Here is a 57671-nt window from a genome sequence, read left to right on the forward strand (position 1 = left end):
CGGCCGTGGACGGTTTGGACCAGCCGGTCAGTGTCGGGGCGGCGAGGCGGATGGCTGCAGGCGGAGGGATCATCCCCTGCGTCCTCGGTGGGGACAGTGAAGTGCTCGACTGGGGGCGGGAGAAACGCCTGTTCACCCGCGCGCAACGACTCGCCCTCGTGGAACGTGATGGCGGGTGTGCGATGTGCGGGCTCCCACCCGAGATGACCAAAGCGCACCACATCCGCTGGTGGAAACGCGACCACGGGCCCACGGATCTGGCCAATGGGGTGTTGCTGTGTGAGACCTGCCACCACCGTATCCACGACAACGGGTGGGACATCCGCGTCGACCGGCCCCGACACGGGACCGCGAACAGGACCGGGACCGGGGGACGAGTGTGGTTCCTCCCACCCGCCTACGTCGACCCCACCCGCACCCCACGACTCGGCGGCCGCGCCCGCTTCGACATCGCCGCCTGACGGTCCGCCTGCGCGGAGAAGCCCCGGCAGGAGTCGCGGTCGGCGTCACCTCAGGATCATTGCGAACGACGCCCGCCGACGCCGGCCTTCCGGAGCTGATCGGCGATGACGATGCCGAGCGCGGTGGTACCGACGCAGCTCGCAAGGGTGATCGAGAAGAACAGGGCCTGCACCGCGAGCGGGAAGCTGCCCAGATCGAACGATGCCCACGCCAGCAGCGGATACACGAAACTGACCACGACCGCGCCGACATAGTGCATCCACGTGCCCCAGTATCGCCAGATCACGAAGAGGAACGGCAGCTCGGTGAACGCCGCCCACCACAGATTCGTCGCCACGCTGCCGAACCCGTAGCCGGAGAACGGCACGATCACGAGGCCGGCGAGCAGACCCACCAGGAGTCCGACCAGCGGGCGTCGCAGCAGACGCAGCGCGATGACCGACGGCAGCATCCAGAGCCCGGCCAGCGCCACGCTCGCGAACGGCGCCACGGGGAAGAGCAGCGTCGACAACCAGTTCGCCGGTGCCAGCAGCAGGCCGCCCGCCACACCGAGCGCCGCGCAGGTCAGCAGGATCGCGGTGGGAAAGCGGAACCGCCCACCCGGCTTTCGCGCGGTACCGCCCGATCCTCGCCGGGGAACCGCCGCGTCCGCGCCCGCCGCATCCACCCCGCTCATGCCAGCGGCTCCGCTGCCGCCTCGCGAGCGGCCTTCGAAGCGGGTGAGGCCGCACCGATCTTCCAGTACCCGCAGAAGCTGACCGCGTTCTTGTCGACACCGCGCTCGCCCACCAGGTGCTTGCGAGCGCCCGAGGCGAGCGCCTGCTCACCGGCCGCATACGCGTGGAACGGGGCATCCGGCAGCGCGGTGCGGCCCAGCGACTGCAGCGCCAGCGCACCGGGGGCGACATCGTGAGGCCGCACGATCCAGACGACCTCGAGACCGGACGGATGCGGGAATTCCAGCGCATCCTCCGCGCTCGGCACCTCGATGATCGCCGTGCCGGTGGCATCCGCGGGCAGCGAGGCACTGATCGAGGCGATCGCCGGCAGTGCCGTCTCATCGCCGACCAGCACCACGCGGTCCGTGCCGCGCTGCGGGTTGAAGGTGAGCCCCTCGTCGATGATCAGCACGTGCTCGCCCGGCTGGCAGGTCTCCGCCCAGCGCGACGCCGGGCCGGCCGTGCCGTCGGCCGCCGAGCCGTGCAGCACGAAGTCCACGTCGATCTCGGCGCCGGCCTCCGCCGTCGCCGCACGATAGGCGCGCACGCTGTAGTTGCGCATCACGGGGCGTTCGCCGTCGGGGATGCGCAGGAACTTCAGATACCCGAACATCTTGTTCGCCTTGGCGGGCACCCGCTCGAGGCCGGCGTCGCCGCCGATCGGCAGGAACAGGCGGAACCACTGGTCGAAGCCCATCGGGCGGAACTTCTCGATCTCGCCGCCGCCGAGAGTCACGCGGATCCAGTGCGCCGAGAGGCGCTCCGAGCGCAGGACCGTCAGATGGATGAGCTCGGTCGTCTCGGGCTTGACCATCTTGCTGTATGCCATGGGGCGCCTTTCAGGGAAGCTGCCAGGGGAAGAAGGCGACGAAGATGGCGGCGGACGCCAGCAGTGTCACGAGAGTGAAGACCGTGTCCCGCGTGCGGAACGGCACGAGATGCCGCTCGGTGCGGGTGGGATGAGCGCCGAACGCCCGGGAATCCATCGCCAGGGCGACGCGCTCGGCATGGCGGATGGCCCCGGCGAGCAGCGGCACGATGTAGCCCCAACCGCGCGCGATACGGGCGAACGGTCCGCGCCCGCCGTGGTACCCGCGCACCCGATGCGCCGCGCGGATCACGGCCAGCTCATGTCCGAATCGCGGCACGAACCGGAACGCCGCGAGCGCCGTGTAGCCGACGCGGTAGGGCACCCGGAGCTGCTGCACGCTCGCCCGTACGAGGTCGGGGCCGCTGGTGGTGAGTCCGCCGACGAGGGCGAGCGCCATGATCGAGCCGAGCCGCAGCGCGGTCGCCGCGCCGATCACCAGAGCGCCGCTGTACAGCGTCCAGTCACCGATCCGCACCACCGGCGTGCTGCCGTCGACGAGCCCGGCATCCACCCACAACGAGAATCCGACCGCGACCAGCAGCATCCCGGCCGGGAGTCCGAGGAGCAGCAGAGCGAGCAGACGTCGGGTGAGGCGGGCGCCGACCAGGATCAGCGCGTATGCGAGCACGAGGAACGCGGCCGGGGTGGCGAGGTCGCGGACGAACACGAGCAGCACCATCGCCGGGGCGAAACCCGCGACCTTGGCGAGCGGATTCAGGACGTACAGGAACTGCCGGGGCGAGGTCGCCGTCATCCGGGCGTACGGGTCGAAAGCGCGATCTCCGCCGGCGGCGCCGGTGTTGCGGACGGTGCTGCCCGCGGCATCGGCGCTCATCGGATCACCTCGAGCCCCGCGGATACCAGCACGCGCTGCAGCGCGGGTATGCGGAGCCCGGCATCGGCGAACAGCTGCTGGTCGCGGAACAGCGCTGCGGTGGCGCCCGCCGCCCGCACCCGCCCGCCGGCGAGGAGCACGACGTGCGTGCTGTGCTCTGCGACGAGCTGCAGGTCGTGCGTGACGATCACGATCGTCGTGCCCTCGGCGCGAAGGTTCTGCAGGAGATCGAGGAGCTCGGCCGCCCGTGCGCGGTCCTGCCCGAAGGTCGGCTCGTCCAGCGCGAGGACGCGCGGCCGCGTGATCAGAGCCGTCCCCACCGAGAGCCGTCGCTTCTCGCCTCCTGACAGGAGGAACGGGTGCACGTTCGCCTTGTGCTCGAGGCCGAACCGCGCGAGCATCTCTTCGACGCGGGCGGCGATCTCCGCGTCCGGCACGTGCCGCAGCCGCAACCCATGCGCCAGCTCGTCGAAGACCGTGTGCGCGATGAACTGGTGCTCGGGGTTCTGGAACACGAATCCGATGCGCGCGGCGAGGCCGCGAGGGGAGGCCGTGCCCGGATCGATGCCGTCGACCGACACCTGACCCCGCGGGGGTGGCACGACACCCGCGAGAGCCTGGATCAGTGTCGTCTTGCCGGCACCGTTCGCGCCGACGATCGCGGTGAGGCTTCCCGGCTCGAGGTCGAGGTCGATCCCATGCAGGATCTCGGTCCGTCGGCGGCGCACGGTCAGCCCGCGAGCGCGGATGATCGGCTCGGGCCGGCTGGCGTCCGCGCGTTTCGCGTCGCTGCCCTCGTCGGTCGCCGAGCCAGTCGAGCCAGCCGAGCCAGCCGAGCCAGCCGAGCCAGCCGAGCCAGCCGAGCCAGCCGAGCGAGCGGAGCGAGACGAAACGCCCTCCCGCTCCAGCACAACCGCGAGCGCCTGCGGTGTCAGCGGCAACGGATCGAGCGCGAACCCCTGATCCCGTAGCCGGAGCGCGGTCAGCGTTGCCGCCGGCAGCCAGACACCCATCGCCACGAGCTCGTCGGCGTGCGCGCGGATGATCTCGGCCGCGGGGCCGTCGAACACGACCCTGCCGTCGCGGTCGAGCACGATCGTGCGCGTCACGAAGTCCATCGCCGCGTCGAGGTTGTGCTCGACGAGGAGGATCGCGCGGTCTCCGGCGGCGACCACATCCGCCAGCGCCGCATAGACGTCGTCGATGCCCTGCGGATCGAGGTTGGCGGTCGGCTCGTCGAGCACGATCAGCGGCGAATCCATCGCGAGGGCGCAGGCGATCGCGAGCCGCTGCCGTCCGCCGCCGGACAGGTGGTCCGGGTTCTCGTCCCGCCGATCCCAGAGCCCGACCCGGCGCAGCGCCGCTTCGACGCGACCCCGCACGACGTCGAGTGCGAGCAGGAGATTCTCCGGGCCGAACGCCACCTCGTCGTAGACGGTGCCGGTGACGATCTGCGAATCCGGGTCCTGGAAGACCATCGCGACGTGCGTGCTCAGGGCAGCGGGCTGCGCGGCGGCGGTGTCGATTCCGCCGGCCTCGACGGTGCCGACCATGGTCGCCGGAAGCGCGTGCGGGATCAGGCCGTTGAGGGCGAGCGTGAGGGTCGACTTGCCGGATCCGGAGGGTCCGAGCAGGAGGACGACCTCGCCGGGGCCGATGTCGAACGTCACGTCGCGCGGCGAGGGGTGCGCGGCATCGGCGTGGGTGAGCGAGAGCTCACGCACGCTCAGCAGGGGCGCAGATGGGCGCACGGCGGAGTCCCGGGTCGACGGATCGTACCCGTCTAACTTAGCTGAGCCTTACCTGATCCGCCATCGATCGGCACGGGCGACAGACACTGGGGCGACCGGTGCCGACGAGATCAGCGCCGAGCGACTCCGGCCCGGCGCAGCGCCGAGCCGATCGCGAGCCCCACCGCGGTCCACGCGATCGGGCCGAGCACCGAGATCGCCAGGTACAGGATCTGCGCCCACGGCGCCATGACCGACAGGTGCGCGGCGAAGAACACGACGACCGCGACGATGACCCCGATCACGGCGGCCGAGATGAAGAAGCGCCACGGCCCCCAGGCGCGGTAGCGGGTGAGGGCGGCGACGCCCTCCTGGATGAGGCCGAACAGCAGGGCGGTGCCGATGAACCGCAGCGCCCACGCCGGGTTGAAGGCACTCGCGATCAGCGCCGCGAACACGTGCGTGATCAGGGCGACGAGCGGCAGTCGCAGCACCTCCTGGGCGATGATCCCCGGCAGCACGTGCGAGCCGAGCACGAGTCCGTAGAGGAAGAGGAGGGGGCTCGCCAGCAGCACGGGAGTCACCCATCCGGCGATGCCCGCGAGGATGCCCGTGGCCACTCCGATCGCTGCGCAGACGAGCAGTACTCGAGTCGACAGGAGGGGGGTGCGGGCCACCTCTCCAGCTTACTGTCGACCTATCGGGAGGGAGGCCGTGGATAACCCTGGCCGATCGGCGAAGGCCGGTTGGCCGATCGGCCAGTTCTCTCTCCGGCGGCGAAGAGCGGGACTATGTTGGCCGCGGTGCAGCAACGCGGTTGCACCGTGATCATCGGGAGCACCACATGGGTCGAACACCCCTCCGGATGGCAGCAGCCACCACCCTGGCGACTCTGTTCATCGCATCGACGGCAACCACCGGCTACGCGGCGACCGGGGAGGTGACGCATCCCGTCCCGGTCGCAGGCACGCCCGGCCACTACATCGTGGTCATGAAGTCCGATCCGCTCGCGAGTTATGAGGGCGACGTCAAAGGCCTGAAGGCGACGAAGCCCGCCGAGGGCGAGCAGCTCGAGACGCAATCGCAGGACTCGCAGCGGTACGTCAAGCACCTGCAGACGCAGCAGACCGACCTGGTCGGCGACATCGGAGTCACGCCCGACAACACCTATCAGGTCGCGCTCAACGGTTTCAGCGCCGACCTCTCCGGTGAGCAGGTCGATGCGCTGCGTGCGTCGAAGGATGTCCTCGGCGTGTACCCGGACGAGGTCCGGCACCCCGACGCGCAGACGTCCACCGACTTCCTCGGCCTCGGCGACGACCGCAAGGGGCGAGGCGGAGTGTGGCAGCAGACCGGCGGCGTCGAGAAGGCCGGCGAGGGCGTCGTGGTCGGCGTGATCGACACCGGCATCGCGCCAGAGCATCCGTCCTTCGAGGGCAAGAAGATCAAGAAGCAGAAGAAGCAGCAGAGCCGACACAAGGGCAACCAGCCCTACACCGACGGCACCAACGTGTACTTCGACAAGTCCGACGGCGGGCAGTTCCAGGCCGCGATGGTCGAAGGCCAGGACTGGGACACGAGCGACTACTCCTCGAAGCTCATCGGCGGACAGTACTTCTACGCCGGGGCCGAGGCCGCCGGATTCGACTTCCAGTACGACTACCTCTCGCCGCGTGACGGCGACGGCCACGGCTCGCACACCGCGAGCACCGCGGCGGGTAACTTCAAGGTCGACGCCGCCATCGAGGGCGTCGACTTCGGGACGGTCTCGGGCGTCGCACCCGGTGCGAAGGTCGCGGCCTACAAGGCCTGCTACGTCGGGCCGGACACGACCGTCACCACCGACGACATCTGCGCGCTGAGCGACCTCGTCGCCGCGATCGATCAGGCGGTCGCCGACGGCGTCGACGTGATCAACTACTCCATCGGCGGAGGGGCGGCGAGCACCGTGCTGTCGCCGGAGGACCTCGCGTTCTTCAACGCCGCGGCCGCGGGTGTCTTCGTCGCGACGAGCGCCGGCAACGACGGCCCCGACCCGGTCACGGCCGACCACGCCTCGCCCTGGTACACGACCGTCGCCGCATCGACCATCCCGACCTGGGAGGGCACCGTGCAATTCGACGGGTTCGAGCAGGCCGGAGCCTCGGTGAGCGTGCCGTTCGGCGAGAGCGTCACCGGCCCGTCGATCGCCGCGGTGGATGCCGCTGCGGCAGGAGCGGTCGACCCGCAGCTCTGCCTGCCGGCGACCCTCGACCCCGCGAAGGTAGCCGGACACATCGTGGTCTGCGATCGCGGCGGCAACGCGCGCGCCGAGAAGTCGCAGGTCGTGAAGGATGCCGGGGGCATCGGCATGGTCCTCGTGAACGTGCCCGGTGGTGCCGACTCGCTCGACAACGACTTCCACGCTGTGCCGACGGTGCACCTCAACGCCGTGCACCGCGCCGCCGTCCTCGCCTACGTGCAGGGCGGCGTCGACCGCCCGATCACCCTCGTCGGCGAGAACACCACGGGCGTGACCACCCCGACGCCGCAGATCGCGGGCTTCTCGAGCCGCGGGCCGATGCTGGCCGACGGCAGTGATGTGCTGAAGCCGGATGTCGCGGCCCCCGGCGTCGCGATCCTCGCGGCGACGAACAACGGACCCGACGAGGAGCCGACCTTCGGCATCCTCTCCGGCACGTCGATGGCCTCGCCGCACGTGGCCGGCCTCGGAGCGCTGTACCTCGGTGAGCACCCGAAGGCGACGCCGGCCGAGATCCGCTCGGCGATGATGACCACCGCCTACGACACCGTGCTGCCCGATGGTTCGAAGAACACCGACCCGTTCGAGCAGGGTGCCGGTCAGGTCGACCCGAAGCGCTACCTGAACCCCGGTCTGCTGTACCTCAACGGGGTCAAGGACTGGGCGGCGTTCCTCGACGGGAAGGGCCTGTCGGACTTCCCGGGGATCGAGCCCATCGACGGCAGCGACCTGAACCAGGCGTCGATCTCGATCGGCTCGCTGGCCAGCGCGCAGACCGTCACCCGCACGGTCACCTCGACCGAGAAGGGCACCTTCACCGCGAAGGCCTCCGTTCCGGGCGTGAACGTCAAGGTCACCCCGCAGCAGTTGAAGTTCGACAAGCCGGGTCAGACCAAGACCTTCACCGTCACGTTCGACAACAAGAGCGCGCCGGTCGAGGAGTGGGCGACCGGTTCGCTCACCTGGAAGAGCGCGAAGAACTCGGTGCGTTCGCCGATCGCGGTGTTCCCGGTCACGGCGGATGCTCCGGCCGAGGTCACCGGCACCGGCGTCGACGGCAGCACGTCCGTGGAGATCACCCCCGGTCTCGACGGCGATCTGGCGCTGAACCTCTCGGGCCTCACCGCCTACGAGCTCCTGACCGACCCGGACAACCCGGTCGAGGGGCACTCGGGCGACGAGAACTCGGGTGACGCGAACAAGGACGTCGCCTGGATAGTGGACGTCCCGGAGGGCACGACGCTCTCCCGGTTCGACCTCGACTCGTCGGACGACGACGGCAGCGACCTCGACCTCACCGTGTACCGCGTGGTGAGCCCGGACGACCTGCGGTATTACGAGAACTGGCAGTCGGCGACCGGCTCGGCGGACGAGCAGGTCACGGTGCCGGCACCGACCGCCGGCACCTATCTGGTGGTGGCGAACGTGTATGCGACGACGGGGCCGATGACGTGGGACATGTCCTACGCCAACGTGCAGCCCGCCGGCGACGGTGCGTTCACCGCGACGCCGAATCCGATCGCCGCGGTCCGCGGTGAGAAGACGAGCTACGACCTCAGCTGGACCGGCCTGACCGCCGGCGCCCGCTATCTCGGACTCGTCCAGTACGGCGACTCGGCCGTCCGCACCGTCGTCACGGTGACGACGCCGGACGCCGCGAAGCAGGCGCCGCCGACGGATGCGCCGCCGACGGATGCGCCGCCGACGGATGCTCCGGAGAGGGATGCCCCGGAGACGGATGCCCCGGAGTCGGATGCCCCGAAGACCGAGGCTCCGGAGACCCCGGCGCCGGAGAGTCCCGCGCCGGAGGCGGATGCCCCGGAGACGCCGAAGCCGGAGTAGCCCCCACAGCACAGCGCCCCGCGGTCTCCCTTCCGCGGGGCGCTGTGTGCGCGCACGGGCATCCGTTCATCGCGTGATCGGCGCCGCTCGTCGCAGCATCCGCTCCGACCCCGGCCTCCGGTCTCCGCGTCTTCCTAACGTGGGGGAACGCAATGTCGCGTATCCCGAGGAGACTCCCATGACCGCACCGGGCACCGAACCCGTCATCGTCACCGACCCGAAACTCCCCTCCGTCGCCCTCACCGAGGAGCATCACGAGAAGGCGAACCGCTGGACCCTGCCGAAGATCATCCTCTGGGCCGCGATCGCCCTGCTGGGCGCCGTCGCCTGGACCATGCTCGCGATCGTCCGGGGCGAGACCGTCAACGCGATCTGGTTCGTGTTCGCGGCGGTCTGCACGTACCTGATCGGCTACCGGTTCTACTCGAAGGTGATCGAGAAGTACATCACCCGCCCCGACGACCGCCGCGCCACTCCCGCCGAGGTCCGCCAGGACGGCAAGGACTACGTCCCCACCGACCGTCGCGTGCTCTACGGCCACCACTTCGCGGCCATCGCCGGCGCCGGGCCTCTCGTGGGTCCGGTCCTCGCCGCGCAGATGGGCTACCTCCCCGGCACCATCTGGATCATCGTCGGCGTCGTGCTCGCCGGCGCCGTGCAGGACTACACGGTCCTCTTCTTCTCGATGCGCCGCGGCGGTCGCACGATCGGCCAGATGGCTCGTCAGGAGCTCGGCAAGATCGGCGGCACCGCCGCGATCATCGCCTCGCTGCTGATCATGCTGATCATCGTCGCGATCCTCGCCCTCGTCGTCGTCAACGCGCTCGGCGAGAGCCCGTGGGGCGTCTTCTCGGTCGCCATGACCATCCCGATCGCGCTCTTCATGGGCGTCTATCTGCGCTACCTGCGGCCGGGCAAGGTCACCGAGGTCTCGATCATCGGCTTCGCTCTGCTGATGGCGGCGATCATCGGCGGCGGCTGGGTCGCCGGCACCGAGTGGGGTCAGGCGATCTTCCACCTCGACCGCACCACCATCGCGTGGGGCATCATCATCTACGGCTTCATCGCCGCCGTGCTCCCGGTCTGGCTGCTGCTCGCTCCCCGCGACTACCTGTCGACCTTCATGAAGATCGGCGTGATCGTCATGCTCGCCGGAGCCATCGTCCTGGTGCGCCCCGAGATCACCGTCCCCGCGGTCAGCATCTTCGGCGAGAACGGCATGGGTCCGGTGTTCGCCGGTCCGCTCTTCCCATTCCTGTTCGTCACGATCGCCTGCGGTGCGCTTTCGGGGTTCCATGCGCTGATCGCGTCCGGAACCACACCGAAGCTCATCGAGAAGGAGCGCCAGACTCGCTTCATCGGCTACGGCGGCATGCTCATGGAGTCGTTCGTCGCGATCATGGCCCTCGTCGCCGCGATCTCGATCGACCAGGGCATCTACTTCGCGATGAACGCGCCGGCCTCGGCGACGGGCGGCACGGTCGAAGGGGCCGTCGCCTTCGTGAACTCTCTGGGCCTGACGGGGGTGAACCTCACACCCGAGATGCTCACCGGCACGGCAGCGGCGGTCGGCGAGGAGTCGATCGTCTCGCGCACCGGTGGGGCTCCGACGCTCGCCCTCGGCCTCGCGCACATCATGCAGCAGGCCCTCGGCGGTCAGGCGCTCATGGCGTTCTGGTACCACTTCGCGATCATGTTCGAGGCGCTGTTCATCCTCACCGCGGTGGATGCCGGCACCCGCGTCGCCCGCTTCATGCTGCAGGACTCGATCGGCGCCTGGTTCCCCAAGTTCCGCGACGTCTCGTGGCGTCCCGGCGTCTGGATCTGCACGGCGATCATGGTGGCCGGCTGGGGTGCGATCCTCATCCTCGGTGTGACCGATCCGCTCGGCGGCATCAACACCTTCTTCCCGCTGTTCGGCATCGCGAACCAGCTGCTCGCCGCGATCGCGCTCGCCGTGGTGCTGGCCATCGTCGCCAAGCGCGGCCGCAGCTACTTCAAGTGGCTGTGGATCATCGCCCTGCCGCTCGCGTTCACCGCAGTCGTCACCATCACGGCGTCGTTCTACAAGATCCTCTCCCCGGTCCCCGCGATCGGCTACTGGGCGAACCACTTCAAGTACGTGGCAGCGCGCGACTCCGGCGACACTTCACTGGGTGGGCCCGAGGTGCTCGACGCGGTCATCCGCAACACGGCCGTGCAGGGCACCCTGTCGATCATCTTCGTCACCCTCGCGATCATCGTGATGGTCATGGCCGTGATCGTCACGGTCAAGGCGATCCGCAACGGCGGCGGCGAGAACACCGAAGACGAGCCGGTCGCCTCGCGCCGCTTCGCCCCCGCGGGGTTCCTGCCGAGCACCGCGGAGCGCGAGCTCGAGAAGCAGTGGGAGCCGATCCTCGCCGACGAGCGCAAGGCATCGTCCCACTGAGATGGCCGACACCATGAGTCGGACGGATGCCGCGACCACTCTCCTGCGCGCTCTGCTGGGCGCCGTGGGACGGGTGGGCCGCGGCATCCGCTGGTACATGACGAACTTGATGGGCGACAGCGCCTACGCGACCTATGTCGCCCATCAGCGGCGCGTGCACCCGGACGAGGAGCCGATGACCGAGCGGCAGTTCTGGCGGGAGCGGATGGATGACCAGGACCGCAATCCCGGTGCCCGCTGCTGTTGAGCGAGGAGCGGCCGATCCGAGGCAGCCTATGACCAGCAGGCTCGCCATAACTGCAGGTTATGACTAGTATGCTCGTCATAACAGAATGGCGGAGGTGGCGCGCATGGCTGGATATCGGATCGCTCGGGACATGGAGACGTTCGGCGAGCACATCCGCGGATGGCGCATGGTGCTGGGGCTGACCGCCCAGCAAGTCGCCGAGCGAGCGAACATCTCGCGCGACACGTTGCGCAAGATCGAGAACGGCAATGCCACAGTGACGTTCGAGAATGTCGCCCAGGTGCTGCGGGCACTCGGCATTCTCGAGGCGGTCGTGAACGCCGTCGATCCGTTGAGCACCGACATCGGCAGGCTCCGCGCCTCGAGCCTCGAGAAGACGCGCGCTCGATGAGCGACTACGAGGTCTATGGTGACGACCGTGGCGACCTGCAGCTGGTGGGTCAGGCGCATTTCACCAGCGGAAGGTCGCTTGCCACCACCTTCCTCTATGACGCGGCGTACCTCGCCCGCGGCGGCGCGAACATCGATCCGTCGCTGCAGCTCGTTCCCGGACCGCAGTACCAGTCCGGGATGCTGCGGGCGTTCTCCGACAGCTCGCCGGACCGTTGGGGCCGCAACCTCATCGACAAGGCCGAGCGGATAGCCGCCCGCGAGGCCGGTCGCGCTCCGAGGAGCCTCGACGACGTCAGCTACCTCTTGGGCGTCAGCGATGACACTCGCCAGGGCGCGCTGCGCTTCCGTGCCGTGGGCACCGAGGACTTCCTCGGTGCAGAAGCTCATGTCCCTGCGATCGTCGAACTTCCGAACCTCCTGCGCCGCAGCGATCAACTCGCCGGCGACGACGACTACACCGAGGCGGTCAAGCAGCTGCTCGACACCGGAACCACAGGCCTCGGTGGCGCGCGGCCGAAGGCATCCGTGCGTCTCGAGGACGGATCCCTCGGGTTCGCGAAGTTCCCGCATTCCAGCGACGGGTGGGATGTCATGGCGTGGGAGGCGACCACTCTCGGTCTGTTGTCGGACTGCGGAATCGCCGTGCCAGACTTCCGTCTCACGCGCCTGGGGGAGCGCTGCGTCCTCATCCTGCGCCGCTTCGATCGGGACGCGAAGCAGCAGCGGATCGGGTACATCAGCGCGATGACCGCGATCGGAGCCGCCGACGGCGAGCACCACGACTACGTCGAGATCGCCGACGCCATCCGCGACATCGCGCGCTCCCCTCGCGCCGCGCTCTCTGATCTCTTTGACCGAGCGATCGTCAATGTCGCTCTCGGCAACACGGATGATCACCTGCGCAATCATGGTTTCCTCAGCGATGGCAACGCCTGGACGCTCAGCCCCGCCTTCGACGTCAATCCGAATCCTGATCTCGCCCGGAGCCGATCGACCTCGATCGCCGGAGCCGACACGCACGACACGGAGATCGAGGGTCTGCTCGCGCTCGCGGACGACTGCGACCTGACGCAGAGCCGGGCTCGAGAGCGCATGGCGAGCATCTCCGAGGCGCTCTCGTCGTGGCCGGATCGCGCGCGCCGAAATCGCCTCCCCGAGAAGGAGATCTCACGCATGGGCGAATCGATCGCACCGAGGCTGGACCTCGTGGCCGCGGCCGGTCGAAAGTAGCTGATCCCATGACCGACGTCGTTCTCGCCGCAGTGCTCGGCGTGCTCGGCGGCGTCGTCCTGACGCTGCTGCTGCTGTTCGCGCGGCGTCTCGCGCGCGGCGCGGCCGACCTCGGCAGCGACGCGGAGCAGGCGGCGCTCACCGCGCTGCACCAGGCGAGCCTTGCCGCTCCGCACCTGCGCGCGGGTCTGGCGGCCCCAGACGTGGTCAAGGCCGCGCGCCACCTGCGGGTGCTGCTCGGCAGTGCCGCCGTGGCGATCGTCAGCTCCGACGACACCGTCTCGTTCGACGGCTCGTCCGACGGGCTGGAGTCGGCGGCGGTCCGTATCGCGGCGCAGGTCCGGGCCTCCGGGCGTCGACAGGTGTTCCCCGCGTCGGGGCGCGACGACGACCTCGAGGCCGTCGGGGCGCCGATCCGCGTCGACGGCCGTGTGGTCGGCGTCGTCGTCGCGTTCGCGGCACCCGTCGGGGCAGCGCTCGTGCGGGCCGCCGAAGAGGTCGCCGACTGGTGCGCCGCGCAGGTCGAACTCGGGGTGCTCGACTCGTCGCGGACCCAGCTCGCCGAGGCGGAGCTGCGATCGCTGCGAGCGCAGATCTCCCCGCACTTCATCTACAACGCCCTCACGGCGATCGCCTCGTTCATCCTCACCGACCCCGAGCGTGCCCGCGAGCTGGTGCTCGAGTTCGCAGATTTCACGCGCTACTCGTTCCGGCGACAGGGGGAGTTCACCACGCTCGCCGAGGAACTGGGCAGCATCCACTCCTACCTCGAACTGGAGCGCGCCCGCTTCGGCGACCGGCTGCGCGTGACGCTGCAGATCGCGCCGGAGACCCTCGCGACGGTCATCCCCTTCCTCTCTGTGCAGCCGCTCGTCGAGAACGCGGTGCGGCACGGGCTCGAGCCGGGTGAGGGCGGCGGCGAGATCCGCATCGCCTCACGCGACGACGGCACGCACACCGAGATCACCGTCGAGGACGACGGTGTGGGAATGGACCCCGAGGCCCTGCGCGCCACGCTCACCGCGAGCGACGACGGCGTGCACGTCGGCCTCCGTAACGTCGACACCCGGCTGCGCCAGCTCTACGGTGCGGACGGCGGTCTGGTGGTGGAGACGAACACCGGCGCGGGTACCCTGGTGCGCATGCGGGTCCCGAAATCTCAGCCGCAGCACGATCCGGACACCGAGTGACGACGATGCCGACGAACAGCGCACCCCCGGTCGACGTCCTCGTCGCAGACGATGAGAACCCTGCGCTCGACGAGCTCGTGCACCTGCTGCGCACCGATCCGCGCATCGGCGAGATCCTCACGGCGTCGTCGGGTGCCGAGGCGCTGCGGCTGATGTCCGAGCGCGCGGTGCGGATCGCGTTCCTCGACATCCACATGCCGGGTCTCAGCGGCACCGACCTCGCGCGGGCGCTGATGACTCTCGCCGCGCCACCGGCGGTCGTGTTCGTCACGGCCGACGACGCCAAGGCGGTGGAGGCGTTCGAGCTGCGAGCCGCGGACTACCTGCTCAAGCCCGTGCGCGCCGAGCGGCTGCGCCAGGCGGTCGACCGGGTGGTCGAGCTCGGCGATACCGCAGCGCCGGGAGACGACGAGATGCTGCCGGTCACGGTGGGCTCCGCGGTGCGGTTCGTGCGGCGCAGCGACGTGACCTGGGTGCAGGCGCAGGGCGACTACTCGCGGCTGCACACCGGCGACGGCGCGGGGCATCTCGTGCGCATCCCCATCTCCGAGCTGGAGACGCGGTGGACGGATGCCGGGTTCCTGCGCATCCACCGCTCGTCGCTCGTGCGCATCTCCGCCGTGACCGAGGCCCGTCTGTCCGGCACGGAGGCTGCCGTCTCGATCGGTGGACTCTCGCTTCCGGTGAGTCGGAGGATGGTGCCGGCCGTGCGCGAGGCGTTGGTGCGCGGCGAGGGCGCGGGATGACCGAGAAACCGAAGCGGGTCCGCGTCACCGCCGACCTCCCCGACCGGCGCCCGGTGCCCCTGACCCGCGGCATCGCACTGCCCGGTGCCCCCGTGGACGAGGCGGATGCCGTCTACGCGCGGGCCCTGATGCGCAGCCAGCTCCGCCTCGCGCTGGGGACGGTCGCCGGGTTCGTGGTCGTGGTCGTCGCACTGACCCTGGCGATCGCGCTCATCCCCGAGATCGGGCGGATCCTGGTGTGGGGCCTGCCGCTGTCCTGGCTGCTGCAGGCGTACGCGTTCTACCCGATCATCGTCGTCTTCGCGGCGCTGTACGTGCGCACCGCCGGCCGCAACGAGCGCCGGTACCGGGCGCTGCGGGATCGCGAATGAACGCGGTGCTCGACCTCATCGGGGTCGCGCTGGTCATCGTCGCGACGCTGCTGATCGGCGTCTACGGACTGCGCATCTCGCGCACGACGGGCGACTTCTTCGTCGCCTCGCGCACGGTGCGACCGGTGTGGAACGCGTCGGCGATCAGCGGCGAGTATCTGTCCGCCGGCACGTTCCTCGGGCTGTCGGGCCTGGTGCTGCTCGACGGTGCCCGCGGCTTCTGGTTCCCGATCGGCTATGCCGCCGGCTACCTGCTGGTGCTCGCATTCGTCGCCGCCCCGCTCCGGCGCAGCGGCGCGTACACGATCCCCGACTTCATCGAGGCGCGGCTGGAATCGACTTCTGCACGGCGGGTGACCAGCATCGCGGTGCTCGTCATCGGCTGGCTGTACATCGTGCCGCAGCTGCACGGCGCCGGGCTCACCCTGCTCGTCGTCGCCGGTCTGCCGGAGTGGGTGGGGGCGGTGACCGTCGCGGTGCTCGTGGCGGCCGCAGTCGCGGCGGGCGGTATGCGGGCGATCACCTACGTGCAGGCGTTCCAGTACTGGCTCAAGCTCACCGCTCTCCTCGTGCCCGTGGTCTTCATCGCCTTCGCCCTGAGCGGGGGGCCGCACGACTTCGACCCGGCGCTCGTGTTCCCCGTCGAGGCCGGACCCTCCGGCTTCGATGTGTACGAGACGGCCTCCCTCCTGCTGGCACTGCTGCTGGGCACGATGGGCCTGCCGCACGTGCTGGTGCGGTTCTACACGAGCCCGACCGGGGTGTCCGCTCGTCGCACGACGGTGATCGTGATCGGCATGGTGAGCGCGTTCTATGCGGTGTCGAGCACGATGGGCCTGCTGGCCCGCATCGCCGCTCCCGACCTCGCCGTGCCGGGTGTGGCGGACACGGTGGTGCTGCTGCTGCCCTCGCGGGTCTTCCCCGGAATGCTCGGGGAGCTGCTGACCGCGCTGATCGTCGCCGGAGCGTTCGCCGCGTTCCTGGCGACCTCGGCCGGACTCGTCGTGTCGCTCGCGGGGGTGATCAGCCAGGACGTGTTCTCGGGCTCGGTGCGCTCGTTCCGCCTGTCGGCGGTGCTCTGCGCCCTGGTGCCGCTCGTGATCGCGCTGCTCACGGCGCCGGCGGGGCTCGGATCGAGCGTCGGTGTGGTGTTCGTGGTGGCGGCCTCGACGCTGTCGCCGGTGGTGCTGCTCGGCGTGTGGTGGCGCGGGCTCACCGCTCGAGGGGCCGTGGCCGGGATGGTGTCGGGCGGATTGGCCGCAGGTCTCGCGCTGCTCGTGCACGCGGCGGTCGGGGGAGTCGGCGTCGCCGCGCCGTACCTCGCGCAGCCCGCCGCATGGACCATCCCACTCGCCACGGCCGTGACTGTCGTGGTCTCGCTCCTCGACCCGCGGGGGCCGTCGCCGCGCACGGACCGCTTCCTCGCGCGGGTGCACACCCCGGAACGTGGCTGAGTCAGGGCTGGAACGCGCCTGAGTCAGCGGGCTGAGTCAGGACCGGGGAGTGCGCAGCGTCCAGGCCGGCCACCAGCCGTCGGGGAGACGCGCGAGGAGGTCTTCGGCATCGTCCAGCTCCTCGGCCGGGAACGACGGGTCGGGTTCGCCGCCGCCCGACCGTCCGCCCCCGTCAGGGGTGCGCAGCTCGGTATGCAGCCAGCGTCGCTGCCCGACGGGGAAGACCTCCCGCAGCCCTCCGGCGGCGATCGCGAGCAGGGTCTCCTCGAGCTGGTCGGCGACACTCTCGGCGGTCTCGTCGCAGGCATCGCAGGTGCAACTGGGCGCGTATTCCCGGGTCAGGGCTCCGGACCGGATGACGACGGATTCGGCCGTCCCGGTGAGGGTGATCTGCGCCCCTGTCGTGGGCCGCAGGTGCCAGATGCGTGCCCCCGACTCGTCGGACCGTCGGTCGACATCGACGTCGTACCAGGTCTCGAGGTGGTCGACGAGTGCGTCGACGACCGACATCACGGGGGCGAACCGCTCCGGATGGGTCACCCGGGAGTAGGCGTCTTCCGGAGGCGAGCCGCCGGCCCAGCGGGATCCGTAGTGGATGACCTTGCCGGACTCGTCGACGAACTCCGGGACCGCGAGCGCCGGGCGCGTGAACGGAACCGGGGCGACCACGAAGTCGATGTCGACCTCTTCGCGCCGCAGGGCGTCGAACTCCTCGGCGTCGCGGTCGGCCTGCGGCCAGGACGCGAGCATCTCCCGGAACGGCTCGCGCTGCTCCGGGTGCTCGATGATCCCCCTCAGCAGGCCGGCGACCGGGACCGAGATCGTCGAGGTGCCCACCTCGGGTTCGCTCGTGAAGCGCCACCTCGCCGCCGGATGCGCCACAGCGATCGCGTTCCCCAGGAACCGTGCCGCCGCCTCCGCCGTCTCGGGAGCATCGAGGAGTTCGGGGTGCGCGGCAACGAAGTCCCACAGTGCGCCGAGGTCGGCGGCGAGGACGGCGGGGTCGGTGCCGGCCTCACGCGCGAAGGCCTCGAAAAGCTCGAAGCCTTCGACGAATCGCGGGGGCGCGACCGGCTCGGGGCTCGGCCAGATCAGCATGGCGGACATGGCGTCCGGCATCGGCGCGAGCGCGCCCGGGAAGGTGTTCGACGTTGACATCGGGCTAGAGCTTCCGGCTGCGCGGCATGAGTCGCACGTCGGGGAGCGGCGGGGCCGGGATGCGCACGTCGTGACCCTCGACCGCGCCGAAGCGGGGCGATGCCGCTCCCGTCGCGGACTCCGCCTCCCACTCCTCGCGCGCGGCGACGATCTCGTCATGCGAGCGGCCGGCGAAGTTCCACCACATCACGATGTCGTCCTCGAAGGGCTCGCCGCCGAGCACGAACAGCAGGGCGCCCTCGCGGCTGGCCACCTCGACCTCGTCGCGGGAGTCGCCCAGGTAGAGCAGTCCGTTTCGGTCGAGCGGATGCTCGGCCACCACGGCATCGCCCTCGACGAGCATGAGGGCGTGCTCCCAGTCGGAGCCCAGCGGCAGTCGCACGCGGGAACCCGGGGCGAGCACGATCTCCGCGCCGACGATCGGGGTGTGCACCGTGGCGGGTGAGCGCACGCCCGCGAACTCGCCGAGCACGACCGTGGCCTCGGCATCCGCTCCATCGTCTGCCGGGAGTGCGACGGAGGGCAGCTCGGTGTGGCGCTCGAACCCGGCCGCGCCGTGGCGGGCGGAATCCGGCAGCACGACCCAGAACTGCAGGGCGTCGAGGGGCACCGGACCCTCGCCGATCGAGTACTCGGAGTGCGAGATGCCGTTCCCGGCCGTCATCAGGTTCAGCTGACCGCGGCGCAGGTCGGCATCGCTGCCGAGCGAGTCGCGGTGGCGGATCTCGCCGACCAGCGGCCAGGTCACCGTCTGCAGCCCGATGTGCGGATGCGGCTCGACCCGCATCTTGGTATCGGCGGGCCCGAACCGGTCGAGGAAGCACCAGGCGCCGATCGTCGGCAGGTTGCGGTGCGGCAGTGCCCGCAGCACGTTCATGCCGCGTACCCCGCCGAGCGGCACTTCGCGCGGCTCGAGGATGAGGCGGCGCTGCCCGATCATTCCGCTCGGCCCGTCGGGTCCTCACCCGCGGATCCGGCAGGTCCCGCGGGGGTCTTCGGCCAGCGGATCTCGGCGCCCGGCACCTCATGCGTCTCGAGGTACTTCGCGATGTAGGGGCAGAGCGGGACGATCGCCTCACCGCGCTCCGCGGCATCCGCCAGCGCGGCCGCTGCGAGCGTGCCCGCCAACCCCTGACCCTGGAACGCGGGGTCGACCTCGGTGTGGAGGAAGCGGATGGATCCGGGGCGCAGATCGAATGCCGCGAAGCCCGCGAGCACGTCGTCGGAGCGGATCTCGTAGCGCGACTCTTTGTCGTTGCGAGTCACGGTGATGTCGGTCATCGGATGCTCCTTCGAACGGGGTGCCTCCAACCTACGCCCGCCGCGCGGGGTGGGCTCCTGTGGATGAGGCGCCGCCCGCGTCGGCGGGGGTCGTTACGCTGGAGGGATGCCGCAGACTCCCCGTGACCCGTACGCGGATCTGCCGTACGCCGACGAGCCCTACGACGACGGCTGGGAGTCGTCCGCCCCGCCGGAGCCCATGGACTGGGAGCCGCAGGGCTCGGGCTATGAACCGCCGCTCGATTGGGGACAGGGGCCGGTCACTCCGGTGGCCTCGGCTCCCTCCGCCGGCCGTGCGCCCGCCGTGCGTCAGGCCACTCCGAGCCGCTATCCGACTGCGCGCGAGGCGCTGCACACGGTCTTCGGCTACGACGCGTTCCGCGGAGACCAGGCCGACATCGTCGAGCAGGTCATCTCGGGCGGCGACGCCGTCGTCCTGATGCCGACCGGTGGCGGAAAGAGCATCACGTACCAGGTGCCTGCACTCGTGCGCGAGGGCACCGGCCTCGTCATCAGCCCCCTCATCGCACTCATGCACGACCAGGTCGACGCGCTGCGGGCCAACGGCGTCAACGCGGCATACCTCAACTCCACCCAGGCGATCGACGAGCGTCGCGAGGTCGAGCGGGCCTACGTCGCCGGCGAGCTCGACCTCATCTACGTCGCCCCCGAGCGTCTGTCGAACGCGCAGACCACGGCGCTCCTCCAGCGCGGAACGCTCAGCGTGATCGCGATCGACGAGGCGCACTGCGTGTCGCAGTGGGGCCACGACTTCCGCCCCGACTACCTCACCCTCGGCGACCTGGGCGAGCGATTCCCCGGGGTGCCGCGCATGGCGCTCACGGCCACCGCGACCGCCGCGACGCACAAGGAGATCACCGAGCGGCTGCGCCTCGACGGGGCAAAGCACTTCGTTGCGAGCTTCGACCGCCCGAACATCCAGTACCGGATCGTGCCCAAGGTCGACCCGCGAAAGCAGCTGGTCGCCTTCATCAAGGCGCAGATCCCGGCGAGCGACGACGGCGCGCAGCCCGCGGGCATCGTCTACGCGCTCAGCCGCAAGTCGGTCGAGCAGACGGCGACCTATCTCGCCGCGCAGGGGCTCGACGCACTGCCGTATCACGCGGGTCTTCCCGCCGAGGTGCGGGCCGCCAACCAGGCGCGCTTCCTCCGGGAAGACGGTGTGGTCATGGTCGCGACCATCGCATTCGGCATGGGTATCGACAAGCCCGATGTGCGCTTCGTCGCGCACATCGACCTGCCGAAGTCGGTCGAGGGGTACTACCAGGAGACGGGTCGTGCCGGCCGCGACGGCGAGCCCGCGGTGGCGTGGATGGCGTACGGACTCGGCGACGTCGTGCAGCAGCGCCGGCTCATCGACCAGAGCCCCGGCGACCGCACCTTCAAGATGCGGATGGGGCAGCACCTCGACGCCATGCTCGCGCTGTGCGAGACGGTCGAGTGCCGCCGACAGAACCTGCTCGGGTACTTCGGCCAGGAGTCGCAGCCCTGCGGCAACTGCGACACCTGCCTCGACGACACCGAGACGTTCGACGGCCTCGTGCCGGCACAGAAGCTGCTCTCGACGATCGTTCGGCTCAAGCGCGAGCGCAACCAGTCGTTCGGCGCGGGGCACCTCATCGACATCCTCCGCGGCGCCTCGACCGAGCGCATCCGGCAGCAGGGGCACGAAAAGCTCGCGACGTACGGCATCGGCCACGACCTCTCCGACCAGGACTGGCGCAGCGTCGTTCGGCAGCTGCTGGCCCGCGGCATCCTGGTGGCCCAGGGCGACTACGGCACCCTCGCCCCCGGGGAGCAGGCCGCGGGTGTGCTGCGCGGCGAGACCGCGGTGCCGTTGCGCAAAGACACGATCGGGCGTCCGACCTCTTCGTCGCGGGCGCGCAAGGCCAGTGCCGCCGACGCGCTGGATGCCGGGGACCGCGGCCTGTTCGAGGCGCTGCGCGCCTGGCGGGCCGAGACCGCTCGGGAGCAGGGTGTGCCGGCGTACATCGTGTTCGGCGACGCGACCCTGCGCGCGCTCGCCGAACATCGGCCGGCGTCTCTCAAGGATCTCGACGGCATCACGGGCATCGGCGCCAAGAAGCGCGAGGCCTACGGCGAGGGCGTGCTGGCGGTCATCGCCGCCGCCTGACCGCCGCGGCCCAATCGCATAGACCCATAGCGTGCGGTCGGGAGATCGGCAAGAACACCTAAGTACACTGGGTACACAAGAGTTCACAGAAGGGCAGCGATGATCGGCGTGAATCCCTTCCGCCCGACAGCCGGAGCCGAGCCTCCGCAGTTGATCGGTCGTGCCGGGATCCTCGATGAGTTCCGCTACGGGCTCCGCATCCGCTCCGGGGCGCCGGGGCTGCTGACCATCTTCACCGGCGCGCGAGGCATCGGCAAGACCGTCATGCTCGGTGAAGCCGAGGACGCGGCGCTCACTCACGGCTGGATGGTTGTCTCGGAGACCGCGACCCGTGGCTTCCTGGGTCGCATCGGCGAGGCGATGCGCGCCGCCGCAGAAGAACAGGGGCAGGGTCCGGCCGGAAGGCGGATCACCGGTATCGGCGCCGCAGGCTTCTCCATCACGACGCAGCTCCCTCCCGAACAGCAAGCAGGATGGCGACAGGTCGGCGAGAAACTTCTCCGACAGCTCGACGAGAACGGAACCGGGCTGGTTATCACCCTGGATGAGATCCACGGGGCAGACCGGGATGAACTCGCTCAGCTCGCAGCCTCGGTCCAGCATTACATCCGCGATGGTCTCCCGATCGCGCTCCTCTTCGCGGGCCTCCCCGCGGCGGTGTCCGATCTCCTCAACGAGGGGGTCGCGACCTTCCTGCGGCGGGCGGATCGGATCGATCTGCACGCTGCAGCCATCGACGAAGTCGAGAACTCATTCGCAGACATCTTCGCCGTCTGGGACACGCCACTCGATCCTGTGCTGATCAGGGCCGCGGCAGAGTCGACGGGCGGCTATCCGTTTCTGATCCAGCTGATCGGTTATCACCTGTGGCAGGTGGCCGAATCGACGGATCGACCGCTCGGCGCCGAAGACGTCGACCTGGCGCTGTCTGCCGCACACCGCAGAAATGCCCGTGTGGTCATCGAGGCTGCACTGTCCGCTGTCTCCCCGAAGGACCTCGACTTCCTCAGAGCGATGGCCGAAGACGATATCCCTGCGACCGCGGCAGACATTGGCCGTCGCCTCGGTGATAAGAAGAACACGGTCGGCAACTACCGCGCGCGGCTCATCGCTGCGGGCCTGATCCAACCAGCGGGCCACGGTCGCGTCGACTTCGCGATCCCCGGACTGCGGGAACATCTCCGCACTCGTTGAGCCTTTGTCGCGGTCGCCCTGTCGCGAGGCGACAACGGAACGCCGGGATATGCCCGCACGCGGTTGGAGGATGCTCACAGCGGAGTTCGCCCGGGTTTGTCGCAGACCTACCATGGAGGCACCCCTACTTCCCTGGAGGAATGCCATGGTCGACGCTGCCGTCCGTCCTTCGACGACACCCGATGAATCGCCCGCGACCGCGCTCGCCCCGCAGCTCGACGTCGCCCGAGTCAACGAGGCCCTGATGGGCACCTGGGGCGACGTGCGCCGTCAGGCGCGCGAGATGATCAAGGATTCGGCGTTCTGGCGCAAGGACGAGCTCGGTAAGGACGAGCACCGCGAGCGTGTGCTCAGCCAGCTGCACCTGCTGGTCGAGAACAAGGCCGTGCACCGGGCGTTCCCCAAGTCGCTCGGCGGCGAGGAGAACAACGGCGCCAACATTGCCGGCTTCGAAGAGCTCGTGGTCGCCGACCCCAGCCTGCAGATCAAGTCGGGCGTGCAGTGGGGGCTCTTCGGTTCGGCCGTGCTGCAGCTCGGCACCGCGGAGCACCACGAGAAGTGGCTCCCCGGAATCATGGACCTCTCGATCCCCGGCGCCTTCGCGATGACCGAGATCGGCCACGGCTCGGATGTCGCCGCCGTCGGGACGACCGCGACCTACGACGCGGCGACCGAGGAGTTCGTCATCAACACCCCGTTCCGGGCGGCCACCAAGGAGTACCTCGGCAACGCCGCGCTGCACGGTGTCGCGGCGACCGTGTTCGCGCAGCTGATCACCAACGGCGTGAACCACGGCGTGCACTGCTTCTACGTGCCGCTGCGCGGTGAGGACGGCGTCGACCTCCCCGGCATCGGTCGCGAGGACGACGGTCTCAAGGGTGGCCTCAACGGCATCGACAACGGGCGACTCTCGTTCGACCACGTGCGCATCCCGCGCACGAACCTGCTCAACCGGTACGGCGACGTCGCGGTCGACGGCACGTACTCCAGCGCGATCGACAGCCCCGGACGTCGCTTCTTCACGATGCTCGGCACGCTCGTGCAGGGACGTGTGTCGCTCGACGGTGCGGCATCCTGGGCCTCCGCACTCGGCCTGCACATCGCGATCACCTACGCCACCCAGCGTCGGCAGTTCGACGGCGCGGACGGGCAGGAGGTCGTGCTCATGGACTACGGCAAGCACCAGCGCCGTCTGCTGCCGCGCCTGGCGACCACGTACGCGCAGATCTTCGCGCACGACGAGTTCCTGCAGAAGTTCGACGGCGTGTTCTCGGGGCGTTCCGACACCCCGGCCGACCGCGAAGACCTCGAGACGCTGGCCGCAGCGCTCAAGCCGCTGTCGACCTGGCACGCTCTCGACACGCTGCAGGAGGCCCGCGAGGCCACCGGCGGTGCCGGCTTCATGTTCGAGAACCGTCTGGTGGGCCTGCGCGCCGACCTCGACATCTACGTCACATTCGAGGGCGACAACAACGTCCTGCTGCAGCTGGTGGGCAAGCGTCTGCTGACCGACTACGCCAAGCAGTTCCAGGGCAAGGATGCCGCGGCTCTCGCCAAGTTCGCCGTCGGGATGACCGCGGGCAAGCTGTTCCACGGCGCCGGGCTCCGTCAGCTCGGCCAGGCGGTCTCCGACTTCGGTCAGGTCAGCCGGTCGGTCGAGCGGGGCCTCCGCGAGGAGCAGCAGCACGATCTCCTCGCCGGACGCGTGCAGCAGATGGTGGCCGACATCGCCTCCCGCCTTCGCCCTGGGGCGAAGGACAAGGCCCTCGGCGCCCGCCTGTTCAACGAGAATCAGGCCGAGCTGATCGAAGCCGCTCGTGCGCACGGAGAGCTGCTGCAGTGGGAGGCGTTCACCGACGCCGTGCACCAGATCGACGACGCCGACACCAAGAAGGTGCTCACCTGGCTGCGCGATCTGTTCGGTCTGCAGCTCATCGAGAAGCACCTCGCCTGGCACCTGATCAACGGACGCCTGTCGACCCAGCGCGCCGCCGCCGTGTCGAGCTACATCGACCGGCTGTGCGCGCGGCTGCGCCCCCATGCCCTCGACCTGGTGAACGCGTTCGGCTACGAGCCCGAGCACGTGCGGGCGCCGATCGCCAGCGGCATCGAGAAGCAGCGTCAGGACGAGGCCCGTGCCTACTACGCCGACCTCGCCGCCACCGGCAAGGCCCCGATCCAGGAGAAGGCGCTCAAGAAGAAGCAGCGCTGATCTGTCGACGGAGGGGCGCCGGTCAGGATGACCATTTCGTGAGGTCGATGCCGCGTTCCTCCGCCAGCGCCTGGAGGTGCTCGGCGGAATCCGTCTCTACGCAGACGCACGCCTGCAGCCCCGCGGCGTCGTCGTCGCGCAGCAGGTAGTAGCTGGTCGCGTCGGTCAGCAGCTCTCCCTCGGCGTCGCGGAACAGCCAACGCACCTTCACCAGCACGAGCCGATCGGACAATTCGTTCGCGTCGAGGAGCTCGTGCCCGACGGAGGCGAGGCCGAGCTCCCGGTAAAGGGGATAGGACTGCTTCAGCCCTGCGACCATCTCCTCCCGGGTGTCCAAGACGCCGGAGACCCGATCGTCGGCGATCATGCCGGGGGTCGACCACAGCTCGACGGCGGCTTCGGCGTCGAACTCCGTCAGGGATGCCGCATAGCGCGCGAGGTACTGTTCGATCCGGTCGGTGTGGATGCTCATGATGTCGAGGGTACGGACCGTTCGCATCGACCGTCAGGGGCCTTGACGGCAGCGGGTGCGTAGGGTGGATCGAACCCCAGAAGAAGGAGTCCCCGTGACCCGCGTCAACGCCTACGCCGCACCCCGCGAAGCCGCCCCGCTGGAGAAGACCGTCATCGAACGACGTGACCTCGGCCCGCTCGACGTGCTCATCGACATCGCGTTCGCCGGCATCTGCCACTCCGACATCCACACCGTGCGCGGCGACTGGGGTCCGCAGAGGTACCCGCTCGCTCCGGGGCACGAGATCACCGGGACGGTCGCTGCCGTGGGAGAGGCCGTCACCCGGCACGCGGTCGGCGACCGCGTCGGCGTCGGATGCCTGGTGAACTCGTGCGGCGAGTGCCGCAACTGCCTGCGCGGCGAGGAGCAGTACTGCACCGAGGGCGCGGTGCAGACCTACGGCAGCACGGACCGCGACGGCACTGTCACGCAAGGCGGCTACTCCGAGCAGGTCGTGGTGACCGAGAAGTTCGTCCTGCGCATCCCGGATGCCCTGCCGCTGGATGTCGCCGCGCCCCTGCTGTGCGCCGGCATCACGACCTACTCGCCGCTGCGGCACTGGAACGTCGGTCCCGGCACCCGCGTCGCGGTCGTCGGCCTCGGCGGCCTCGGGCACATGGGTGTGCAGATCGCGCACGCACTGGGCGCCGAGGTGACCGTGCTCTCGCAGACCCTGAACAAGAAGGACGACGGTCTGCGGCTCGGCGCCGACCACTATCGCGCCACGAGTGACCGGGACACCTTCCGCGAGCTGCGCTCCTCGTTCGACGTGATCCTCAACACCGTGAGCGCCGTGATCGATGTGCGCTCGTACCTGAGCCTGCTCGACGTCGGGGGTGCGCTCGTGTGCGTCGGCGCGCCTGCCGAACCGCTGTCGGTCGGAGTCATGTCGCTGATCGGCGGCCGACGCTCGCTCGCCGGCAGCAACATCGGCGGCATCCGCGAGACGCAGGAGATGCTCGACTTCTGCGCCGAGCACGGTCTCGCCGCCGAGATCGAGGTGATCCCGGCCTCCGAGATCAACGCCGCCTACGAGCGCGTTCTCGCGTCCGACGTGCGGTACCGGTTCGTGATCGACGCGGCCACCTTCGCCTGAATTTCGGCATTATACGCCTTAATCTCGGTATAGGGGTCAGCTCCGATCTCCGTTGTGTAACATTACACACGGACACCGCCTCGAGGTGTGTCGACGAATCGGAGATCGGAGATTGCATGTGCCCTGGTTTTGGTCGGCGAGAGTTCATCGGCTTCGCGGTCGTGTCGGCGGCATCTGCCGCCGTGCAGTTGAGGCTTCCGGCAACTGATCCGACAGCTCGTCGCGCTCTCGGTGGGGGCCCGCTGCAGGCTGCGGTCGACGGGGCTGCACCGGCGCCCACCGTCGCGAAGCCCACCGACGAGACCACCCAGAAGTTGAATGCGCTCCGCACGAAATTCAAGGTGCCGACGACGGAGCTTTCGGATGTGGCCGGGACCATCTCTGCCGACGGGAAGACCCCGATCGGCGCGGTCGCGGTCATGGATCTCGCGGCGGCCTACGCCAAGGACACGAATGTGTCGTGGAGCAAGGCGCTGCAGTTCAGTGTTGACGCGAATGCTCACAACGCCGCCGACACCGACCCCGACGCAGGCTCGGACAGTGGCAAGGCGGCCGTCCTGAATCGCGCACTCTTCGCGAACGCGTCGAACTGCCTGAAGCTGTGCGCGACGGGGATTCTGGGGAATGCGCAGTACACCACCCCTAACACGATCAGCGGAGTAGCGGGCGGAGGGTACAGCTTCCCTGTGTACCCGTCGGATATGACATACATCGTCAACGGCACGACCAATACACCTGGCTCCGGTCAGGCCGAGGCGCTGCGAGTCCTGAGCAGCGCGCTGTCGAACCGCGCGGTCGTGTGCGACTACAGCAACTTCTGCATCGGGGCGACCAACTCGCTGGCGTCGACGTCCGGGGGGAAGACGCCGCCATCGCAGCAGTGGGCGCAGACGCTCTTCGACGCGCGCTCGACCACCGGATACCAGAACTACCTTCGCGAGGTGAACGTCGACGACTCCCTCCGAGACGCCGAGAAGTACTGGCATGCCAAAGAGTCCGAGACACTGAACATCCTCAACGAGGGACTCTCGCTTCGTGTGGGAGCAGTCCAGGCGAGCGCGTACTTGGCCACACCCTTCGACGACATGCTCGCCGGCAAATACCCGGAGCCGGTCGCTGCCTACGATCAGGCCATCCAGCACTACATTCTCGCGAAGGCCCGGGCGACCGTCGCCGGGTCTTCGTCCTCGAGCGTGAAGAGCGTCCTCGCATCCTTCGATGCCCTCCTCACCCTGTTCACCGAGAAGCCCGAGGATGTTCCCGGACTCGAGCAGAGCGTGGCGATCAGGAACGTCTTCATGCGGCTGACCTCGTTCGAGTATCTCGGCAAGTCGAGCGGGATCTTCACGGACGATCAGATCAATGAGGCCCTCGGTGCCGGAGGCAAGCTGATCACCGACAACACGACCGTCAAGGCGAAGTTGAGCACTGCGTTGCTCGCGTTCAACAGCAGCGGGATCCTCGGCAGCATCTCGGCGGTGATCGGAGTCACGCGACTCGTGCTCGAGTCCCTGCTGCTCCACGATGCCATCGGCAAAGGCGAGGTCTCTCCGGCTCAGGCCATCGGCTTCACCGCGCGCATCGTCGCTGTGTACTCGTCGTTCGGAGCGCTCAGGAACCTGACGATGTCGTTCCTGACGGCGGCTCCGACAGCGGCGCGCACGGCGGCTCGGATCCTCAGTTGGAACACTGTCTCTCCCGAGATGTATGAGATGACGACGGGAGCGATGTGGAGCGCGGCGAGGCCCGCTGCAGACATCCCGACGGAGGCGCAGGCGGCGTCGACGAGCTTCGCCGAGGCGATGTCCGGCACCTCCGGCAAATTCGTCGATACCGCCGAGGACACGGTGACGGTGTTCTTCACACAGGCCTCGGCGGAGGCCGGCGCCAAGGTGCCTTCCGCTCAGCGTGCCGTCGCCACGCAGGCTCTCAGCAGCGCAGTCGAGGCCGCGAGCACGCGCATCGTGGAGCAGGCGTCCATCGAGCAGGGAGCCATCCTTGCGAAATCGTCCGCCTCCCTGGCGTCGAAGGTCTTCACTGCGTCGCTCGCGGGGGCGGGGCTCATCGCGGATCTGCTGTTCGTCAGCTCGGATATCGCCGCGATCGTCGCCGGGGGCGGCATGGTCGGGGCTTCGACCTGGCTGTGGCTCGTCTCGGACGGCATCGCCGTCGTGGCGTCAGGAATCGGAGTGGGGATCGCCATGTCCTTGTTCACGGCATCCTCGCTCAACTTCGTCGCGCTCGGACTCACGCTCGCGGCGGCGATCATCGGGCTCATCGCCGGCGCGATCAGTCTCCCGAACGTCGCGAAGCAGACCAGGGATGAGATGACAGCGACGTTCCAGCGCCTCGAGAACGACGGCTATCTGCGGGAGTGGGGCCGGAAGATCGCCTTCATGGCGGTGTACTTCGACGCCCTCAGCCAGGAGGAGCCCGTGCGCTTCGTGGATCCGTCGAAATCGCTCTTCGATGTGCAGGGGAAGGCGTTCGAGATCTTCGCGACGTCCACAGGGGCGACGGACTGGGACAAGTTCAAAGAGTGCCGGAGCAGCCTCGTGGGGGTGGCATAGCCCTCGGCGCATGTCATGTCCGCCGCCGCGGATAGCCTGGGCGGATGACCTCTCTTCTCACGGGCCCGGACGCCCGCGACCGCTGCGCCTGGGTGGGCGACGACGTCGAGTACCGCCGCTACCACGACGAGGAATGGGGTGTGCCCCTGCACGGCGACCGTGCCCTGTTCGAGAAGATGGCGCTCGAGGGCTTCCAGGCCGGACTCTCGTGGATCACGATCCTGCGCAAGCGCCCGCGGTTCCGCGAGGTGTTCGCCGGTTTCGAGCCCGAGGCGGTGTCGGCGTTCGACGAGGCCGATGTCGAGCGGCTCATGGCGGATGCCGGCATCATCCGCAACCGCGCCAAGATCCTGGCCACCATCGGCAACGCCCGCCTGGTGCGCGCGATGGCGGAGGGCGAGCTCGACGAGCTGATGTGGTCGTTCGCACCGCCGGCATCCGACACCCGTCCGGCGTCGTTCGCCGAGGTTCCGGCGGTCACGCCGGAGTCGACGGCGATGAGTAAAGAGCTGCGTCGACGCGGGTTCCGTTTCGTCGGGCCGACCACCATGTATGCCCTCATGCAATCGGCCGGGATGGTCGACGATCACATGGCAGGATGCTGGCGCGCGTAACGGAGGGTGATGGGGATATCTGCCCATCGAGTGATATTCCGCGACGCGGTTAGGATGTACGAGTGCTCAGCGGCCAGTCGGGCCTGCGCATGAGTAATCGGAGAGTGTGACCCTGGGGGGGAACCGGGCATGAAGGCCTTGTCATGGATGCGCGCGCGACCCAAGACGCTGGCGTCCGCCGCCGGCGTCACCGTCGGCGTCATCGCCATCACGACCATGGCCTTCACCTATGAGGGCTTCCCGACCACCAAGGTCGACCTGAACGACGGCGGCGTCTGGATCACCAAGACCTCGAGCCTGCTCGTCGGCCACTTCAACCACGAGTCCACGATCCTCGACGGCGGTCTGCGCACCACCAGCGAGAACTACGACATCCTCCAGGCCGCCGCCAACGTGCTCGTCGTCGACCAGAGCGCGTCCACCGTGACCGCGATCGATCCGGCCCGGGTCTCGCTCGGCGACTCCACGATCATCCCCTCGTCGGCCAAGGTCGCCATGGGGGCGAACACCGCGGCCATCCTCGATGAGAAGTCCGGTGACCTGTGGGTCGTGCCGGTCAAGGGCATAGCCTCCTTCGAGATCGAGGCGGCGGAGCCCATCGCCGAGCTCGGCGAGAACTCCGACGTCACGGTGGCCGACGACGGCACCGTCTTCGCCCTCTCCGGAGAACGTGGCGAGGTCGTCACGGTCCCGGTCGACAACGAAGGTGCGCCGGGCGAGACATCGGCCGCGTCGGTCGGCGAACTTGACCTGTCGGTGCGCCCCACCATCACCGCCGTCGGACGCACCCCTGTGGTGTTCGACGAGGCGGCCGGAGTCGTCACGACGCCCGGAGGCCTCCGCACCGAGGTCGCGGGCGCGGCGGATGCCGTGCTGCAGCAGGCGTCGGCCGAGACCGACGCCGTCGCGATCGCCACCCCGACCGCGCTCGTGCGCGTGCCGCTCGACGGCGGCGAACCGGAGCAGACCTCCGCGGGCGGCGAGGGCACGGCTGCGGCACCGGTGTGGCTCCGCGGCTGCACCTACGGGGCCTGGGCGGGATCGGCGACCTTCATCCGCGAGTGCCCCGGCGAGAACAATGACGTGAACGCCCCGATCGACGGCGCCGAGGAATCCGCCAGCCTGACGTTCCGCGTCAACCGCGACGTCATCATCCTCAACGACGCCGTCGGCGGCGCCGCCTGGATGGCCAACGAGAGCCTGCAGCGCGTCGACAACTGGAACGACCTGACGCCGCCCGAGGGCGAGACGGAGAACCAGGAGGACTCGACCGAGGAGACGGTCGAGACCACGCTCCCGGAGCGCAGCGAGGAGAACACGCCTCCCATCGCCGAAGACGACTCGTACGGCGTGCGCCCCGGCGCCACGACGCTGCTCCCCGTGCTCGACAACGACAACGACCCCGACGGCGACGTGCTCGTCGCAGCACTCGCCGAAGCGCAGCCGTCCATCGGGACCGTGCAGCCGATCAACAACGGCGGCTCGCTGCAGATCACCGTCGGCGAGAAGGCCTCCGGCACCGCCAGCTTCACCTACGAGGTCGATGACGGACGCAAGGGCAAGGACACCGCGGTCGTGACCCTCGCGGTGCACGACTGGAACGAGAACGCCGGTCCCACGTCGAAACGGAAGACCTCGCTCGCGGTCGAGACCGGCGGCACGATCTCGTACAACATCCTGCCGGACTGGATCGACCCCGACGGCGACGACATCTACCTCAAGGAGGTGCTCGCCGCCCCCGGCGACGAGGTCGACTTCAGCAAGGACGGTCAGATCACCTACAAGGCGACCGCGAGCCTGCAGGGGCGTAAAGACGTGCAGGTCACCGTCGCCGACGCCTTCGGCAAGCTCGGCACCGCGACCATCGCGCTCGACGTGCGCCCGCAGGGCTCGACGAACCCCAAGACCAACGCCGACCACGTGATCACGCGGGCCGGCGAGCAGGTCACCGTCGCCCCGACCGCGAACGACACGAGCACCTCCCGCGAGCAGCTGCGTCTGAGCCGGGTGCTCGACACGGCCGGGGCGACGATCGTCCCGAACACGGCGAACAAGACCTTCTCGTTCATGGCCGAGAAGCCCGGCGTCTACTACGTGCAGTACCAGGTCACCACAGGCCCGAAGAACGGCGAGGGTATCGTCCGCGTCGACGTGATGCCCGAGTCGGAGACCGACCTCCCGCCCGTGGCCGTCCGCGACGTCGCGCTGCTGCCCACCGGCGGCGATGTGCTGCTCGGCGTGCTCAACAACGACACCGACCCCGCCGGCGGCATCCTCGTCGTGCAGTCGGTGTCTCTGGAACCGAACAGCGGCATCTCGGTGTCGGTGCTCAACCACGAGACGTTGCGGATCACGGATCAGGGTGCGCTCGAAGAGCAGGTGCGCGTCAAGTACCGCATCTCGAACGGCTCCAAGTCGGCCGAGGGCGAGGTCGTGGTCATTCCGATCCCCGCGCCGGACGAGCTCCTGCAGCCGATCGCGAATCCCGACACGGCGACCGTCCGCGTCGGCGACGTCGTGACCATCCCGGTGCTCGACAACGACACCCACCCCAGCGACGACGTCATGCACGTCGAGCCCGAGCTCATCGAGCCGTTCATCGATCCGGAAGACGGCGAGGCCTTCGTCTCGCAGGACGCGGTGCGCTTCAAGGCGGGCCCCGAGGCGAAGACCGTGTACCTCACGTACGAGGTCTCCGACTCGCGCCAGCAGAAGGCTGCCGGCTACGTCACGATCCAGATCCTGCCCATCGACGAGGAGAACAACGCAGCTCCCCGTCCTCAGGATCTCGTCGCCCGCGCCCTCGCCGGGACCGAGGTGAACATCGCGGTGCCCCTCGACGGCATCGACACCGACGGCGACTCCGTGGAACTCGTGGGCATCGAGTCGAGCCCCGCCAAGGGACGCATCACGAACGGCCCGAACTACTTCACGTACGAGGCGTCCGACGGGGCGTCCGGTGTCGACGTGTTCAAGTACCGCGTGCGCGATCGGCTCGGAGCAGAGGGCATCGCGACCATCCGCGTCGGCATCGCCCCCACCGAGCAGATCAATCAGCCTCCGTACGCGGTGAAGGACGCGGTGGTCGTGCGACCGGGCCGCGAGATCGCCGTGCCGGTGCTCGCGAACGACTCCGACCCCGAGGGTGACAAGGTGTCGCTCCTCAAGGACGGCCTCGAGCTTCCCGACGGGCTGGAGGCGCGCGTCTCCGGTGACCGGGTGCTCGTGCAGGCGCCGAACGGCCCGACCGAGACCTCGCTGCAGTACACCGCGGTCGACGCGCGTGGTGCCGAAGCCACGGCGACCCTGCAGATCACGGTCGACGAGGATGTTCCGCTGCAGGCACCGGTCGCCCGCGACGACCGGCTGCAGCCGGTGGACCTCAAGGATGGTGGCCTGAGCGCCGACCTCGAGATCCTCGCCAACGACGAGGACCCCGACGGCACCACCGACAGCCTCACTGTCGAGGTCGGTGAAGGGGGAACGCAGCTCGAGAACGGCAAGGTGCGCGTCACCGTCACCGACGAGCTGCAGCTGATCCGCTACACGCTCGTCGACCGCGATGACCAGCGGGCTTCGGCATTCATCTTCGTGCCGTCGCGCGCCGATCTCCGCCCGACACTCACCTCGACGAAGCCGCTCGAGGTCGTCAGCGGCGAAACCGAAGAGGTTCCGCTGTCGAAGTACGTCACCGTCGCCGGCGGTGGTGACGTGGTGATCACCGAGAAGGCGAAGATCAGCGCGAACCACGCCGACGGCTCCGACCTGCTCAAGGATGCGAATACCCTCGTCTACACCTCGGCCAAGGGCTTCTTCGGACCGGATTCCCTCACCTTCGAGGTGACCGATGGCGATGGGCCGGACGACCCCGAGGGACGCAAGGCCACGCTCAGCATCCCGATCAACGTGCTGCCGCCCGAGAACCAGCAGCCCACCTTCATCCAGGGGCAGGTCAACGTCGCCCCCGGCGAGCCGGCGACCTCGCTCGACCTGGCCGCACTCACCGACGACCCCGACCCCGAAGACGAGGGCAAGCACGACTACTCCCTCGTCGGCGGCGAGGAGAAGGGCGTCTCCGCCCGCATCGACGGTGACGACAAGCTCGTCGTCGAGGCCGCGTCGAATGCCAAGAAGGGCACCGCCGTCGCACTCAAGATCCGCATCTCCGACGGCACGACCGAACCGGTCGAGGGCACGGTCCAGGTCATGGTCACGGCGTCGACGAGGCCGATGCCGGCGGCGAACACCGACACGGTCGCCGAGGCGGATGCGGGCAAGACCATCACGGTGCCCGCTCTCGCGAACGACTACAACCCGTTCCCCGAGACACCGCTGAAGATCGTGACCGCGGTCGCGGAGTCGGGCTCCGGCGAGGTCACGTTCACCGACAGCGAGGTCACCGTCACCCCGAACGAGTCGTTCGTGGGAACGCTCGTCGTCCGCTACCGCATCCAGGATGCGACCGAGGATGCCGACCGCGAGGTCAACGGCCAGATCGTGGTCACCGTGCAGGATGTGCCGGATGCGCCAGGAGTCCCGGTGATCGCGAGCGTGCAGGACCGCACTGTCGTGGTGTCGTTCTCGGCACCATCGAACAACGGCGCCGAGATCACGAAGTACACCGTGAAGTCGGTCGGCGGCAGCGCGTACACGAAGGAGTGCCAGTCCACCACCTGCACGCTCGACGGTCTCACCAACAACGTCGAGTACACGTTCCAGGTGACCGCGACCAACCGCGTCGGCGAGTCCGATCCGTCCGCCCTGTCGGCGCCCGCACGCCCCGACGCACGTCCTGACACCCCCAACCCGCCGACCCTGAAGTTCGGCGACAAGTCGCTCCAGGTGTCGTGGGTGACCCCCACCACGCCGGGCTCGCCCGTCGATCGGTACACGCTCGAGATCTCGCCCGCGCCGCCTTCCGGCGTGACGCAGAAGGAGGTCACGGGCAACTCGATCACGTGGGAGGGGCTGGAGAACGGCTCGGACTACCAGGTGAAGGTGCAGGCGCACAACAAGGCGCCCGACCCCTCCAGCTGGAGCGGCTGGTCGGCGTCCGAGATTCCGGCCGGACCTCCGCTGGCTCCGGCTGCCCCGACGACGGTCGAGCTCTCGCCCGTCGGCAACCAGGCGCAGATGCAGGTGAACTGGACCCCGCCGGACAAGAACGGCGACGCGATCCGCGGCTACAAGCTCGAAGTGCTGCGCGGCGGCCAGGTCGTGCGCACCATCACCCCCGGCCCCGAGGCGAGGAGCCAGGCGGTCGTCGTCGACACCTCGGAGACGGCGTACACCTACCGCATCCAGGCCTACAACAAGGCGGGCTGGGGCGATATGAGCGCCCCGTCCGCACCGCGCCGCGGCGTGATCGCACCGGGCGCGCCGACGAGTCTGAAGGTCACCAAGGAAGCCGATCGGGCACTGGTCATCGACTACCGTCCGGGGTCGAGCGGTGGCGCGTCTCCTGGCGAGATCACCTACCAGTACCGGCTGAACGGCGGCGACTGGAACACGATGCCGGGCAACAAGACCATCGGCGGACTCACGAACGGTCGCGACTACACCGTCGAGGTGCGGGGCGTCACGCGCCTCGCCACAACGGACTTCGACGGGTCGACCTATGCCGGTGCCGTCTCCAACTCTGCTGCCGGCAACCCCCACGGGAAGCCGAGCCCGCCGGCGGTGAGCGCGGAGTCGCTCGAGAGCCAGGTGCGCCTGAACTGGAACGCGAACGGCTCGCCGAATGGGCGCGACATCCAGGTCGTGCAGATCAGCATCGACGGTGGCGGGTGGCAAAACCAGGGGATGGTCGGCTCGGTCAACGTCGGCTCGTACAGCGAGTACCACAGCATCAAAGCCCGGGCGATGGACAACACCGGCGCGTGGTCGGATGAGAGCGCTGTCGCCGGCAACACCGCGCAGGCGAAACCGCAGCCGCGCTGGTGGGCCTCGCAGGGAGTCGACTCCCGCAACTGCAGTCCCGACACGTGCTACTACCTGAACCTGAACACGGCGAACGTCCCTCCGGGCCAATACATGATCCGCTGCCTCGACAACGGCCAGCCGTACCGCTCGGCCAACGGGCAGGTCTCGTCCTACAACCGGTACAACGTGCCGGCCAACGGCACGATCCAGCTCTCCTGCTGGCACGGCGGCATGGGCAGGACGCTGCAGGCCGACATCCAGGGCATCGGCGCATCCGAGGGCACCAGCTGGCCATAGGCCATCGCTCCCGCCACACGAATTCCCCTACGACAAGGAACCCCACACTCATGACAATGACCCCCGAGCAGGCCGCCTGGTTCCAGGGCACCTTCCAGCGACTGGTCGAGAACGTCGACAAGGCGGTGCAGGGCAAGAAGGAGATCGTCGGTCTCGTGATGGCGTCGATGCTCGCCGAGGGCCACGTGCTCCTCGAGGATGCCCCCGGCACCGGCAAGACGAGCCTCGCCAAGGCGCTCGCCGCGACCGTGCAGGGCACCAGCGCGCGCATCCAGTTCACGCCCGACCTGCTGCCGTCCGACGTCACGGGTGTGACGATCTACGACCAGCAGTCGCACCGGTTCGAGTTCCACAAGGGCCCGATCTTCGCGTCGATCGTGCTGGCCGACGAGATCAACCGCGCCTCGCCGAAGACGCAGTCGGCGCTGCTCGAGGTCATGGAGGAGTCGCGGGTCACGGTCGACGGCGTCACGCACGAGGCCGGTCGCCCGTTCCTCGTCATCGCCACGCAGAACCCGATCGAACAGGCGGGAACCTACAAGCTCCCCGAGGCCCAGCTCGACCGCTTCCTGATCAAGACGTCGATCGGGTACCCCGACCTCGCGGTCACCGAGAGCATCCTCGCCGGAGCATCCGACCGCAACCCGTCGGCCGGCCTCTCGGCGATCATCACGACGAGCGCCGTCGCCGACATGGCCGACCTCGCCGCGACCGTGCACGTCGAGCCGGCCGTGCTGCGCTATGTGGCGGAGCTTGCCGAGGCGACCCGTGAGGACGGGGCGATCCGCCTGGGCGTCTCGGTGCGTGGTGCGATCGCGATGATCCGCATCGCCAAGGTGTGGGCCGCTGCGCAGGGCCGCCACTTCGTGCTGCCCGACGACATCAAGGCCCTCGCGCGGCCCGTGTGGCAGCACCGTCTGCTGCTCGACGCCGAGGCGGAGTTCGCCGGTACGAGCAGCGACACCGTCATCGCCCGCGTCCTCGACGGCGTCGCGGCACCTCAGGCCCGAGCAGCGGCCTGATGACCGCGGAGGCTCTTCAGTCGGCGCCGCCGCAGACGGAACGCGACGCCGGATGGCGTGACATCGCGGCCGTCATCGGCGCGCGTGTGCTGACGCGCCTCCGGAAGATCACCGCGGCGATCCGCCCGCTGGCCTGGGTGCTGATGGCCATCGCCGTCGGCTTCTGGGTGATCGGGCAGATCGCCGGCTGGTCGGAGTTCACGATCGCCGCCGCAGTCATCGCGATCGCCGTGGGCGTGTGCGCGCTGTTCCTCATCGGCCGCACCGCCTACGACGTCTCGCTCGACCTCGCCCGCACCCGTGTGGTCGTGGGGGAGCGCGCGGTCGGCGCCCTCACCCTGGCCAACCGCGGCAGCCGGGCCATCCTGCCCTCGCGCGTGGTGCTCCCCGTCGGCTCCGGCCGCGGCGAGTTCGGCATCCAGCGGCTCGCACCGGGAGAGGAGGCGGAGGAGCTCTTCGCCATCCCCACCCAGCGCCGCGGCGTGGTCAAGGTCGGGCCCGTGAGCGTCGTCCGCGGCGACCCGCTCGGACTCTTCGAGCGCGCGCACCGCCGTGACGATCCGGTCGACCTGTTCGTGCACCCGCGCACCGTGCTGTTCGACGGCCAGTCGCTCGGCTACCTGCGCGACCTCGAGGGGCTTCCGGCCGCGGACCTCTCCCGCGACGACGTCTCCTTCCACGCGCTCCTGGAGTACCAGCCCGGAGACGACCTGCGTCACGTGCACTGGAAGTCCACCGCCCGGACGGGCACGATGATGGTCCGTCAGTACGAGGAGACCCGTCGCTCGCACTTCGTGATCGGCCTGTCCCGCTCCCTCAACGAATACGCCACGGCCGACGACTTCGAGCTCGGCATCTCCGCCGCGGGCTCGATCGGCCTCCGTGCCCTCCGCGACTCGCAGCGCGTCGACGTGCGCGTGCAGGGCCGGGAGCTGCCCGCCGGCACCGGCAAGCAGCTGCTCGACTCCCTCGCCGCCGTCGAGAACAGCAAGGCGAAGGAGGGCGGGATCGCCGACCTCGCCGGCATCGTCTCGGCCACGATGCCGCTCGCCAGCGTGGTGGTGCTCGTGTGCGGCTCCCGCGTGCCCTCCGACGACCTCCGCCTCGCCTGCTCGCGGCTGCCCTTCGGCGCCAAGGTGCTCGCCGTCGTGACCGACACGACCGCGACCGCACCGACGCTGCGGCGTATCGGCGATGCCGACGTCGTCACGGTCGGTGCGCTCGAACAGATTCCCCTCGCTCTGCAGAAGGTGCTCGCATGACCGCGCCCGCCACCGCGTCCGCCACGCTGACCCCGCGGCGTTGGATCCTCGACCTCGGGGCGACGGCTCTCCTGGTCGCGACGTCGATGGTCGGATTCTGGCCGACCTTCGCCGGGCCCTCCTTCCTCCCCGCCGTCATCGGCGGCATCCTGCTCGGCCTCGCGATCGCGGCCGTCGCGACCTGGCGGCGCTGGGGCATCCTGATCGTCGCGGGGCTCACCGTGGCCGCGTACTTCGTGTTCGGCTCGGCGTTCGCGCTGCCGCAGACCGCGATCCTCGGATTCATCCCCACGCTCGAGACGCTGCAGAAGCTCGCGCTGGGCACGGTCACCGCGTGGAAGCAGATGCTCACCACGGTCGCCCCGGTGGCAGCGGCCGACGGGCACCTGATCGTCCCGTTCCTGCTGGCGCTCGTGGTGACCACGCTGACCGCCTCGCTCGCACTGCGCCTGTCGCAGGTCGCGTGGGCGCTGCTGCCGGCCGGTGTGCTGCTCATGCTCGTGATCGCGCTGGGCACGCCGGAGCCGGCCTTCCCCCTCGTGCAGGGGCTCGTGTTCGCCGTGGTGAGCATGTCGTGGCTGGCACTGCGTCAGCTCTGGGCGCCGCAGAACATGGCCGTGTCGGTGAGCGAGGTCGATCCGTCCCGGGCGGCGCACATGCGCACTCGGCGCCTGCTGGCCGGAGTGGCCGTGCTGGCCGTCGCGGGCGGGGCGGGTGTCGCCACGGCCGCGGTCGCGACCCCCGCACAGCCGCGTCACGTGTTCCGCGACGTCATCATCCCGCCGTTCGACATCCGCGACTACCCGAGCCCGCTGCAGGCCTTCCGCAAGAACGTGCGCGATGAGGCCGAGGAGACCCTCTTCACCGTGCAGGGTCTGCCCAAGGGCGCCCGCATCCGCACGGCTGTGATGGACCAGTTCGACGGCATGGTCTACAACGTCACCGACGGCGGTCCGACGTCGTCGAGTGCGTTCGCTCCGCTGCGGTCGAACATGGCGCCGGAGGCCGAGGGCGTCCCCGTCACGCTGAAGTTCGAGATCGACGAGTACCGGGGCGTGTGGATGCCGACGGCCGGCGAACTGTCCGAGATCCGGTTCGACGGCGACCGCGCGGAGGACCTGCGCCGCGGCACCTTCGTCAACACGGTGACCGGCACGGCCGTGGCCACGCCGAAGCTGACTGCCGGCGACGAGTACGCGGTCGACGCGGTGATGCCGAGCGAGCCCGACGACGAGCAGCTGGCCGAGGTGGCGTTCGGCAAGGTGTCGATGCCGAAGCCCAGCAACGTGCCGGAAGAGCTGACCTCGCTGGCCGCCGAGACCGTGGCGGGTGCCGAGACGCCGATCGAGCAGGTGCGGGCGCTGGAGACCTTCCTCTCCGAGGGCGGCTTCTTCAGCCACGGCCTCGAGGGTGAGGTGCTGTCGCGTGCCGGCCACACCGCCGAGCGCATCTCGACGCTCGTCGGCGCCGACCAGATGATCGGCGACGATGAGCAGTACGCCGTGGCGATGGCGCTGCTGGCCGGGCAGCTCGACATCCCCGCCCGCGTCGTCATGGGGTACTACCCCGACGACGAGCAGGCGGGAGAAGCGGTCTTCACCGCCACCGGCGACAACGTGCACGCGTGGGTCGAGGTCAACTTCGAGGGCGTCGGATGGATGACCTTCAACCCGACCCCGCCCGAGGACCAGGTCCCCAACGATCAGAACACCAAGCCCCGCGTCGACCCGAAGCCGCAGGTGCTGCAGCCGCCGCCCCCGCCGCAGGAGCCGGTCGACCTGCCGCCGACGCTGCCCGACGACCGCGAGTCGGAGGACGAGAGCCTGAACCTCGCCGGCATCATCGGCGCGATCCTGCTGATCGGCGGGATCTCGCTCGCGGTGATCGCCGTGCTCGCCTCGCCGTTCATCGTGATCGGCGCGTGGAAGGCCGCGAAGCGTCGCTCCCGTCGCGCCGCCGCCCGCACCTCCGACCGCATCAGCGGTGGCTGGGACGAGCTGACCGACCGCGCCGTCGATTACGGAGCGCGCCTGGCCCCCGGCGGCACCCGGATCGAAGAGGCCGCCGTCGTGGCGTCCGCGCTGACGGTCCCGCAGGTCACCGCGCTGGCCGAGCGCGCCGACGCCGAGGTGTTCGGTCCCGCCGAACCGAGCCCGCAGGACGTGGAGTCGTTCTGGCACGAGGTCGATGAGATCGTCGGCGGACTCGGCAAGGAGGCCGGCTTCTGGAAGCGCGTCAAGGCGCGACTGAGCGTGCGGTCCCTGGTCGGCGGCACGGCGGTCTCGAACGGACTGCAGAACCTGAAGGAAGCGGCGGCCGCGCGCGTTCGTCGCGAACCTGGCACCATCAAGAACAGCACGACGACTTCGTCCTCCGAGAGTGAGACCCCATGACGCAGCCAGCGCTCGATCAGATCGCGCCGATCTCCCGTCGCGCGGTCGCCTACGTCATCGACGCCCTGATCGCCGGCGGACTCGGCCTCGTTCTCGGCGGTGGCCTGCTGCTCGCCTCGATGCTCTCGGGTGGACTCGAGGCCTCGATCACCGTGCTCCTCATCGGCGGCCCGGTCGTGAGCCTGGTGCTGCTCGCCTGGTTCATCGTGTACACCGTCATGCAGGCGGGTAAGGGCTCGATCGGGATGCGGGCGAAGGGTCTGCGCCTGGTCTCCGCCGCCGACGGAGAGCCGCTCGGGTTCGGGCGCGCGCTGCTCCGCAACATCATCTTCGGCCTCGCCGGAGCCATCGTCGTCGGCTACTTCAGCCCGCTGTTCGACGGCTCGGGCCGCTTCCAGGGATGGCATGACAAGGTCGCGTCGTCGCTGATGCTCGACGCCCGGGTGCCCGCACCGGAACCCGTCGTCGAGGAGGCACCGGTGCCCGAGGCGCCGCCGCTGCTGCCGGCACCGTCGTTCGAGCGCCTTCCTCCGGCGCCGATGCCGGGATTCGCTCCGGCGGCGCATCCCGCACCGGCACCCGCACAGGCCGCGGAGCCGGCCCCGCCCGCTGCCCCGGCGCCGGTCGCCCGGAGCTACACGGCTCCGGTGCAGGACTCGGGCATGATCGCCTACGTCCCCGGTGTCACCCAGCCGTCGTCGCCCGCGAAGACTCCCGCGCCGGCAGCCCCGGTCGCTCCGGCAGCTCCTGCCGTCGCGAGCGCTGCTCCCGCATCGGTCGCGGCTCCGCCCGCACCGCCGGCGCCCGTCGCCGCCCCTCCGATTCCCCCCGCACCCGCACCCGCGGCTCCGCCCGTGCCACCCGCGCCGGTGACGCCGGCAGCACCGCCGGCACCGCCGGCCCCTCCGACCGCACCCGCCGCCGCAGCACCGGCCGCGACCGCACCCGCTGCCGCGGCGCCGACACCCGCGACGGCCGACGACGATCTCGAAGAGACCCGCATCAGCATCCCGGGGCACCGGCTGGTGTTCACGTGGGACGACGGGACGCGCATCCCCGTCTCGCGTCGCACGGTGTTCGGGCGCAACCCCGCCCCCGAGGAGGGCGTCGTGGTCGTGCCCGTGCGCGACGAGACCCTCTCGCTGTCGAAGACGCATTTCGAGGCCGCAGCCGAGACCTCGGGCGGCTGGATCCTCGACCGTCACTCCACCAACGGGCTGACCCTCGTGCGCGAGGGCCAGCGCATCTCCTGCCCCGCAGGCCAGCGCGTGCCGATCAAGCTCGGCGACGTGATCGAGATCGGCGACCGCGTCGTCATGGTCGGAGGATACGCATGACCCGTCCGCTCATCGTCGCCACGGGCGCCGCGACCCATTCGGGCCTGCGCCGCCCGCTCAACGAGGACTCGTACATGGCGAGCCCGCCACTGTTCCTCGTCGCCGACGGCATGGGCGGGCACGAGGCGGGCGAGCGCGCGAGCGCGACCGTCATCGACGAGTTCGCGCGCTACATCGGCCGGGTCGACCTCGAGCTGGAGGATCTGCTCGAGGCGCTGGCCCGGGCCCGGTCGGCCGTCGAGGCCCTGTCCACCGACGGCAGCGGCCGGGCGGGCACCACTCTGAGCGGCGTCGTCGTCGCCTCGGTCGAGGGGATGGGCTACTGGCTCACCGTGAACATCGGCGACTCGCGTACCTACCGCCTCGCCGACGGCGAGCTCGAGCAGATCAGCGTCGACCACTCGGTCGTGCAGGAACTCATCGAATCGGGTGAGCTCACCGCCGCGGAGGCTGCCACGGATCGTCGCCGCAACATCATCACGCGGGCGATCGGCGCCAGCAGCACCGGCGACGCCGACTACTGGCTGTTCCCGGCAGAGCTCGGCGATCGGATGCTCATCTGCTCCGACGGTCTGACCACCGAGGTCTCCGACGAGCGGATCACGCAGATCCTGGCCGCCGAGCCCGACCCGCAGCGGGCGGCCGACATTCTGGTCGACGAGGCCGTGCAGGCGGGCGGTCGCGACAACATCACCGTGGTCATCGTCGATGCCGTGTCGGTGGCGGCGCGCCGGGGGGCGCTGCTCCAAGCCGACGACGTCGATGCCGACACGCGTCCACGAGAAGCCGCAGCAGGAGGGGTTCGCTGATGCAGACGATCTACCGACCGGGACAGTGGTACCTGATCGTGATTCCGGGGGCCCTGGTGGCGCTGCCACCCGACGCGACGGGCGAGACGGTCGCCGCGCTGTGGGATCGGCTGCCGCGCGAGCGGAGCCTCGCCACGGTCATCGACGTGCTCACGACGCAGGCGGGCGGTTCGTTCGCCGACATGCCGCCGTTCGTCGCAGCCGTGCTGGAGGGCACCGACGCCAGGGTGGCCGTGCGCGGCTCGCTCGCCGTGCGGGTCACCGGCGCGGATGCCGAGGCCCAGACGTTCTCCGGCGCCGACGTCACCACGTGGAGCGAGCGCTTCGTTCCGGGGGTCTCGAAGGTGGAGATCACGGTCGACGAGGGCGGCTCCGGATCCGCGCTCCCCGTGCAGAGCGGCATCGTGCTCGCGGCCGCCGTGAGCGCTGACATCGAGCCGGCCGACGCCGAGGCGATCGCGGTCGCCGCGGGCCCGGTGCCCGTGCTCGATCCGGCATCCGCACCGGCGTCCGCGCCCTCCGTCGTCGCTGCGCCCCCGGCTCCGGTGGCCGGCACCTCGGTTCCGCTGCCGCCGCCACCCGGGGTCGGGGCCGTGCCCGTGGTGTCGGTGCCCGCGCCCGACGCGGCATCCGACCTGCCCGCCGTGCCCCCGAGCGACGTCGCCGACGAGACACCGGATGCCGACTCCGATGCCGGCGCCGATGCCGAAGCCGCGGCAGATGTGGCCGACGCCGACATGATCGAGTCGACGCTGGTGCCGGGGGAGGCGACCTTCGCTCCGCCGGTCGATGAGTTCGACCACCTGTGGGGCGCGACCGTGCACACCCCGATCGAGGCCGCCGCGGTCCGCCCGAGCGAGGAGCCGGAGACGCCCGCCGTCGACGCCGGTGCCGCGACCGGCGATCACGACGGTGCGACGATCTCCGCCGAAGAGCTCCGCAGTCTGCGACAGAGCGCGCCCGCGGCACCCGAGGCTCCCACCGAGGTCATCCCGGTGGCCGCTGCGGCCCCGGCGTCCTCGGGGCGCATCCGGGTGTCGTCGGGGCAGGTGGTGACCCTCGACCGGACGGTCATCATCGGACGCCGACCGCGCTCCACCCGCGCGAGCGGGGCGAACCTGCCGCATCTGATCGCGGTGGACAGCCCGCAGCAGGACATCTCGCGCAGCCACCTCGAGATCCGGCCGGAGGGCGACACGGTCGTGGTCATCGACCTGCACACCACGAACGGCTCGACGCTGCTGCGTCCCGGCGCCGACCCCATGCGACTGCACCCCGGTGAGCAGACTCTCGTCCTGTCCGGGGATGTGGTGGACCTCGGCGACGGGGTGACCGTCGCGTTCGAGGACCTGCCGTGAACCGACGCCCCTCGCCGCCGCCCTCGCTGCCCGGCTTCACCTATGTGGAGCCGCTGGGCACGGGTGGGTTCGCCGACGTGTTCCTGTACGAGCAGGAGATGCCGCGACGTCGCGTCGCGGTGAAGGTGCTGCTCGCCGACCGCATCTCCAGCGGTGCGGCGCAGGAGTTCGCCGACGAGGCGAACGTCATGGCGATGCTGTCGACGCATCCGGCGATCGTCACGATCTACCAGGCGGGCGTCGCCGGCGACGGTCGTCCGTACCTGGTGATGGAGTACTGCCCGCGGCCGAACCTCCAGATCCGCTCCCGCAAGGAGCCGTTCTCGGTGGCCGAGGCGCTGCGCGTCGGCATCCAGGTGGCCGGAGCGGTGGAGACCGCCCACCGTGCCGGGGTGCTGCACCGCGACATCAAGCCGGCGAACATCCTCGTCACCGAGTACAACCGTCCGGCGCTGACCGACTTCGGGATCGCGTCGACGACCGGTGCTACGGGCGAGTCCTCCGGGATGTCGATCCCGTGGTCGCCGCCGGAGTCGTTCGCCGAGCCGCCGCAGAGCGGTCCTCGCACCGACGTCTGGGCGCTCGGTGCCACGCTGTACACGCTGCTGGCCGGACGCTCGCCGTTCGAGCGGCCGGGCGAGCGCAACTCCAGCGCCGACCTGATCGAGCGCATCGAACGCGCCGCCCTGCCGAACCTGGCCCGCCCCGATTCGCCCGACAGCCTGCAGCGCCTCCTCGACCGTTCGATGGCGAAGAACCCCGACGACCGCTTCCCGAGCGCCGTCGCCTTCGCCCGCGCGCTGCAGAAGGTGCAGATCGAGCTCTCGCACTCGGTGACGCCGATCGACATCGTCGACGATCACCCGCCGGCGGAGGACCTGGAGGACGACGGCGACGGCCTCACCCGCGTGCGGGAGATCGTCAGCATCGACCCGGGGATGCAGAGCGCGACCCGGCCGTCGGCGATGACGCAGCCGAAGGGGCCGTCGGTCGTCGTGCCCGACGCTCCGCGCTTCGAGATGCCGCCGCGTCCCGAACCGGCCGTCGAGCAGACGCAGCGTCGCCGGGATGTGGAGGCGTCCGTCCCGGGCGCGACTCCGTCTCCCGCCGCCCCGGTGGTGCCCGATCGCGATGACCGCACCATCGTGCGGCCGCCGCAGGTCGTGCAGCCGCAGGCGCCGGTCGCGGCGCCCCGGATCGAGCCGGCGGCGCCCGCCGCATCGGCCGCCGCGCCCGCCCCGGTCGCCGAGGCGGCCGACCACCCGCAGCGCAGCCGCAGGGGACTGTGGATCACTCTGGCTGCCGTGGCGGTCGTCGTCGTGGTCGTCGGCGGGATCTTCGGCCTGAACGCCCTGGTCGCGAACCTCGGCACCGAGCCGCAGCCCGAGGCCACCGCGCAGGAGGTCGACCCGCAGGACCCGGTCTCCGATGCGGTGCCCAAGGTCACCGAGCTCACCGGAACGCGGCAGGGCGACCAGGTGACCTTCACGTGGACGAACCCCGATCCGGTCGAGGACGATAGCTTCATCTGGTCCGAGACGGGTGGTGCGGCAGACGGCGCCGTCCGGCAGGCGCCCGACGAGACGGTCACGTTCACGCCCGCGTCGACGGGCGAGGTGTGCATCGAGGTGATGCTGCGTCGCGGCGACGGACGCGCCTCCGAACCCGCCACGGGGTGCGTCGGATGACCGCGCCGGCGGCGGTCACCGTCGAGTTCGCGGGGGAGTACTTCCCGATCGAACCGGGGAGCCGCTTCATCGTCGGGCGCGAGGGAGACCTCGAACTCGACGACAACCTCTTCCTGCACCGCCACTTCCTCGAGATCAGCGACGGCGAGGGGCTCTGGTGGCTCGCGAACGTCGGCACGCGCCTCACCGCGACCGTGACCGATTCGGCGGGCGGTGTGCAGGCGTGGCTCGCCCCCGGTGCGCGGCTGCCCCTGGTGTTCGAGACCACGACGATCGTGTTCAGCGCCGGTCCCACCACGTACGAGCTGGTGCTGCACGCCGCCGAGCCGACGTTCCGCGCCACCAAGCGCGAGCACGACGACGGGGGTGCGTCGACCATCGGCGACGTTCCCCTCACGCAGAGTCAGAAGCTGCTGATCCTCGCGCTGGCCGAACCGCAGCTTCGTCGCGACGGCACCGGCATGAGCGAGATCCCTTCATCGGCGGCCGCCGCCGAGCGTCTGGGCTGGACGGTCACGCGCTTCAACCGCAAACTCGACAACGTGTGCGACAAGTTCGACCGCATCGGCGTGCCGGGTATGCGGGGCGGTCAGCGCAGCTTCGCGACCAACCGCCGCGCACGACTGGTCGAGCACGTCATCGCCTCACGGCTGGTGAGCAAAGACGACCTCCCGCTGCTGGATGCCCCGCAGCCGAGTGAGGCAGAGGGAGAGAACGAGTGAAGGTACGGCTGACCCTGCTCCGTCAGGGCGCGGCATCCAGCGACATCGAGGTCACCGCTGAGAACACGGCGACGATCGGCGAGATCGCCGCGATGATCGTCCGGGCGGACCCGCTCGGATCCTTCGCCACCGCCGATCCGACCGCGGTGACGCTGGAGGCGTACAGCTCGGTGGTCGCCGGCTCGGGTGACCTGCTCGCGCCGGAGTCGACCTTCGCGCACGTCGGTCTCGCGCACGGAGCGACCGTCCGGGTGGTGCCCGCCACGTATCAGCAGCGCCCGGTGATCGGTCGCATGGAGGTCGGCACGGGGCCGGGAGCGCGATCGATCGCGCTCACCCGCGGCACGATCGTGCTCGGCCGAGACGACACCTGTGATGTCGTGATCGACGATCCGCTGGTGTCCAAGCGCCATGCGCGGCTCGAGATCGGCGATCGCGTCGAGATGATCGACCTGAACTCCGCGAACGGCATCCTGATCGACGGGGCCTCTGTCGTGCGTCTGGTCGCCGCCGAGGGGGAGCTCGCCGTCGTGATCGGCGACACCCCGATCACGGTCAAGGTCGAGCCCGATGCCGCAGCGCCCTCGCCGGCCGTCGCCTCGATCCGCCAGGTCGAGTTCGTGCGATCGCCGCGCGTCGAGGAGCGCTACCTCGGCGAGGAGCTCGACGGCACGGATCTGCCCGTCCCCGCCCGCAAGCAGCCGTTCCCGATGCTCGCGCTCGTCGCCCCGGTGCTCATGGGCGGCGCGATGTTCGCCTTCACCCAGAGCCCCATGTCGCTGATGTTCGTGGCCCTGTCGCCGCTGCTCATGATCGGCACCTGGGTCACGACCAGGAACCAGAACAAGCAGGAGCTCGAAGAGGACAAGAAGCGGTTCGAGGAGCAGCTGGAGCGTCTGGACGCCCGCCTGCAGAGCGAGCGCGAACGCGAGATCGACGTGCGACGGCGCGAGGTTCCGCTGCTGCGCGAGGTCAGCGACGCCGCGCTCGCGGCCGGACCCACCATCTGGACGCGTCGAGCCGAGCACTGGTCGTTCCTGCACGTGCGACTCGGTATCGGCGACACCGGCTCCCGCAGCTCCGTGAAGGATTCCAACGGCCGGGATCGTGCGATCCCCGAGTACGTGGAGAAGCTCGACGCGGTGATCGATTCCACCAGGATCGTGCCGCAGGTGCCGATCCTGGAAGACCTCAAAGACGTCGGCGCGCTCGGCATCGCCGGCCTCGGCGGTCGTTCCACGGGATACGCCCGAGCGCTCCTCGCCCAGATCACCGGCCTGCACGCGCCCGGTGACGTCGGCGTCGTGGGCCTGTGGGGCCCGCGCTGGGGTGCGCAGCTCGCCGACGCGAAGTGGCTGCCGCACGCCTGGTCGGCGCAGGCCGCGCTCGGTGTGCAGCCGATCGGCGACGGTCCGTCGTCGGCGGGGCAGATCGTCGCCCGTCTCGAAGAGCTGATCGACACGCGCTCCAGCCGTGGCGGTGAAGCCGTCGAGCTCGGTGCGCTCCAGGCCGAGAAGGCCGCGACGAACAGCGGCTCGAAGGTCGGCGAGGATTCCTCGCGCAACCGGAACGACTCGGTGCCGAAGCCGGCGATCGTGGTGCTGATCGCGCCGGATGCGCCGATCGACCGCGGCCGCCTCATCCAGCTCTCCGAGCGCGCCGCCATGCGCGGGATCTTCCCGGTGTGGCTCACCGAGGATGCGGCCGCACTCCCGGCATCGTGCCGCACGTTCGTGGAGCTCGGTCAGACCGACAGTGCGCACTTCGTGCGACTCGGTGAGACGGTGGACAACCTCTCCGTCGACGAGCTCACGCGCGAGCAGTTCGCCGTCTTCGCCCGCGCCCTGGCCCGCCTGACCGACGCCGGCGAGGTGGCCCTCGACCGCAGCGACGTGCCGCGGACCATCTCGATGCTGCACCTCCTCGGGCGCGACATGGCCACCCAGCCCGAGAGCGTCGTCGACCGCTGGACCCAGAACGACTCGCTCCATTCCCGGCGCAAGTCGGGTTCGGCGCGGCGCTACCAGCCGAAGCTGCGCGCCCTGGTCGGCGCCGGCGCAGAGGGTGCGTTGCAGCTCGATCTGCGCCAGCAGGGACCGCACGCCCTGGTGGGTGGGACGACGGGCTCCGGCAAGAGCGAGTTCCTGCAGGCATGGGTGCTCGGCATGGCGACCGAGTACAGCCCGGAGCGCCTGACGTTCCTGTTCGTCGACTACAAGGGCGGCTCGGCGTTCGCCGACTGCACGAGCCTGCCGCACTGCGTCGGCATCGTGACCGACCTGAACGAGCACCTCGTGCGCCGCGTGCTCGTGAGCCTCCGGGCCGAGCTGCACTACCGCGAGCACCTGTTCAACCGCAAGAAGGCCAAGGACATCCTCGAGCTCGAGCGCGCCGGCGACCCGCAGGCCCCGCCCGCGCTGGTGCTGGTGATCGATGAGTTCGCCGCTCTCGCCAAGGAGGTCCCGGAGTTCGTCGACGGCGTGATCGACATCGCGCAGCGCGGTCGTTCGCTGGGCATCCACCTGATCATGGCCACGCAGCGTCCGGCCGGTGTCATCAAAGACAACCTGCGGGCGAACACGAACCTCCGTGTCGCCCTGCGCATGGCGGATGAGACCGACAGCAACGACGTGATCGGCACGAAGGACGCCTCGCTGTTCGATCCGGGCACGCCGGGTCGAGGCATCGCGAAGACCGGCCCCGGCCGCATGACCCTGTTCCAGTCGGCGTACGCCGGTGGCTGGAGCCTCGGCGAGAGCGACGGCGTCGATGTGGCGATCGCCGCATTCGGCACCACCGACCAGGGGCCGTGGGAGCTGCCCATCGACGAGAACGCGGTCGTGGTCGATGAGGACCTCGGTCCGAACGATCAGCAGCGGCTCGTCAGCACCATGGTGCTCGCCGCTCAGGCGGCCCAGGTCGAGAAGCCGCGTCGGCCGTGGCTCGACGAGCTGGCGCCCACGTTCGACCAGCTCAAGCTGCCGCAGCGCACCGACGCTGCCCTGCTGCTCGGCGTCGTCGACCAGCCGGAGCGCCAGGAGCAGGTGCCGTTCCATTTCCTGCCCGACACCGAGGGCCACATGGTGATCTACGGCACCAGCGGCGCCGGTAAGAGCGCCGCGCTGCGCACCCTCGCGGTGTCGGCCGGCATCACGCCGCGCGGCGGCCCCGTGCACGTGTACGGGCTCGACTTCGGCTCCGGCGCGCTGCGGATGCTGGAACCGCTGCCGCACGTGGGCTCGGTCATCTCAGGCGATGACGCCGAGCGTGTGGCCCGGCTGTTCGCGACGCTGCGCAGTGAGCTCGATCGTCGTGGTGATGCCTACTCCGCGGTGGGCGCGGCGACCCTGACCGAGTACCGCGCGCTGTCCGGCAAGTCCGACGAGCCGCGCATCGTGGTGCTCATCGACGGCTTCGCGGCGTTCCGCAACGACTACGAGGCCGTGATCGGTCGCTCCGACACCTACAACGCCCTGCAGGAGGTGCTCTCCGACGGACGAGCGGTCGGCATCCATGTGGTGCTGTCGGCCGACCGGTTCCAGAGCATCCCGAGCGCGCTGAACGCGATGATCCAGCGCCGCGTGGTGCTGCGCATGTCCGACACCGACGCGTACAACATCCTCAACGTCCCCAAGGACGTGCTGAACCCGGAGTCGGTGCCCGGACGCGCGATCGTCGGCGAGAACGAGGCGCAGATCGCGATCGTCGGAGGCACGCGCAGCATGAAGGAGCAGTCCCTCGCGATCGAGCGGATGGCCGCATCCATGTCGCGCCGTGGTGTGCCGGATGCTCCGCCGGTGCGGGCGCTCCCGCTGAGCTACCGCATCGACGAGGTCCCCGCTCTCCTCGGCGACCAGCTCGTGGTCGGGCTCTCCGACGCCGACCTCGGCCCGTTCGGGATCGAGCCGACCGGTACGTTCGTGATCGCCGGCCCTCCCGCGAGCGGGAAGAGCAATGCGCTCGCGGCGATCACCCAGCAGATGCTGCGGGCGCGGCCGGGCACACCCACGCTGTACCTCGGGTCGTCGCGCTCGCCGGTGAAGAACGCGGTGGCGTGGACGGCTTCGGCGGCCGACGGCATCAGCGGCACGGCGGCCGTCGCCGAGATCGTCGAGAAGGCCGAAGCCGGTCTCAAGCCGGTCGTGGCCGTCGAGGGCGTGGCGGAGTTCGCGTCTTCGCTGCTGGAGATGCCGCTGTCCGACCTGGTCAAGCGGGCCGGTCGCGGCGAGCTGCTGCTGCTGTTCACGGGCGACACGAGCGAGTGGACGAGCAACTTCGGTCTGCTCGGCGAGATCAAACAGTCGCGCCGCGGCGTGGTGCTCCAGCCCGAGACGATCGACGGCGAGCTCGTGCTCAAGGCCCCACTGCCGCGGATCGGTCGGGGCGAGTTCCCGGTGGGTCGTGCGGTGCTCGCGCAGCGCGGAAAGGTGGTGCGCGTGCAGTTCCCGCTCGTCATCCCCGAGACCGTCTGAGCGCACATCCGAGACCCGATGGGGACTTCTCCCCATTTGCAGACCAGAACCGCTTCGTTAGTCTCGAAGCACAAGAACTCTCCGGCACCCGCCGGGGCGACCGGAAGGTAACACCATGACGAACCTCAAAGTCAGCTACGCCGACATGAAGGATGCTGCTGGCCGTCTCCGCACGGGCCAGCAGGACATCGAAACGCAGCTGAAGAACCTCCGCGCATACGTCTCGCAGCTCGTCTCGGGCGGCTTCGTGACCACGTCCGCCTCTGGTGCGTTCGACGCGTCCTACGCGCAGTTCAACCAGGGCGCGACCGCGACCATCGCCGGTATCGAGGGCATGGCGCGCTTCCTCGACGTCGCAGCCCAGTCGCTGCAGTCGACCGACGAGCAGCTGGCCGCGCAGATCCGCCAGTAATCGCCGCACACCACACGAGGGGATGCCGACCTCGGCATCCCCTCGTGTGCGCCTGCACGACCTTCATCCACTCCGGGGGGAACGATGAGCGACCTCACGCTCGAGAGCAGTCTGCTGGACGCGTCGCGTTCATCGATCAGCGCCGCCATCCAGACGTTCGCGAACGCCGACCGGTTCGGCGATGACGTCGCCGGGCTCACGGGCCACAGCGGGCTCTCCGGCAAGGTGCAGGACTTCGCCGGCAACTGGGATCGCAAGCGCGGCCAGCTGCAGAAGAGCCTGGAAGGCATCCGCGACACCCTGCAGGCGATCGCCGACACCTTCGGTGACCTCGATCGCAACATGGCCCAGAGCGTCACCGACGGGATGAAGCACGTCGAGCGGCCACAGGGCGGCCCGGCTGAGACGCCTCCCACCGTCGGCGGCGGTCCGGATGGGGCCACTGAGCCGACTCCCGGACCTGCTCCCGGCCCCTCGCCGGCTCCTGCGCCGGCCCCCGGCCCTGCGCCCGAACCGATTCCTGCGCCGTTGCCGTCTCTTCCCGACCCCGGTATCGGTGGCGGTCCTGCGCCGGTGCTGCCGTCGCTTCCGGATCCGATTCCCGGGCCGTTGCCGTCGCTTCCCGAGCCCGGCATTGGTGGCGGTCCTGCGCCGGTGCTGCCGTCGCTTCCGGATCCGATTCCCGGGCCGTTGCCGTCGCTGCCGGGTGGGGTCGCCGGCCCCGACTTCCCCGACCTGATCGCGGATCCCCCGCGGGTGGATGTGCCCTCCCTTCCCGGCGCGCCGATCGCGCCCGCCCCGGGCATCGGTCTCCCGACGATCGAGGCGCTGCCCATGCCGTTCCCGGTCGCCGATCTCCCGGCCGCTCCCGAGTTCGTGACCCTCCCCGCCGAAGCCGTGCTGCCTCCCGAGAACCTCATCGCGTTCTCCGCGCCGGCCGAGCGCATCGACACGGTCCTCTCGGATCTCGACTCCCTCATCGACATGCGCAGCGAAGGCGAGGCTCTCCGATGAACGGTCTCTGGAACCAGAACGACTGGTCGCAGTTGCTCGAGGGTGACCCCGGCACGCTCGAGACCCGCTCCGGTGCCCTGTCCCGTCAGGCCACCGCGATCAACGACGCCGCCCAGGCGCTGCAGGACATCGTCTCGGGTCAGCTGAGCAAGTCGACGACGGCGCTGCGGTCGACCGCCGCCGAGCTGCAGACCTCGATGTCGCAGGCGTATCTGCGCTACGACGAGACCGCCACAGCGCTGCGCACGTATGCCGTGACGCTCGCGCCCATCAAAGAGCAGGCGGCCAGGGACATCCCCGCCCTCGAGGCCGCGCAGGGGCGATTGGGTACGGCCGAGCACGCGGCCGGCGATGCGCAGCGGCGGCAGTGGTTCGAAGGGCTGAGCAACTCGCCACAGGACGTGCGTCAGGACACCGCCGACGACCTCTCCCGCGCCGAGCGCCAGGCGACCGCCGCCCAGTCCGACATCAACGCGATCGTCGCTCGTCTCCGCGCCGGAGCACAGAGCAAGGAGGATGCGGCCCAGGCCGCCATCCGCGCGATCGAGAGCGTCATCAGCCAGGGCAAGGACTCGGTCCTCGACAACATCGCCCAGTTCTTCGAGGGCGTGGGAGATCTGCTCGCCAGCATCGGGCGCTGGGTCACGGATGTCATCAAGGGGGTCCTCGACACCCTCTCCGACATCTGGAACGCGCTGCTGCCGAAGATCATGACGGTGCTGTTGCTCGCACTGATCCCGATCGTCCTCGGGCTGGCGGGACTCCTCCTCGGCGGACCGCTGCTCGGCGCCGTGCTCGCCCTCCTCGGCGGTGCTGTCGCGCTGACGATCGGCGGGGTGCTGATCACCCGCATCCTCACCGACGTGCTCGCACCCGACCCCGAGGTCACCCCCTTCGAGATCAATGAGCGGGACAACCCGATGCCGTCGCGCGCGGACTACGCGAGCGACGCCGAATACCAGGCGGCCCTCGAGGCATGGAAGGACCAGACCTCGACGATCGGCGATCCCTCCCTCGAGAACGCCTTCGCAGAGGCCGGCCTGGTGGACTGGCTCGGTGGCACCTCGCCCGCCGATGAGCAGGGCGTCATCCGCGTCGAGCAGGTCGTCGGGGCAGACGGAGTCACCCGCTGGCGCGTGGTGCTTCCCTCCACACAGGACTGGGTCATGAGCCTCGACGGGATCAACGACGCAGGGGCGACCAACGACCTCGACAGCAACCTCGCGCTCATGCTCACGCCCGAGCTGCAGACGCAGTACGAGCGTGCCGTGATGCAGGCGATGCAGGATGCCGGCATCGATCCGGGCCCGAACGGCGACCCCGTGATGCTCGTCGGGTTCAGCCAGGGCGGCATCATGGCGGGGCATCTCGCGGCGAACCGGTCGAGTGCCTACAACTTCGAGGCCGTGATGGCCTGCGGTTCTCCCATCGATGCCATGCGCATCCCGCCGACGACGCAGGTCATCTCGATGCAGCATCAGGGTGATCCGGTGCCCATGCTCGACACGCTCACCAACGGCGCGGTGAATCCTCGGCAGGAGGAGAACTGGCGCACATTCACGCCTGTCGCCCCCGGTCACCAGCCGGCCGCGATCGACGCCGGCGCGCACAACGCGGCTCTCTACAACATCAGCTGGCAGGAGCAGCTCGCGAATCTGCCTGCCGACGAGCGTGCGAGACTGGAGCAGTTCTACGCGCACGACGGTGCGACGGTCGTGACCGAAGAATATGCATGGAGTGAGTGATGTCCCGACGTCTGACACTGACCGCCGCAGGAATCGGCGTCGCCGGGTTGCTGTTGACCGGGTGCTTCCCGACCGGTGCGCCCGCGCCGGAGAAGACTCCGCCCGCATCCACCCAGGAGGCTGAAATGACCGATCCCGCACCCGTCGTCGAATCGGTGAAGTCCGCGCTCCCCGAGGCGCTGCAGGTCGAGGTCGAACCCATCAGGGACGGCCTCACCGGCGGATGGCTGATCCACGCCGAGGTACCACTGGGCTACGTCGTCACGGGCGATGCGCTGCAGTCGGTACTGGTCGCCGCCTGGACCGCCTCGGAGCCGAAGCCGGCGTTCGTCGCGTTCAACCCGTGGTCGACGTTCGAGGGCAAAGAGGGTGCGATCGAGGCCCAGCGGGCGGCCGACGAGCTCGGCATCGACTGGAGCCCGAGCTTCTCCGTGGGCGTGAACGTGCCGGACTACGAGATCGAGAAGCTCGCCGGTGAGTGAGGTCGCCGTCGAGGCGGCGACGCCCGAGCTGCGCTTCCGACTTCTCGGCGCCTGGCACCCGGTGCTGCTGAACGACCTCGACAGCGGTCCGCTGGTCTCCGACTTCGTCGACGAGGTCTTCGGCCGTCGCGACGAGGATTCGACGCTGCGGGCGCTGACCCGCCGTGACCTCACCGAGGCGGTCGCGAGTGCTCGCGCGCTGCACGCCAAGGCGATGTTCCTGATGACCGAGCTGCGCCCCGGCACGCCGCTGCCGGTGACCCTCACGGTCTTCGAGCAGCCCGATCTGCGGATGTCCCCGGCGATCGGGGTCTCGCCGCAGGCGGTCGTCGCGACGCTCGAGAAGGTGTTCACCGAGCTGCAGCGTCCCCACCTCGACACCGCCCACCGACTGCAGATCCCCGGCTCCGCGATCCTCCGACTGCACAGCATCGAGGAGCAGAAGCTGGCCGACGAGGAAGACCTGCGTGAGGCTCCGGAGGAATTGGCGGCTGAGGCGGGGGCGGTCTCGATCCGTCGGCTGTCCGCCGACTACTGGTACACGGTCCCCGGCTCGAAGCAGGTGCTGCTCGTGAACCTCTCGACGCCGGTCGGCGACATCCCGCACGTGCTGCTCGGGTTCTTCGACAGCATCGTCGAGGCGTCGTACTTCGAACTGCCGGCTGCACCGTCGGGGGCGTCCGCCGAAGCCTGAGCCGCCCTGGTCCCAGCGCGGTCAGCGCGTGGCGGCCGCGGCGTCGGCGAGGTGCCGCGCGTTGTGGCTGAGCACCTTGACGATGATGCCGTGGCGGCGGAGTTCCGCGACCGTCCTGGCGCCCTCGTCGCTGTCGCGCCCGAGAGCGGCGATCGACACGACGACCAGCACATCACCGGGACGCAGGGTGCCGATGAGGCGGGAGAGGCGGTCGCTCCAGCTCTCCAGGATGTCGGGGGCGGGGTGACGGAAGCCCTCGATGGGCACGCCGAACCGTGTGAGATCGGCGCGCTGCTCCACGACCGACGGCATGTCGTCGCGGGAGACCACGAGTCCGACCAGGCGTGAGCCGTCGGGGCGGGCGAGCCAGAAGTTCCGGTTCTCCTGCAGTTCCGTGAAGCACTTCGGGCACACCGCCGCGTCATGCGGAAGGTGCAGCGGGCTCGTCAGGGCAGCATCAACGGATGCCGCCTCCGTGGGTTCGATCGTCTCGCTCATCGCGCACCTCCGCGTTCCATTCTGCCCTGTCGCGGGTGCGGATGCAGACCGTTGTCAGGGGGTGCCGTTGTTCGCCGAGTCCGTGATCTCGGCTTCCTGCGTCTCGAATGCGGTGGCGGAGTCGCGGGCGACCACGCCGGCGCCGGCGGTCATGCTCTGCAGCTGCAGGAGCGAGGCCTTGGCCCACATGGCCCAGGTGTCGGCGGCGGCCGAGACCGTGGAGCTGCCGCAGCCGGCGAGGGAGAGGTCGACGTCGAGGCTCATGCCCCATGCCGTGCTCTGGAGCGTGCTGCCGGTGGCGCCGACGGCGTCGGAGTCGAACTGGAGATCGGTCATCACGGCACCTTCACATCGTCGGGAGAATAGGTCTCGGTCGGGTCGGGCTGCGGGTCGAAGAGAGCGACGCTCGCGTCTGCGATGTCGCAGTCCTTCGTGGTGACGGAGTCGGTCTCGACGAGGTGGGTGTCGTCGTCGCGGATCACGCGATAGACCACCTCGCGGCCCGAGGTGGGCTCCGGCGCGGAGGTGCGGTCGGCGTCCAGGTACCAGTCCTGCGCCTGGCAGACGGTCACGAGCGCCTCGTCACCCTCCTCGTCGACCGAGAGCGGGATCATCGGAACCGGGCCGGGGTAGGTGAAGAACCGGTCGGCCTTCGCCTCGTCGCGCTGCCACTGGGCCGCAGCGTCGATCGCCGCTGCGGTCGTGGTGTCCTGCAGCTCGTCGGAAGTGTAGTCGCGGGTGAACGCGGCGATGCTGAGGGCGGTGTCCGATGCGCGGACGGCCTGTACCCAGGGGCTCGACTCGAGCTCACCCGTGGGCTCACCCGACTGCCAGCTGACCGACGGCGGCTCGACCGCTGCGGGGGTGCACCCCGTCAGCGCGAGACCGATCGCCGCGATCCCGACCACTGTCAGACCCATGAGTCGACGCCTGTACTGCATTCTCAATGCCCCTCTGCCCACGACGAGCTGGCCTCGACGCCTCGCTGATAGTCCGCCAGCATCTCCTCGGCCAGATCTGTCGCCTCCGCCGGGGAGAGCCCCTCCGTCATGCCGAGATCGGCGAGCATCTGCTCGATCGTGTTGATCATCGCGATCTCGCGGCCGGAGGCGCTGTTCTGCTGCTCCTCCAACAGTACTTCGTGCGAATTGCCCCACGCCGCCTCGGCATTGCCGAAGCCCCAGTCGGAGACGCCGCCGATGACGGCATCCTGGACGACATCGATCGCGACGCTGCCGCCCTCGACGAGGACGTCGCCGACGGCCGGGATCGGGATCAGCCCGACGACCGTGCTCACGCCGTCGATGGCCTCCTGGACGGCCGCATCGTGGCGTCCGGCCTCTCCGAGCGCGGCGCCCTCCCCCGATCCGTCGAGCCAACCCTGCAGCTCGACGACGCGCTCGAGGGCGTCCGCGGCGAAGGCGCTGCCGGGAGGAGCGATGTCGGCGAGCGCGATGAGCGCATCCTGGTACTGCCGCACCGACTGGGAGATGACATCCGCACCGGCTGATGGCGAATCGCCATCGCTCCAGGTCGCGGTGCCGAGAAGCTGGGACAGCTGCGCCTGCGTGACGTTGGGGATCGAGCGCGGGTCGGTCGTCCCGATGAGTGCGTCCTGGATCGACAGCGCACTCGCGGTGCGGGGGTCGCTCTCGCTGAGGTTCTCCGAGAAGTACGGCATCGCGACGGAGATGCCCTCCGCGATGCGCACCTGTCCGATGCTCGTGAGGTTCTCCGGCAGGAAGCTCTCGTTGGTGGTGAGTTCCCGCACGATCTGGGTGGTGAGCTCCGCCACGCGGTCCCAGGTCTCCGGGTTGTACGTGTGCGTCGCGTCGGCAGGGCCGCCCGCGGCCTGCTGCGCACCGGCCCAGAGCGCGCCCGGACCCTCGAAGCCGTCGCCGCTGCCGTCGGCACTCCAGTCGCGGTCGCCGTACCAGTACTCGACACGTCCGGGGCCCAGGTCGCCGTCGCCGTACGGGTCTTCTCC

Annotated in this window: 44 protein-coding genes (1 of these 44 running past the window's edge); 31 read left to right on the plus strand and 13 right to left on the minus strand. The window is 69.7% G+C overall.

The window, feature by feature from the left end; translation table 11 throughout:
* Positions 1-461, plus strand: a 461-nt coding sequence (locus tag OC372_RS11375) for an HNH endonuclease signature motif containing protein (RefSeq protein WP_262002107.1), incomplete at its 5' end; no start/stop codon positions are given.
* A 56-nt stretch (positions 462-517) separates the two neighbouring features.
* On the opposite strand, the gene OC372_RS11380 is transcribed toward OC372_RS11375, so the two are convergent.
* The 5 genes from OC372_RS11380 to OC372_RS11400 all read right to left on the minus strand — a co-directional run bounded on the left by OC372_RS11380 (position 518) and on the right by OC372_RS11400 (position 5294).
* Positions 518-1138, minus strand: coding sequence for an ECF transporter S component (locus OC372_RS11380; protein ID WP_262002108.1), 621 nt, complete (start codon positions 1136-1138; stop codon positions 518-520).
* Positions 1135-2010, minus strand: a complete 876-nt coding sequence (locus tag OC372_RS11385) for a siderophore-interacting protein (RefSeq protein WP_262002109.1) — start codon at positions 2008-2010, stop codon at positions 1135-1137. The genes OC372_RS11380 and OC372_RS11385 overlap by 4 nt, the downstream gene beginning before the upstream one ends.
* A 10-nt stretch (positions 2011-2020) precedes the next feature.
* Positions 2021-2806: an energy-coupling factor transporter transmembrane component T gene (locus tag OC372_RS11390; protein WP_262002344.1), complete on the minus strand. Its 786-nt coding sequence runs from the start codon at positions 2804-2806 to the stop codon at positions 2021-2023.
* Positions 2807-2883: 77 nt separating this feature from the next.
* The gene (locus tag OC372_RS11395; protein WP_262002110.1) at positions 2884-4638 is read right to left on the minus strand and encodes an ABC transporter ATP-binding protein; all 1755 of its coding nucleotides are present in this window, start codon (positions 4636-4638) and stop codon (positions 2884-2886) included.
* 110 nt (positions 4639-4748) lie between these two features.
* Complete coding sequence (locus tag OC372_RS11400) at positions 4749-5294, minus strand: ECF transporter S component (protein WP_105712044.1); 546 nt, start codon at positions 5292-5294, stop codon at positions 4749-4751.
* 188 nt (positions 5295-5482) lie between these two features.
* Here OC372_RS11400 and OC372_RS11405 point away from each other — a divergent pair, with 188 nt between their 5' ends.
* The 9 genes from OC372_RS11405 to OC372_RS11445 all read left to right on the plus strand — a co-directional run bounded on the left by OC372_RS11405 (position 5483) and on the right by OC372_RS11445 (position 16763).
* Positions 5483-8701: a S8 family peptidase gene (locus OC372_RS11405; RefSeq protein WP_262002111.1), complete on the plus strand. Its 3219-nt coding sequence runs from the start codon at positions 5483-5485 to the stop codon at positions 8699-8701.
* Between the two features lie 178 nt (positions 8702-8879).
* On the plus strand, positions 8880-11132 hold the full coding sequence (locus OC372_RS11410) for a carbon starvation CstA family protein (RefSeq protein ID WP_262002112.1): 2253 nt from the start codon (positions 8880-8882) through the stop codon (positions 11130-11132).
* Between the two features lies 1 nt (position 11133).
* Positions 11134-11379, plus strand: coding sequence for a YbdD/YjiX family protein (locus tag OC372_RS11415; RefSeq protein WP_091032394.1), 246 nt, complete (start codon positions 11134-11136; stop codon positions 11377-11379).
* Positions 11380-11482: 103 nt separating this feature from the next.
* Positions 11483-11770, plus strand: a complete 288-nt coding sequence (locus OC372_RS11420) for a helix-turn-helix domain-containing protein (protein ID WP_105712047.1) — start codon at positions 11483-11485, stop codon at positions 11768-11770.
* Positions 11767-13002, plus strand: a complete 1236-nt coding sequence (locus OC372_RS11425) for a type II toxin-antitoxin system HipA family toxin (protein ID WP_262002113.1) — start codon at positions 11767-11769, stop codon at positions 13000-13002. The genes OC372_RS11420 and OC372_RS11425 overlap by 4 nt, the downstream gene beginning before the upstream one ends.
* An 8-nt stretch (positions 13003-13010) precedes the next feature.
* Positions 13011-14192 (plus strand): sensor histidine kinase, encoded by a 1182-nt coding sequence (locus OC372_RS11430; protein ID WP_262002114.1) that lies wholly within the window; start codon positions 13011-13013, stop codon positions 14190-14192.
* A 5-nt stretch (positions 14193-14197) separates the two neighbouring features.
* Positions 14198-14938 carry a LytR/AlgR family response regulator transcription factor gene (locus tag OC372_RS11435; protein WP_262002115.1) on the plus strand — a complete coding sequence of 247 codons (741 nt, stop codon included), beginning with the start codon at positions 14198-14200 and terminating at the stop codon, positions 14936-14938.
* A complete protein-coding gene (locus OC372_RS11440; RefSeq protein ID WP_262002116.1) occupies positions 14935-15309 on the plus strand; it encodes a heavy metal transporter in 375 nt (124 codons plus the stop codon). Before OC372_RS11435 ends, OC372_RS11440 begins: the two co-directional genes overlap by 4 nt.
* Positions 15306-16763 carry a cation acetate symporter gene (locus tag OC372_RS11445; protein ID WP_262002117.1) on the plus strand — a complete coding sequence of 486 codons (1458 nt, stop codon included), beginning with the start codon at positions 15306-15308 and terminating at the stop codon, positions 16761-16763. Before OC372_RS11440 ends, OC372_RS11445 begins: the two co-directional genes overlap by 4 nt.
* 36 nt (positions 16764-16799) lie before the next feature.
* Here OC372_RS11445 and OC372_RS11450 read toward each other — a convergent pair whose 3' ends face one another.
* Genes OC372_RS11450 through OC372_RS11460 form a run of 3 tightly spaced genes read right to left on the minus strand, consistent with a single transcriptional unit; the run spans position 16800 to position 19202 of the window.
* Entirely contained in the window at positions 16800-17921 is a 1122-nt protein-coding gene (locus OC372_RS11450; protein WP_262002118.1) for a DUF6226 family protein, read from the minus strand.
* A 4-nt stretch (positions 17922-17925) separates the two neighbouring features.
* Positions 17926-18861, minus strand: a complete 936-nt coding sequence (locus OC372_RS11455) for a pirin family protein (RefSeq protein WP_262002119.1) — start codon at positions 18859-18861, stop codon at positions 17926-17928.
* Positions 18858-19202 (minus strand): GNAT family N-acetyltransferase, encoded by a 345-nt coding sequence (locus OC372_RS11460; RefSeq protein WP_262002120.1) that lies wholly within the window; start codon positions 19200-19202, stop codon positions 18858-18860. The genes OC372_RS11455 and OC372_RS11460 overlap by 4 nt, the downstream gene beginning before the upstream one ends.
* Positions 19203-19308: 106 nt before the next feature.
* On the opposite strand from OC372_RS11460, the gene recQ reads away from it, so the two are divergent.
* The 3 genes from recQ (at position 19309) to OC372_RS11475 (ending at position 24763) form a co-directional block, all read left to right on the plus strand.
* On the plus strand, positions 19309-21357 hold the full coding sequence (gene recQ / locus OC372_RS11465; protein WP_262002121.1) for a DNA helicase RecQ: 2049 nt from the start codon (positions 19309-19311) through the stop codon (positions 21355-21357).
* 99 nt (positions 21358-21456) lie between these two features.
* Complete coding sequence (locus OC372_RS11470; RefSeq protein ID WP_029261306.1) at positions 21457-22551, plus strand: ATP-binding protein; 1095 nt, start codon at positions 21457-21459, stop codon at positions 22549-22551.
* 145 nt (positions 22552-22696) lie between these two features.
* The gene (locus OC372_RS11475) at positions 22697-24763 is read left to right on the plus strand and encodes an acyl-CoA dehydrogenase (RefSeq protein WP_262002122.1); all 2067 of its coding nucleotides are present in this window, start codon (positions 22697-22699) and stop codon (positions 24761-24763) included.
* 22 nt (positions 24764-24785) lie between these two features.
* On the opposite strand, the gene OC372_RS11480 is transcribed toward OC372_RS11475, so the two are convergent.
* Positions 24786-25235 carry a hypothetical protein gene (locus OC372_RS11480; RefSeq protein ID WP_262002123.1) on the minus strand — a complete coding sequence of 150 codons (450 nt, stop codon included), beginning with the start codon at positions 25233-25235 and terminating at the stop codon, positions 24786-24788.
* 94 nt (positions 25236-25329) lie between these two features.
* Between OC372_RS11480 and OC372_RS11485 the strand changes: the two genes are divergently transcribed.
* The 18 genes from OC372_RS11485 (at position 25330) to OC372_RS11570 (ending at position 55186) form a co-directional block, all read left to right on the plus strand.
* The gene (locus OC372_RS11485; RefSeq protein ID WP_262002124.1) at positions 25330-26373 is read left to right on the plus strand and encodes an NAD(P)-dependent alcohol dehydrogenase; all 1044 of its coding nucleotides are present in this window, start codon (positions 25330-25332) and stop codon (positions 26371-26373) included.
* A 116-nt stretch (positions 26374-26489) separates the two neighbouring features.
* Entirely contained in the window at positions 26490-28943 is a 2454-nt protein-coding gene (locus tag OC372_RS11490; protein WP_262002125.1) for a hypothetical protein, read from the plus strand.
* Positions 28944-28987: 44 nt separating this feature from the next.
* Positions 28988-29557 (plus strand): DNA-3-methyladenine glycosylase I, encoded by a 570-nt coding sequence (locus tag OC372_RS11495; RefSeq protein ID WP_262002126.1) that lies wholly within the window; start codon positions 28988-28990, stop codon positions 29555-29557.
* 129 nt (positions 29558-29686) lie between these two features.
* Positions 29687-35776, plus strand: coding sequence for an Ig-like domain-containing protein (locus tag OC372_RS11500; protein ID WP_262002127.1), 6090 nt, complete (start codon positions 29687-29689; stop codon positions 35774-35776).
* A gap of 50 nt (positions 35777-35826) precedes the next feature.
* A complete protein-coding gene (locus OC372_RS11505; protein ID WP_029261313.1) occupies positions 35827-36798 on the plus strand; it encodes an AAA family ATPase in 972 nt (323 codons plus the stop codon).
* Complete coding sequence (locus OC372_RS11510) at positions 36798-38060, plus strand: DUF58 domain-containing protein (RefSeq protein WP_029261314.1); 1263 nt, start codon at positions 36798-36800, stop codon at positions 38058-38060. Before OC372_RS11505 ends, OC372_RS11510 begins: the two co-directional genes overlap by 1 nt.
* A complete protein-coding gene (locus OC372_RS11515; RefSeq protein ID WP_262002128.1) occupies positions 38057-40453 on the plus strand; it encodes a transglutaminase-like domain-containing protein in 2397 nt (798 codons plus the stop codon). The genes OC372_RS11510 and OC372_RS11515 overlap by 4 nt, the downstream gene beginning before the upstream one ends.
* Positions 40450-41790, plus strand: a complete 1341-nt coding sequence (locus OC372_RS11520; RefSeq protein ID WP_262002129.1) for an RDD family protein — start codon at positions 40450-40452, stop codon at positions 41788-41790. The genes OC372_RS11515 and OC372_RS11520 overlap by 4 nt, the downstream gene beginning before the upstream one ends.
* Entirely contained in the window at positions 41787-42599 is an 813-nt protein-coding gene (locus tag OC372_RS11525) for a PP2C family protein-serine/threonine phosphatase (protein ID WP_029261272.1), read from the plus strand. The genes OC372_RS11520 and OC372_RS11525 overlap by 4 nt, the downstream gene beginning before the upstream one ends.
* Positions 42599-43957 (plus strand): FHA domain-containing protein, encoded by a 1359-nt coding sequence (locus OC372_RS11530; protein WP_262002130.1) that lies wholly within the window; start codon positions 42599-42601, stop codon positions 43955-43957. Before OC372_RS11525 ends, OC372_RS11530 begins: the two co-directional genes overlap by 1 nt.
* Positions 43954-45645, plus strand: coding sequence for a serine/threonine-protein kinase (locus tag OC372_RS11535; RefSeq protein ID WP_262002131.1), 1692 nt, complete (start codon positions 43954-43956; stop codon positions 45643-45645). Before OC372_RS11530 ends, OC372_RS11535 begins: the two co-directional genes overlap by 4 nt.
* The gene (locus OC372_RS11540; protein WP_029263897.1) at positions 45642-46367 is read left to right on the plus strand and encodes a hypothetical protein; all 726 of its coding nucleotides are present in this window, start codon (positions 45642-45644) and stop codon (positions 46365-46367) included. The genes OC372_RS11535 and OC372_RS11540 overlap by 4 nt, the downstream gene beginning before the upstream one ends.
* Complete coding sequence (locus tag OC372_RS11545; protein ID WP_262002132.1) at positions 46364-50839, plus strand: FtsK/SpoIIIE domain-containing protein; 4476 nt, start codon at positions 46364-46366, stop codon at positions 50837-50839. Before OC372_RS11540 ends, OC372_RS11545 begins: the two co-directional genes overlap by 4 nt.
* Before the next feature lie 115 nt (positions 50840-50954).
* On the plus strand, positions 50955-51251 hold the full coding sequence (locus tag OC372_RS11550; RefSeq protein WP_017204355.1) for a WXG100 family type VII secretion target: 297 nt from the start codon (positions 50955-50957) through the stop codon (positions 51249-51251).
* A gap of 84 nt (positions 51252-51335) precedes the next feature.
* A complete protein-coding gene (locus OC372_RS11555) occupies positions 51336-52265 on the plus strand; it encodes a hypothetical protein (protein WP_262002133.1) in 930 nt (309 codons plus the stop codon).
* Positions 52262-54010: a hypothetical protein gene (locus tag OC372_RS11560; protein WP_262002134.1), complete on the plus strand. Its 1749-nt coding sequence runs from the start codon at positions 52262-52264 to the stop codon at positions 54008-54010. The genes OC372_RS11555 and OC372_RS11560 overlap by 4 nt, the downstream gene beginning before the upstream one ends.
* Positions 54010-54492, plus strand: coding sequence for a hypothetical protein (locus OC372_RS11565; RefSeq protein ID WP_262002135.1), 483 nt, complete (start codon positions 54010-54012; stop codon positions 54490-54492). Before OC372_RS11560 ends, OC372_RS11565 begins: the two co-directional genes overlap by 1 nt.
* A complete protein-coding gene (locus OC372_RS11570; protein ID WP_262002136.1) occupies positions 54485-55186 on the plus strand; it encodes a hypothetical protein in 702 nt (233 codons plus the stop codon). Before OC372_RS11565 ends, OC372_RS11570 begins: the two co-directional genes overlap by 8 nt.
* A 21-nt stretch (positions 55187-55207) precedes the next feature.
* Here the strand turns inward: OC372_RS11570 and OC372_RS11575 are convergent, their stop codons facing one another.
* The 4 genes in view from OC372_RS11575 to OC372_RS11590 are tightly spaced (at most 54 nt apart) and all read right to left on the minus strand, a layout consistent with a single transcriptional unit that may run on beyond the window.
* Complete coding sequence (locus tag OC372_RS11575; RefSeq protein ID WP_029262894.1) at positions 55208-55684, minus strand: recombinase family protein; 477 nt, start codon at positions 55682-55684, stop codon at positions 55208-55210.
* Between the two features lie 54 nt (positions 55685-55738).
* Positions 55739-56020, minus strand: coding sequence for a hypothetical protein (locus tag OC372_RS11580; RefSeq protein ID WP_029262893.1), 282 nt, complete (start codon positions 56018-56020; stop codon positions 55739-55741).
* On the minus strand, positions 56020-56604 hold the full coding sequence (locus tag OC372_RS11585; protein WP_029262892.1) for a hypothetical protein: 585 nt from the start codon (positions 56602-56604) through the stop codon (positions 56020-56022). The genes OC372_RS11580 and OC372_RS11585 overlap by 1 nt, the downstream gene beginning before the upstream one ends.
* A 23-nt stretch (positions 56605-56627) precedes the next feature.
* Positions 56628-57671: the final stretch of a DUF6571 family protein gene (locus OC372_RS11590; protein WP_029262891.1), read on the minus strand. The gene runs 1245 nt beyond the window's last position; 1044 of the gene's 2289 nt are visible here — the last part of the coding sequence; the start codon falls outside the window, past its right edge; the stop codon is at positions 56628-56630.

This window comes from Microbacterium sp. Mcb102 (assembly GCF_024519805.1).
GTDB lineage: Bacteria > Actinomycetota > Actinomycetes > Actinomycetales > Microbacteriaceae > Microbacterium.

Coding starts and splice junctions, on each gene's coding strand:
- OC372_RS11440 (WP_262002116.1), top strand. CDS start 14,935: ATGACCGAGAAACCGAAGCGGGTCCGCGTCACCGCCGACCTCCCCGAC.
- OC372_RS11575 (WP_029262894.1), bottom strand. CDS start 55,684: ATGAGCGAGACGATCGAACCCACGGAGGCGGCATCCGTTGATGCTGCC.
- OC372_RS11550 (WP_017204355.1), top strand. CDS start 50,955: ATGACGAACCTCAAAGTCAGCTACGCCGACATGAAGGATGCTGCTGGC.
- OC372_RS11430 (WP_262002114.1), top strand. CDS start 13,011: ATGACCGACGTCGTTCTCGCCGCAGTGCTCGGCGTGCTCGGCGGCGTC.
- OC372_RS11480 (WP_262002123.1), bottom strand. CDS start 25,235: ATGAGCATCCACACCGACCGGATCGAACAGTACCTCGCGCGCTATGCG.
- OC372_RS11425 (WP_262002113.1), top strand. CDS start 11,767: ATGAGCGACTACGAGGTCTATGGTGACGACCGTGGCGACCTGCAGCTG.
- OC372_RS11585 (WP_029262892.1), bottom strand. CDS start 56,604: ATGGGTCTGACAGTGGTCGGGATCGCGGCGATCGGTCTCGCGCTGACG.
- OC372_RS11580 (WP_029262893.1), bottom strand. CDS start 56,020: ATGACCGATCTCCAGTTCGACTCCGACGCCGTCGGCGCCACCGGCAGC.
- OC372_RS11505 (WP_029261313.1), top strand. CDS start 35,827: ATGACAATGACCCCCGAGCAGGCCGCCTGGTTCCAGGGCACCTTCCAG.
- OC372_RS11410 (WP_262002112.1), top strand. CDS start 8,880: ATGACCGCACCGGGCACCGAACCCGTCATCGTCACCGACCCGAAACTC.
- OC372_RS11530 (WP_262002130.1), top strand. CDS start 42,599: ATGCAGACGATCTACCGACCGGGACAGTGGTACCTGATCGTGATTCCG.
- OC372_RS11450 (WP_262002118.1), bottom strand. CDS start 17,921: ATGTCAACGTCGAACACCTTCCCGGGCGCGCTCGCGCCGATGCCGGAC.
- OC372_RS11560 (WP_262002134.1), top strand. CDS start 52,262: ATGAACGGTCTCTGGAACCAGAACGACTGGTCGCAGTTGCTCGAGGGT.
- OC372_RS11470 (WP_029261306.1), top strand. CDS start 21,457: ATGATCGGCGTGAATCCCTTCCGCCCGACAGCCGGAGCCGAGCCTCCG.
- OC372_RS11405 (WP_262002111.1), top strand. CDS start 5,483: ATGGCAGCAGCCACCACCCTGGCGACTCTGTTCATCGCATCGACGGCA.
- OC372_RS11390 (WP_262002344.1), bottom strand. CDS start 2,806: ATGACGGCGACCTCGCCCCGGCAGTTCCTGTACGTCCTGAATCCGCTC.
- OC372_RS11490 (WP_262002125.1), top strand. CDS start 26,490: ATGTGCCCTGGTTTTGGTCGGCGAGAGTTCATCGGCTTCGCGGTCGTG.
- OC372_RS11380 (WP_262002108.1), bottom strand. CDS start 1,138: ATGAGCGGGGTGGATGCGGCGGGCGCGGACGCGGCGGTTCCCCGGCGA.
- OC372_RS11555 (WP_262002133.1), top strand. CDS start 51,336: ATGAGCGACCTCACGCTCGAGAGCAGTCTGCTGGACGCGTCGCGTTCA.
- OC372_RS11520 (WP_262002129.1), top strand. CDS start 40,450: ATGACGCAGCCAGCGCTCGATCAGATCGCGCCGATCTCCCGTCGCGCG.
- OC372_RS11495 (WP_262002126.1), top strand. CDS start 28,988: ATGACCTCTCTTCTCACGGGCCCGGACGCCCGCGACCGCTGCGCCTGG.
- OC372_RS11540 (WP_029263897.1), top strand. CDS start 45,642: ATGACCGCGCCGGCGGCGGTCACCGTCGAGTTCGCGGGGGAGTACTTC.
- OC372_RS11455 (WP_262002119.1), bottom strand. CDS start 18,861: ATGATCGGGCAGCGCCGCCTCATCCTCGAGCCGCGCGAAGTGCCGCTC.
- OC372_RS11565 (WP_262002135.1), top strand. CDS start 54,010: ATGTCCCGACGTCTGACACTGACCGCCGCAGGAATCGGCGTCGCCGGG.
- OC372_RS11435 (WP_262002115.1), top strand. CDS start 14,198: ATGCCGACGAACAGCGCACCCCCGGTCGACGTCCTCGTCGCAGACGAT.
- recQ (WP_262002121.1), top strand. CDS start 19,309: ATGCCGCAGACTCCCCGTGACCCGTACGCGGATCTGCCGTACGCCGAC.
- OC372_RS11445 (WP_262002117.1), top strand. CDS start 15,306: ATGAACGCGGTGCTCGACCTCATCGGGGTCGCGCTGGTCATCGTCGCG.
- OC372_RS11525 (WP_029261272.1), top strand. CDS start 41,787: ATGACCCGTCCGCTCATCGTCGCCACGGGCGCCGCGACCCATTCGGGC.
- OC372_RS11420 (WP_105712047.1), top strand. CDS start 11,483: ATGGCTGGATATCGGATCGCTCGGGACATGGAGACGTTCGGCGAGCAC.
- OC372_RS11475 (WP_262002122.1), top strand. CDS start 22,697: ATGGTCGACGCTGCCGTCCGTCCTTCGACGACACCCGATGAATCGCCC.
- OC372_RS11500 (WP_262002127.1), top strand. CDS start 29,687: ATGAAGGCCTTGTCATGGATGCGCGCGCGACCCAAGACGCTGGCGTCC.
- OC372_RS11415 (WP_091032394.1), top strand. CDS start 11,134: ATGGCCGACACCATGAGTCGGACGGATGCCGCGACCACTCTCCTGCGC.
- OC372_RS11385 (WP_262002109.1), bottom strand. CDS start 2,010: ATGGCATACAGCAAGATGGTCAAGCCCGAGACGACCGAGCTCATCCAT.
- OC372_RS11460 (WP_262002120.1), bottom strand. CDS start 19,202: ATGACCGACATCACCGTGACTCGCAACGACAAAGAGTCGCGCTACGAG.
- OC372_RS11515 (WP_262002128.1), top strand. CDS start 38,057: ATGACCGCGCCCGCCACCGCGTCCGCCACGCTGACCCCGCGGCGTTGG.
- OC372_RS11510 (WP_029261314.1), top strand. CDS start 36,798: ATGACCGCGGAGGCTCTTCAGTCGGCGCCGCCGCAGACGGAACGCGAC.